General features: G+C 67.9%; 55 protein-coding genes and 3 tRNA genes (1 of these 58 only partly in view). 22 read left to right on the plus strand and 36 right to left on the minus strand.

Features of this window, described 5'->3' with window-relative positions; translation table 11 throughout:
• The 6 genes from OQ968_RS19805 to OQ968_RS19830 form a co-directional block, all read right to left on the minus strand.
• Window positions 1-451: PE family protein (locus tag OQ968_RS19805; RefSeq protein WP_324680978.1), on the minus strand; the 451-nt coding region annotated here is incomplete at its 3' end.
• A 182-nt stretch (window positions 452-633) separates the two neighbouring features.
• On the minus strand, window positions 634-1,824 hold the full coding sequence (gene tuf / locus OQ968_RS19810; RefSeq protein WP_324680979.1) for an elongation factor Tu: 1,191 nt from the start codon (window positions 1,822-1,824) through the stop codon (window positions 634-636).
• A gap of 96 nt (window positions 1,825-1,920) precedes the next feature.
• Window positions 1,921-4,026: an elongation factor G gene (gene fusA / locus OQ968_RS19815; RefSeq protein ID WP_324680980.1), complete on the minus strand. Its 2,106-nt coding sequence runs from the start codon at window positions 4,024-4,026 to the stop codon at window positions 1,921-1,923.
• Between the two features lie 81 nt (window positions 4,027-4,107).
• On the minus strand, window positions 4,108-4,578 hold the full coding sequence (gene rpsG, locus OQ968_RS19820; RefSeq protein WP_076061467.1) for a 30S ribosomal protein S7: 471 nt from the start codon (window positions 4,576-4,578) through the stop codon (window positions 4,108-4,110).
• Entirely contained in the window at window positions 4,578-4,952 is a 375-nt protein-coding gene (gene rpsL, locus OQ968_RS19825; RefSeq protein ID WP_003879423.1) for a 30S ribosomal protein S12, read from the minus strand. Before rpsL ends, rpsG begins: the two co-directional genes overlap by 1 nt.
• A gap of 257 nt (window positions 4,953-5,209) precedes the next feature.
• Window positions 5,210-5,857 (minus strand): TetR/AcrR family transcriptional regulator, encoded by a 648-nt coding sequence (locus tag OQ968_RS19830; RefSeq protein WP_324680981.1) that lies wholly within the window; start codon window positions 5,855-5,857, stop codon window positions 5,210-5,212.
• 152 nt (window positions 5,858-6,009) lie between these two features.
• Between OQ968_RS19830 and OQ968_RS19835 the strand changes: the two genes are divergently transcribed.
• Together OQ968_RS19835 and OQ968_RS19840 are read left to right on the plus strand one after the other, a co-directional pair.
• Entirely contained in the window at window positions 6,010-6,387 is a 378-nt protein-coding gene (locus OQ968_RS19835; protein ID WP_324680982.1) for a DUF3060 domain-containing protein, read from the plus strand.
• 24 nt (window positions 6,388-6,411) lie between these two features.
• Window positions 6,412-6,903: a DUF3060 domain-containing protein gene (locus tag OQ968_RS19840; RefSeq protein ID WP_324680983.1), complete on the plus strand. Its 492-nt coding sequence runs from the start codon at window positions 6,412-6,414 to the stop codon at window positions 6,901-6,903.
• On the opposite strand, the gene OQ968_RS19845 is transcribed toward OQ968_RS19840, so the two are convergent.
• From OQ968_RS19845 to OQ968_RS19870, 6 genes are read right to left on the minus strand one after another with little or no spacing between them, the layout of a single operon-like run.
• Window positions 6,900-7,667 (minus strand): crotonase/enoyl-CoA hydratase family protein, encoded by a 768-nt coding sequence (locus OQ968_RS19845; protein WP_324680984.1) that lies wholly within the window; start codon window positions 7,665-7,667, stop codon window positions 6,900-6,902. The two genes, OQ968_RS19840 and OQ968_RS19845, sit on opposite strands and share 4 nt — an antisense overlap.
• Window positions 7,664-8,386, minus strand: a complete 723-nt coding sequence (locus tag OQ968_RS19850; protein ID WP_324680985.1) for a PaaX family transcriptional regulator C-terminal domain-containing protein — start codon at window positions 8,384-8,386, stop codon at window positions 7,664-7,666. The genes OQ968_RS19845 and OQ968_RS19850 overlap by 4 nt, the downstream gene beginning before the upstream one ends.
• Before the next feature lie 16 nt (window positions 8,387-8,402).
• On the minus strand, window positions 8,403-9,341 hold the full coding sequence (locus tag OQ968_RS19855) for a crotonase/enoyl-CoA hydratase family protein (protein ID WP_324680986.1): 939 nt from the start codon (window positions 9,339-9,341) through the stop codon (window positions 8,403-8,405).
• Between the two features lie 8 nt (window positions 9,342-9,349).
• A complete protein-coding gene (locus OQ968_RS19860) occupies window positions 9,350-10,978 on the minus strand; it encodes an acyl-CoA dehydrogenase family protein (RefSeq protein WP_324680987.1) in 1,629 nt (542 codons plus the stop codon).
• A gap of 49 nt (window positions 10,979-11,027) precedes the next feature.
• Window positions 11,028-11,858, minus strand: coding sequence for an alpha/beta hydrolase family esterase (locus OQ968_RS19865; RefSeq protein WP_324680988.1), 831 nt, complete (start codon window positions 11,856-11,858; stop codon window positions 11,028-11,030).
• 14 nt (window positions 11,859-11,872) lie between these two features.
• Window positions 11,873-12,628 (minus strand): deoxyribonuclease IV, encoded by a 756-nt coding sequence (locus tag OQ968_RS19870; RefSeq protein WP_324680989.1) that lies wholly within the window; start codon window positions 12,626-12,628, stop codon window positions 11,873-11,875.
• Between OQ968_RS19870 and OQ968_RS19875 the strand changes: the two genes are divergently transcribed.
• The 3 genes from OQ968_RS19875 to OQ968_RS19885 are packed head-to-tail and all read left to right on the plus strand — an operon-like array spanning window position 12,621 to window position 14,129.
• Window positions 12,621-12,752: a hypothetical protein gene (locus tag OQ968_RS19875; protein WP_324680990.1), complete on the plus strand. Its 132-nt coding sequence runs from the start codon at window positions 12,621-12,623 to the stop codon at window positions 12,750-12,752. The genes OQ968_RS19870 and OQ968_RS19875 overlap by 8 nt on opposite strands.
• 10 nt (window positions 12,753-12,762) lie before the next feature.
• On the plus strand, window positions 12,763-13,059 hold the full coding sequence (locus OQ968_RS19880) for a hypothetical protein (protein WP_324680991.1): 297 nt from the start codon (window positions 12,763-12,765) through the stop codon (window positions 13,057-13,059).
• A 2-nt stretch (window positions 13,060-13,061) separates the two neighbouring features.
• Window positions 13,062-14,129: a hypothetical protein gene (locus tag OQ968_RS19885; RefSeq protein WP_324680992.1), complete on the plus strand. Its 1,068-nt coding sequence runs from the start codon at window positions 13,062-13,064 to the stop codon at window positions 14,127-14,129.
• 533 nt (window positions 14,130-14,662) lie between these two features.
• Here the strand turns inward: OQ968_RS19885 and OQ968_RS19890 are convergent.
• The 4 genes from OQ968_RS19890 to OQ968_RS19905 form a co-directional block, all read right to left on the minus strand.
• Window positions 14,663-18,613: a DNA-directed RNA polymerase subunit beta' gene (locus OQ968_RS19890; RefSeq protein ID WP_324680993.1), complete on the minus strand. Its 3,951-nt coding sequence runs from the start codon at window positions 18,611-18,613 to the stop codon at window positions 14,663-14,665.
• A 35-nt stretch (window positions 18,614-18,648) separates the two neighbouring features.
• Complete coding sequence (locus OQ968_RS19895; protein WP_324680994.1) at window positions 18,649-22,146, minus strand: DNA-directed RNA polymerase subunit beta; 3,498 nt, start codon at window positions 22,144-22,146, stop codon at window positions 18,649-18,651.
• A gap of 454 nt (window positions 22,147-22,600) precedes the next feature.
• Entirely contained in the window at window positions 22,601-23,611 is a 1,011-nt protein-coding gene (locus OQ968_RS19900; RefSeq protein ID WP_324680995.1) for an ABC transporter ATP-binding protein, read from the minus strand.
• Window positions 23,612-23,782: 171 nt separating this feature from the next.
• On the minus strand, window positions 23,783-25,285 hold the full coding sequence (locus OQ968_RS19905) for a carotenoid oxygenase family protein (protein WP_324680996.1): 1,503 nt from the start codon (window positions 25,283-25,285) through the stop codon (window positions 23,783-23,785).
• Window positions 25,286-25,347: 62 nt separating this feature from the next.
• Between OQ968_RS19905 and OQ968_RS19910 the strand changes: the two genes are divergently transcribed.
• Entirely contained in the window at window positions 25,348-26,037 is a 690-nt protein-coding gene (locus OQ968_RS19910; RefSeq protein WP_324680997.1) for a TetR/AcrR family transcriptional regulator, read from the plus strand.
• 51 nt (window positions 26,038-26,088) lie between these two features.
• Here OQ968_RS19910 and rplL read toward each other — a convergent pair whose 3' ends face one another.
• The 3 genes from rplL to OQ968_RS19925 all read right to left on the minus strand — a co-directional run bounded on the left by rplL (window position 26,089) and on the right by OQ968_RS19925 (window position 27,860).
• On the minus strand, window positions 26,089-26,484 hold the full coding sequence (gene rplL, locus OQ968_RS19915; protein WP_067324242.1) for a 50S ribosomal protein L7/L12: 396 nt from the start codon (window positions 26,482-26,484) through the stop codon (window positions 26,089-26,091).
• Window positions 26,485-26,514: 30 nt separating this feature from the next.
• Complete coding sequence (rplJ, locus tag OQ968_RS19920) at window positions 26,515-27,174, minus strand: 50S ribosomal protein L10 (RefSeq protein ID WP_324680998.1); 660 nt, start codon at window positions 27,172-27,174, stop codon at window positions 26,515-26,517.
• Window positions 27,175-27,419: 245 nt separating this feature from the next.
• The gene (locus OQ968_RS19925) at window positions 27,420-27,860 is read right to left on the minus strand and encodes a DUF1772 domain-containing protein (protein ID WP_324680999.1); all 441 of its coding nucleotides are present in this window, start codon (window positions 27,858-27,860) and stop codon (window positions 27,420-27,422) included.
• An 81-nt stretch (window positions 27,861-27,941) separates the two neighbouring features.
• Between OQ968_RS19925 and OQ968_RS19930 the strand changes: the two genes are divergently transcribed.
• On the plus strand, window positions 27,942-28,295 hold the full coding sequence (locus tag OQ968_RS19930; RefSeq protein ID WP_324681000.1) for a helix-turn-helix domain-containing protein: 354 nt from the start codon (window positions 27,942-27,944) through the stop codon (window positions 28,293-28,295).
• On the opposite strand, the gene OQ968_RS19935 is transcribed toward OQ968_RS19930, so the two are convergent.
• The 3 genes from OQ968_RS19935 to OQ968_RS19945 are packed head-to-tail and all read right to left on the minus strand — an operon-like array spanning window position 28,276 to window position 34,000.
• On the minus strand, window positions 28,276-29,202 hold the full coding sequence (locus OQ968_RS19935) for an ROK family protein (protein WP_324681001.1): 927 nt from the start codon (window positions 29,200-29,202) through the stop codon (window positions 28,276-28,278). The two genes, OQ968_RS19930 and OQ968_RS19935, sit on opposite strands and share 20 nt — an antisense overlap.
• Window positions 29,202-29,819 carry a DUF7158 domain-containing protein gene (locus tag OQ968_RS19940; RefSeq protein ID WP_324681002.1) on the minus strand — a complete coding sequence of 206 codons (618 nt, stop codon included), beginning with the start codon at window positions 29,817-29,819 and terminating at the stop codon, window positions 29,202-29,204. Before OQ968_RS19940 ends, OQ968_RS19935 begins: the two co-directional genes overlap by 1 nt.
• A complete protein-coding gene (locus tag OQ968_RS19945) occupies window positions 29,816-34,000 on the minus strand; it encodes an NEW3 domain-containing protein (protein ID WP_324681003.1) in 4,185 nt (1,394 codons plus the stop codon). Before OQ968_RS19945 ends, OQ968_RS19940 begins: the two co-directional genes overlap by 4 nt.
• Window positions 34,001-34,036: 36 nt before the next feature.
• On the opposite strand from OQ968_RS19945, the gene OQ968_RS19950 reads away from it, so the two are divergent.
• The 10 genes from OQ968_RS19950 to OQ968_RS19995 all read left to right on the plus strand — a co-directional run bounded on the left by OQ968_RS19950 (window position 34,037) and on the right by OQ968_RS19995 (window position 44,403).
• Window positions 34,037-34,630 (plus strand): DinB family protein, encoded by a 594-nt coding sequence (locus OQ968_RS19950; protein ID WP_324681004.1) that lies wholly within the window; start codon window positions 34,037-34,039, stop codon window positions 34,628-34,630.
• Window positions 34,615-35,553 (plus strand): alpha/beta fold hydrolase, encoded by a 939-nt coding sequence (locus OQ968_RS19955; protein ID WP_324681005.1) that lies wholly within the window; start codon window positions 34,615-34,617, stop codon window positions 35,551-35,553. The genes OQ968_RS19950 and OQ968_RS19955 overlap by 16 nt, the downstream gene beginning before the upstream one ends.
• A gap of 106 nt (window positions 35,554-35,659) precedes the next feature.
• A complete protein-coding gene (locus OQ968_RS19960) occupies window positions 35,660-37,006 on the plus strand; it encodes an AarF/ABC1/UbiB kinase family protein (protein ID WP_324681006.1) in 1,347 nt (448 codons plus the stop codon).
• On the plus strand, window positions 37,006-37,923 hold the full coding sequence (locus OQ968_RS19965) for an alpha/beta hydrolase (RefSeq protein WP_324681007.1): 918 nt from the start codon (window positions 37,006-37,008) through the stop codon (window positions 37,921-37,923). The genes OQ968_RS19960 and OQ968_RS19965 overlap by 1 nt, the downstream gene beginning before the upstream one ends.
• A gap of 91 nt (window positions 37,924-38,014) precedes the next feature.
• Window positions 38,015-38,875 (plus strand): cyclopropane mycolic acid synthase family methyltransferase, encoded by an 861-nt coding sequence (locus tag OQ968_RS19970; protein WP_324681008.1) that lies wholly within the window; start codon window positions 38,015-38,017, stop codon window positions 38,873-38,875.
• Between the two features lie 13 nt (window positions 38,876-38,888).
• Window positions 38,889-39,752: a cyclopropane mycolic acid synthase family methyltransferase gene (locus tag OQ968_RS19975; protein WP_324681009.1), complete on the plus strand. Its 864-nt coding sequence runs from the start codon at window positions 38,889-38,891 to the stop codon at window positions 39,750-39,752.
• Between the two features lie 166 nt (window positions 39,753-39,918).
• Entirely contained in the window at window positions 39,919-41,394 is a 1,476-nt protein-coding gene (locus tag OQ968_RS19980; protein ID WP_324681010.1) for an NAD(P)/FAD-dependent oxidoreductase, read from the plus strand.
• 100 nt (window positions 41,395-41,494) lie between these two features.
• Window positions 41,495-42,391: a hydroxymycolate synthase MmaA4 gene (mmaA4, locus tag OQ968_RS19985; RefSeq protein ID WP_324681011.1), complete on the plus strand. Its 897-nt coding sequence runs from the start codon at window positions 41,495-41,497 to the stop codon at window positions 42,389-42,391.
• A 92-nt stretch (window positions 42,392-42,483) separates the two neighbouring features.
• Window positions 42,484-43,182 carry a YciI family protein gene (locus tag OQ968_RS19990; RefSeq protein ID WP_324681012.1) on the plus strand — a complete coding sequence of 233 codons (699 nt, stop codon included), beginning with the start codon at window positions 42,484-42,486 and terminating at the stop codon, window positions 43,180-43,182.
• Window positions 43,183-43,185: 3 nt separating this feature from the next.
• Window positions 43,186-44,403, plus strand: coding sequence for an RNA polymerase sigma factor (locus tag OQ968_RS19995; protein WP_324681013.1), 1,218 nt, complete (start codon window positions 43,186-43,188; stop codon window positions 44,401-44,403).
• 78 nt (window positions 44,404-44,481) lie between these two features.
• Here OQ968_RS19995 and rplA read toward each other — a convergent pair whose 3' ends face one another.
• The 12 genes from rplA to OQ968_RS20055 all read right to left on the minus strand — a co-directional run bounded on the left by rplA (window position 44,482) and on the right by OQ968_RS20055 (window position 49,507).
• A complete protein-coding gene (gene rplA / locus OQ968_RS20000) occupies window positions 44,482-45,189 on the minus strand; it encodes a 50S ribosomal protein L1 (RefSeq protein ID WP_324681014.1) in 708 nt (235 codons plus the stop codon).
• A 73-nt stretch (window positions 45,190-45,262) separates the two neighbouring features.
• Entirely contained in the window at window positions 45,263-45,691 is a 429-nt protein-coding gene (gene rplK, locus OQ968_RS20005) for a 50S ribosomal protein L11 (protein ID WP_324681015.1), read from the minus strand.
• Between the two features lie 40 nt (window positions 45,692-45,731).
• Complete coding sequence (gene nusG / locus OQ968_RS20010) at window positions 45,732-46,508, minus strand: transcription termination/antitermination protein NusG (protein ID WP_324681016.1); 777 nt, start codon at window positions 46,506-46,508, stop codon at window positions 45,732-45,734.
• A gap of 26 nt (window positions 46,509-46,534) precedes the next feature.
• A complete protein-coding gene (secE, locus tag OQ968_RS20015) occupies window positions 46,535-47,014 on the minus strand; it encodes a preprotein translocase subunit SecE (RefSeq protein WP_324681017.1) in 480 nt (159 codons plus the stop codon).
• A 111-nt stretch (window positions 47,015-47,125) separates the two neighbouring features.
• A tRNA-Trp gene (locus tag OQ968_RS20020) sits at window positions 47,126-47,198 on the minus strand.
• A gap of 157 nt (window positions 47,199-47,355) precedes the next feature.
• Window positions 47,356-47,856 carry a (3R)-hydroxyacyl-ACP dehydratase subunit HadC gene (gene hadC, locus OQ968_RS20025; protein ID WP_324681018.1) on the minus strand — a complete coding sequence of 167 codons (501 nt, stop codon included), beginning with the start codon at window positions 47,854-47,856 and terminating at the stop codon, window positions 47,356-47,358.
• 4 nt (window positions 47,857-47,860) lie between these two features.
• Window positions 47,861-48,289, minus strand: coding sequence for a (3R)-hydroxyacyl-ACP dehydratase subunit HadB (hadB, locus tag OQ968_RS20030; protein ID WP_324681019.1), 429 nt, complete (start codon window positions 48,287-48,289; stop codon window positions 47,861-47,863).
• Complete coding sequence (hadA, locus tag OQ968_RS20035; RefSeq protein WP_420715966.1) at window positions 48,276-48,728, minus strand: (3R)-hydroxyacyl-ACP dehydratase subunit HadA; 453 nt, start codon at window positions 48,726-48,728, stop codon at window positions 48,276-48,278. The genes hadB and hadA overlap by 14 nt, the downstream gene beginning before the upstream one ends.
• A 38-nt stretch (window positions 48,729-48,766) precedes the next feature.
• Window positions 48,767-48,934, minus strand: coding sequence for a 50S ribosomal protein L33 (gene rpmG / locus OQ968_RS20040; protein ID WP_007167776.1), 168 nt, complete (start codon window positions 48,932-48,934; stop codon window positions 48,767-48,769).
• Between the two features lie 56 nt (window positions 48,935-48,990).
• Window positions 48,991-49,064: transfer RNA gene (locus OQ968_RS20045), tRNA-Met, on the minus strand.
• Between the two features lie 50 nt (window positions 49,065-49,114).
• A tRNA-Thr gene (locus OQ968_RS20050) sits at window positions 49,115-49,187 on the minus strand.
• Between the two features lie 107 nt (window positions 49,188-49,294).
• Window positions 49,295-49,507, minus strand: a complete 213-nt coding sequence (locus OQ968_RS20055) for a type II toxin-antitoxin system VapB family antitoxin (RefSeq protein ID WP_324681021.1) — start codon at window positions 49,505-49,507, stop codon at window positions 49,295-49,297.
• Between the two features lie 124 nt (window positions 49,508-49,631).
• Here OQ968_RS20055 and OQ968_RS20060 point away from each other — a divergent pair, with 124 nt between their 5' ends.
• The 5 genes from OQ968_RS20060 (at window position 49,632) to OQ968_RS20080 (ending at window position 55,128) form a co-directional block, all read left to right on the plus strand.
• Window positions 49,632-50,354 carry an MBL fold metallo-hydrolase gene (locus OQ968_RS20060; protein WP_324681022.1) on the plus strand — a complete coding sequence of 241 codons (723 nt, stop codon included), beginning with the start codon at window positions 49,632-49,634 and terminating at the stop codon, window positions 50,352-50,354.
• A gap of 177 nt (window positions 50,355-50,531) precedes the next feature.
• The gene (locus OQ968_RS20065) at window positions 50,532-51,365 is read left to right on the plus strand and encodes a hypothetical protein (RefSeq protein ID WP_324681138.1); all 834 of its coding nucleotides are present in this window, start codon (window positions 50,532-50,534) and stop codon (window positions 51,363-51,365) included.
• A 74-nt stretch (window positions 51,366-51,439) separates the two neighbouring features.
• On the plus strand, window positions 51,440-52,135 hold the full coding sequence (locus tag OQ968_RS20070; RefSeq protein ID WP_324681023.1) for a crotonase/enoyl-CoA hydratase family protein: 696 nt from the start codon (window positions 51,440-51,442) through the stop codon (window positions 52,133-52,135).
• Window positions 52,136-52,195: 60 nt separating this feature from the next.
• Window positions 52,196-54,652: a nitrate reductase gene (locus OQ968_RS20075; protein ID WP_324681024.1), complete on the plus strand. Its 2,457-nt coding sequence runs from the start codon at window positions 52,196-52,198 to the stop codon at window positions 54,650-54,652.
• Window positions 54,649-55,128 carry a hypothetical protein gene (locus OQ968_RS20080; RefSeq protein WP_324681025.1) on the plus strand — a complete coding sequence of 160 codons (480 nt, stop codon included), beginning with the start codon at window positions 54,649-54,651 and terminating at the stop codon, window positions 55,126-55,128. The genes OQ968_RS20075 and OQ968_RS20080 overlap by 4 nt, the downstream gene beginning before the upstream one ends.
• 135 nt (window positions 55,129-55,263) lie before the next feature.
• On the opposite strand, the gene OQ968_RS20085 is transcribed toward OQ968_RS20080, so the two are convergent.
• Together OQ968_RS20085 and cynS are read right to left on the minus strand one after the other, a co-directional pair.
• Window positions 55,264-56,277, minus strand: a complete 1,014-nt coding sequence (locus OQ968_RS20085; RefSeq protein WP_324681026.1) for a patatin-like phospholipase family protein — start codon at window positions 56,275-56,277, stop codon at window positions 55,264-55,266.
• Window positions 56,278-56,385 carry the 3' portion of a cyanase gene (gene cynS, locus OQ968_RS20090; RefSeq protein ID WP_324681027.1) on the minus strand. It continues 360 nt past the right edge of the window, so 108 of the gene's 468 nt are visible here — the last part of the coding sequence; its start codon lies beyond the right edge, outside the window; its stop codon occupies window positions 56,278-56,280. It lies immediately after the preceding gene.

The raw sequence follows: 56,385 nt of genomic DNA on the forward strand, positions 1-56,385 counted from the left end.
CGCCCGGGCTGCCGGCGCTGGTTCCGGCGGCCAGCGGCGCGGCCGGCGCCACGGTCGCCGACCCGCCCGTCAGGCCGGCCGTCGCCGCCGCCGGCACCGCGGCCGCCATCGAACCCGCCGGGGCCGCCGACCCCACCGCGCCTTGGCTGACGGCCTGCAGGGGCGCGGTGTTCACGGCCTCGGTCGCGGCGTACTCGGCCGCACCGCCGTTCATGAGCTGCACAAACTGCTGATGAAACAGCGCCGCCTGCGCGCTGAGCTGCTGATACATCTGGGAGTGCGTGCCGAACAAGGCCGCGATGCCCAGCGAGACCTCGTCGGCGCCCGGGGGCAGCACGCTCGACGTCGGGCCCAGCGCGGCCGAGTTTGCTGAGCTGATCGAGGAGCCGATGCCGGCCAGGTCAGATGCCGCGGCCGCCACGTAGGCGGGCGTCGCGTTCACGTACGACATCTGCACCCTCCGACCAGGCCATGGCGGTCAAATGATCGCCCGGCCGCCAATCGCAGACTGGACAATCCAAATCGTAGGACTTGACCGGGCTTTTTGCGACTTTTTCGCAAGCTTCGTTCCGCGCCGGGACGCGCAAAGCCCGGACCGCCGACAAACGACAACCCGGGCTTTGCGGAACCGGACTACTTGATGATCTTGGTGACCCGGCCGGCGCCGACGGTGCGGCCACCCTCGCGGATCGCGAATCGCAGGCCCTCGTCCATGGCGACGGGCTGGATCAGCTTCACCGAGATGTTGGTGTTGTCGCCGGGCATCACCATCTCCGTGCCCTCCGGCAGCGTCACCACACCGGTCACGTCGGTGGTGCGGAAGTAGAACTGCGGACGGTAGTTGTTGAAGAACGGCGTGTGCCGGCCACCCTCGTCCTTGGACAGGATGTAGACCTGGCCCTCGAACTCGGTGTGCGGCGTGGTGGTGCCGGGCTTCGTCACGACCTGGCCGCGCTCGACGTCCTCGCGCTTGACACCGCGCAGCAGCAGCCCGACATTGTCGCCGGCCTGGCCCTGGTCGAGCAGCTTGCGGAACATCTCAACGCCGGTGACGGTCGTCTTGGTGGTTGACGGCCGGATGCCGACGATCTCGACCTCCTCGTTCACGTTGATGACGCCGCGCTCCACCCGACCGGTGACCACGGTGCCGCGGCCGGTGATGGTGAAGACGTCCTCGACGGGCATCAGGAACGGCTTGTCGGTCTCGCGGACGGGGTCCGGGATCGACTCGTCGACCGCGGCCATCAGCTCCTCGACCGAGGCGACCCACTTCTCGTCGCCCTCGAGCGCCTTCAGCGCCGAGACCCGGATCACCGGGGCCTCCTCGTCGAACTCCTGGGCGGCCAGCAGCTCGCGAACCTCCATCTCGACGAGCTCGAGCAGCTCCTCGTCGTCGACGGCGTCCGCCTTGTTCAGGGCCACCAGGATGTAGGGCACCCCGACCTGGCGGGCCAGCAGCACGTGCTCACGCGTCTGCGGCATGGGGCCGTCGGTCGCGGCCACCACCAGGATCGCGCCGTCCATCTGGGCCGCTCCGGTGATCATGTTCTTGATGTAGTCGGCGTGCCCGGGGGCGTCGACGTGGGCGTAGTGCCGCTTGTCGGTCTGGTACTCGACGTGCGCGATGTTGATCGTGATGCCGCGCTGACGCTCCTCGGGAGCGTTGTCGATCTGATCGAACGCCTTCGACTCGTTCAGGTCCGGAAACTTGTCATGCAGGACCTTGGTGATAGCCGCGGTCAGTGTGGTCTTGCCGTGGTCAACGTGACCGATGGTCCCGATGTTGACGTGGGGCTTGGTCCGCTGGAACTTCGCCTTCGCCACTTTTGTGTCCTCCGACTTGTTTGGTGCTTGTTAAGCAGTGTTGATGTTTTCCAGTTATGCCGCGGTGACCGCGTCAGCTTACTCGTAACGTTCCGACTACTCGCCCGTCGCCTTCGCAATGATCTCCTTCGACACCTGCGCCGGAACCTCGGCGTAGCTGTCGAACACCATGGAGTAGTTCGCCCGGCCTTGAGTCTTGGACCTCAGGTCGCCGACGTAGCCGAACATCTCGGACAGCGGCACGTGCGCCCGAACGACGCGCGCACCGGCCCGCTCCTCCATGGCCTGGATCTGGCCACGGCGGGAGTTCAAATCGCCGATCACGTCACCCATGTAGTCCTCGGGTGTGGTCACTTCGACCGCCATGATCGGCTCGAGGATCACCGGCTGCGCTTGCGCCGCAGCCTTTTTCAGCACCTGGGAACCCGCGATCTTGAACGCCATCTCCGAGGAGTCGACCTCGTGGTAGGCGCCGTCGAGCAGGGTGACCTTCAGGTTCACCAGCGGGTAACCGGCCAGCACGCCGTACTGCATGGCGTCCTGCGCGCCGGCATCGACCGACGGGATGTACTCCCGCGGGATGCGGCCACCGGTGACCTTGTTCTCGAACTCGTAGGTCGCACCGTCCTCGCCGGTGAACGGCTCGAGGTTGATGATGACCTTCGCGAACTGGCCCGAGCCACCCGTCTGCTTCTTGTGGGTGTACTCGACGTTCTGCACGACCCGCTTGATGGTCTCCTTGTAGGCCACCTGGGGCTTGCCCACGTTGGCCTCGACCTTGAACTCGCGGCGCATGCGGTCCACCAGGATGTCCAGGTGCAGCTCGCCCATGCCGCCGATCACGGTCTGGCCGGTCTCGGAATCCAGATGCACCTTGAAGGTCGGGTCCTCCTCGGCGAGCTTCTGGATCGACAGGGAAAGCTTCTCCTGGTCGCTCTTGGTCTTGGGCTCGATGGCGACCTCGATGACCGGGGCGGGGAAGGTCATCGACTCCAGCACGACCTGGTGGCTCGGGTCGCTCAGGGTGTCACCGGTGGTGGTGTCCTTGAGCCCGATCACCGCGTAGATGTGGCCCGCTGAGGCGCGCTCGACGGGGTTCTCCTTGTTGGAGTGCATCTGGAACAGCTTGCCCAGCCGCTCCTTCTTGCCCTTGGTGGCGTTGATGACCTGGCTGCCCGACTCGACGGTGCCCGAGTACACCCGGATGTAGGTCAACTTGCCGAAGAACGGGTGCGTCGCAATCTTGAACGCCAACGCCGCGAAGGGCTCGTCGGTGGACGCGTGGCGCACGACCTCCTCGTCCTCCTTGCCCGGCGGGTGCCCGACGGCCGGCGGCACGTCCAGCGGCGAGGGCAGGTAGTCGACGACGGCGTCGAGCATGGGCTGCACGCCCTTGTTCTTGAACGCGCTGCCGCACAGCACCGGGTAGATCTCCGAGGCGATGGTCAGCTTGCGAATCGCCGCCTTGATCTCGTCGACGGTGATCTCCTCGCCGCCGACGTACTTCTCCAGCAGGTCCTCGTCGGTCTCGGCGACGACCTCGAGCAGCTTGGTCCGGTACTCCTCGGCCTTTTCCGCCAGCTCGGCCGGGATCTCGACGGTGTCGTAGGTCTCGCCGAGCTTCGTCTCACCGCGCCACACCTTGGCATTCATCTCGACCAGGTCGACGACGCCCTCGAACTCGCTCTCCGAGCCGATGGGCAGCTGGATCGGCACCGCGTTGGCGCCGAGCCGCTCCTCCATCGTGCGCACCGAGAAGTAGAAGTCCGCGCCGATCTTGTCCATCTTGTTGACGAAGCAGATGCGGGGGACGTCGTACTTGTCGGCCTGCCGCCAGACCTGCTCGGACTGCGGTTCGACACCCTCCTTGCCGTCGAACACGGCGACGGCGCCGTCGAGCACGCGCAGGTTGCGCTCCACCTCGACGGTGAAGTCGACGTGTCCCGGGGTGTCGATGATGTTGAGCTGGTTGTCTTTCCAGAACGTCGTCGTGGCCGCGGAGGTGATGGTGATCCCGCGTTCCTGCTCCTGCTCCATCCAGTCCATGGTGGCGGCGCCGTCATGGACCTCACCGATCTTGTAGTTGATGCCGGTGTAGTACAGGATCCGCTCGGTGGTCGTCGTTTTGCCGGCATCGATGTGCGCCATGATGCCGAAGTTGCGGACCTTGCTCAGGTCGGTCAGCACGTCCTTCTGTGCCACAGAAGTCTTCCCACTCTTTCTACGTTGCTCAGTTACTTCGCTGTCGGTTTTGCGCCCGGCCGGCCACTCTGCCGGCGGCTATCACCAGCGATAGTGCGCGAAGGCGCGGTTTGCCTCGGCCATCTTGTGGGTGTCCTCACGCCGCTTGACGGAGGCCCCGAGGCCGTTGCTGGCATCCAGGATCTCGTTTGCCAGCCGCTCGATCATGGTCTTCTCCCGGCGTTGCCGCGAGAAGCTGACGAGCCAGCGCAGTGCCAGCGTGGTCGACCGGTCCGGCCGCACCTCGACGGGCACCTGGTAGGTCGCACCACCGACGCGGCGGCTGCGCACCTCCAGGGCCGGCTTGACGTTGTCCAGGGCCCGCTTGAGGGTGATGACGGGATCGGTGCCGGTCTTGTCGCGGGCATGCTCGAGCGCCCCATAAACAATGCGCTCGGCCAGCGATTTCTTCCCCTTCAGCAAAACCTTGTTCACCAGCTGGGTGACCAGCTGCGACCCATAAACGGGGTCGTTGACCAGCGGACGCTTGGGCGCGGGCCCCTTGCGCGGCATCAGCTCTTCTCCTTCTTGGCGCCGTAACGGCTGCGGGCCTGCTTGCGGTTCTTGACGCCCTGAGTGTCGAGCGAACCGCGGATGATCTTGTACCGCACGCCGGGCAGGTCCTTGACTCGGCCGCCGCGCACCAGCACCATCGAATGCTCCTGCAGGTTGTGGCCCTCGCCGGGGATGTAGGCGGTGACCTCGACCTGGCTCGTCAGCTTCACGCGCGCGACCTTGCGAAGCGCCGAGTTCGGCTTCTTCGGGGTGGTGGTGTACACGCGGGTACATACGCCACGGCGCTGCGGGCTGCCCTTCAGGGCCGCGGTCTTGACCTTGCCGATCTTGTCCCGACGACCCTTGCGGACCAGCTGCTGAATGGTTGGCATCTACCGGCTTTCTGTGTTCGGCGTCTCGCTAACGGTGTTCAAGTCTTTGTACTGCGGTTTTGCCCCGCCTTGGAGTAGTCTCCGTACCCCGCGGCCGGGTGTGTCGCACGCGCTCAGCGTCGGATTCATCCGTTGCTTCGTGGACATGCGAATTCGCCCGGCATCCACTTCCTTACGTCAGGCGCCGTAAGCCGCCAGGCACGAGCAACCACAATACCCGCCGCTGGTCTGGCAGGTCAAAGCGGCCCTAGGCCCACCTAGGCCGGGTTCGCGCTGTTGTGCGCGGTCCGCCGTTCCAGGCCCGCCGCGAGCCGCAGCACCATGTCGGAGAACAGCGCATCCGTGTCGATGTCGTCCATCACGCCGGTCATCTCCAGCAGCACGAAGCCGTGCAGCGCGGACCAGAACTCGAGCGCCGCGTAGAACGCCTCGTCACCGTCCAGGCCGTAGGAGGACAGCACCGCGATGACGGGCGCGGCCGCGTTGCGGGTGGCGGCGGTGTACTCGGGGTCGTCGCCGCCCAGCGGCATCCGGGTGAACGCCGAGTAGCGCCCCGGGTGGTGGTGGGCGTAGCTGCGGTAGGCACCGGCCATGACCAGCACCGCGTCGTCGCGAGCCCGGCCCTCGCCGACCCGGTTCAGCATCGTGATGATGTCGTCGATGACCCGGATGCGCACCGCCCGCCGCAGGTCCTCCAGGCTGTCCACGTGGTTGTACAGCGACGGCCCCTTGGTCCCCAGCTGCGTGGCCAGCGCGTTGATGGTCAGCGAGTCCCAGCCCTCCCGGTCCAGGAAGGTCAGCGCGCCGTCGACGATGCCCTCCCGGCTCAGCTTGGCCGGGCGCGCCGCCGACCGCCCGGCGCGTTGTCGCGCGCCGGCTGACGGCGGTTCGGGCTGAGCTGTCATGACTAATGACTCTAGTTGACGTCGGCGGGAAAAAGCTCCGACGGATCCGGGGTGGCGCCCCGTCGATGGGGGAGAAAAAAGTCTGCCATCGCGCAGGCAAATACACGTACGCTCAGTCCAGGAGATACCCGCCGAAGCGAAGGGGGCCCGCAGTGAAATGGACAACCATCGCGGGATCGCTTGCAACCTGTGTCATCGCGACGAGCGCAGCACTCGCCGGCCCGCAGCCCGCGGCGCAGGCCAAGAACGGCGACACCCACGTCATCGGGCAGGGGCTCGAGCAGACGCTGGATTGCAACGACGCCACCCTGATCGTCAACGGCACGAGTAACACCGTCAACGCGTTGGGCAACTGTTGGGCCGTGACGGTGATGGGCTCGGGCAACACCGTCATCGCCGACTCGGTGACCCACGACATCACCGTCTACGGCTATAACCAGACCGTGTTCTATCACAACGGCGCGCCGATCCTCTGGGACCGCGGCCGCGAACTGGGCATGACGAACCGGCTTCAGCAAGTGCCCGCCTGAGACACCAAGGGGGATCGACGAACAATGCGCGCAGCCCACATCACTGGTCACCCACGCGGACGCGTGGCCTACGCCGCGGCGCCGGCGCTCGCGGCGCTGGTGCTGGCCGCGTGCAGTTCGACCGCCAACCCGCCCGGCGGCGCTCCGACGACCTCCACGACGGCGACCACGACGGCGAGCAGCGGAACCGCCGCGCCGACGACGGGCACGAGCGGCGAAAGCACCACCGCATCGGTGGAGATCGGCAACACGCTGAACTACGGATCGATGGGGACCACGGCCAGCCTCGACTGCGCCACCGGCAAGTCGCTCAACGTCGCCGGTTCGAACAACACGCTGACGGTCACCGGCACCTGCGAGAAGGTGACCATCGGCGGCGCCAACAACAAGATCACGATCGACAAGATCAACACCAAACTCACGGTGCTGGGGATGGACAACACCATCACCTACAAGGACGGTGACCCGAAGGTCGACAACATCGGGTCGACCAACACCATCAACAAGGGCGGCTAACCGGCCGGCGCGCCGTGGCGGCCGGCGCCGCCGGCGAATCGGCCCGCCCCCTCCAGCGCCTCCCCGGCGACCCGGGAGATGCTGGCGAACTCCAGGTCGAGCGCCGCGGATTCCGGCAGTCCCCACTGGTGCAGGGCCGACAGCCGGTCCGAGCGCAGGCACTGCTGGGGCAGGGCGGCCAACTCGGCCGCCAACTCCTCGGCCGCCTGCCGGGATTTGCCTTTGGGCACAACGCGATTGGCCAACCCGATGGCGAGCGCCTCGTCGGCTTTGACACCGCGGCCGGTGAGGATCATGTCCATCGCCCGGCTGTGGCCGATCAGCCGCGGCAGCCGCACGGTGCCGCCGTCGATCAGCGGCACGCCCCAGCGGCGACAAAACACGCCGAACACGGCATCTTCCTCGGCCACCCGCAGGTCACACCACAGCGCCAGCTCCAGACCCCCGGCGACGGCGTAACCACTGACCGCGGCGATCACCGGCTTGGACAGCACCATGCGCGACGGGCCCATCGGTCCGGGACCGGTCCGGTGCACGACGTTGGCCTCCGGCGTGCCGAACGCCTTCAAATCTGCTCCCGCGCAAAAGGTTCCGCCGTCGCCCCACAGCACGGCCACCGACGCCGAGTCGTCGCGTTCGAATTGCTCGAACGCCGCGTACAGGGCCGTGGCCGTCGGACCGTTGACGGCGTTGCGCGCCGCCGGCCGGTCGAGGATCACCGTCGTCACCGGGCCCTTGCGCTCCACGCGCACCGGATCACTCATGTCGCCTCCAGGAGTTGGGTTGGTTCGCGCCGGTTGAGAAGCTCGGCGGCGAAGTCGTGGTACGCCGCGCGCAGCCGGTCGCCCGGCCACTCGGTCGGTAACAGCTCGTCGGGCAGCACCGGGTCGGTGAGCAGGTGCCGGACCGTCGCCGCGGCCACCATGAAGCGGCCGGGAATGTCGCGCGCCGCGGCCATCTCTGCGAGCAACCTGTGGCCCTGTTGCGCCCAGCCGGGCAGGTCCCACAGCCGGCCGGCCAGCTCGGCGGGGGCATCGTCGCGTGCCGTCAGGATTCGCACCCGGCCTTCGAGCTCGCGATCCAGATCCAGCTCCAGGTTGTCCGGCCGCATCCAAACACCTTCGCGCAGTTCGCCGAAGCGCTTGTTGTGCAGGGTGGTTCGCAGCGCCGCCCGGGTACGCGCGTCGTTGCCCACGCTGGTGACGATGAGCACGACCCAGTCGCCGTGCCAGGGGCGGACGCGTGGGTCGATGGCATCGTCCTGCCGGCGCTGCCGGGCCAGCAGGCGATCCGACAGCCGGTAGCCGTCGGCGGAGCGGATCAGGTCGCCGGCGCCGACCATGCGGGTCAGCGCGACCCGCAGCGTGGTCTCCTTGATGCCGAAATCGTTTGTCAGCCTGATCAGGTCGCTGGCGGTGGCCCATGCCGGGTGGGCACCGAGCAGCACGCTGAGCACCACCGACCGCGCCGTCATGTTGGGCATGGTTATCTACGCCTGCCTAGACCTGGGATGCCTGCCGGCCGTAGTCGCCGAAGGGCTCGTCGCGATGCCGCACCGCATCCCGGAAGCCGTGTTCGACCGCGTCGGCGACGAAGGCGTGCCCCTCGGGCGTGTGCCGGGCGATCCCGTCGAACACCGTGCTGACCATCCTGCTGGTGGCCACGCCCTGTTGCAGCAGGACGGAATTCAGCGCCAGCTTGACCATGATCAGCTGGTTGACCGGCACCGCCGCGATCCGCTCCACCAGCCGCTCGGTGCGCTCGTCGAGGTGCTCGGGGGCCGGGGCCTCGACCGCCAGGCCCCATTCGGCGGCCTGCGCGCCGGTGATGCAATCCCCGGTCAGCAGAAGGCGTTTGGCGCGCTGGTCACCGAGCCGGTGCGCCCACAGCCCCGCCGCCGGCACACCCCAGACGCGGGTGGGCGGGTAACCGATCTTGGCGTCGGCCGCGGCGATCACCTGGTCGGCGTGCAGCGCGATGTCGGTGCCGCCGGCCACGCAGTAGCCGTGGATCTTGACCACCGTCGGCTTGTCCGCGTGCATCAGGCTGGAGAACCCGCGCACGAAGCGGCTCATCATCTGGTAGTCGATCATGGGGTCCCACGGCTGATTCGGCAGGTGGTTGACCGCCTGGGTCTTGCCGTCGAGCACCGTGCCCTTGTATGCGCCCGTTCCGCCGGCCGAGCCGGTCTGGTCTGCGTAGGCGGACAGGTCGAAGCCCGCGCAGAAGCCCTCGCCGCGACCCGACACCAGGATGACGTGCACACCGGGGTCCAGGTCGGCCCGCTCCACCAGCGCCGAGAGCTCCAGCGGGGTGTCGGCGACGATCGCGTTGCCCTTCTCCGGCCGGTTGAAGGTGATGCGTGCAACCCGGTCGGTGACCTCATAGGTCATCGTTTTCAACTTGTCGAAGTCGACCGGCCTGATGGCGTGAGTCATGTTGTGGCTCAGCCCTTGACGAGGGCTCGCTCGAGGATGGGCGCGAGATCCAGGCCCGTCGGCATGGTGCCGTACGCGCCGCCCCACTGGCCGCCTAGCCGGGTGGCCAGGAAGGCCTCGGCGACGGCGGGGTGGCCGTGGCGCACCAGCAGCGCCCCCTGCAGCGCCAACGCGATGTCCTCGGCAACCTTGCGGGCCCGGTACTGGATGGTGTCCAGTTCGGTCAGGTCTTGCCGCAGCGGCTCGACATGAGCGGCCAGGCGCGGATCCTGACCGGTGCTCTCGTCCAGTTCGGCGAACAGCACCTCGACACATTCGGGCCGAGTTGCCATGGCGCGCAACGTGTCCAGCGCGCTGACATTGCCCGAGCCCTCCCAGATGCCCATCAGCGGTGCCTCGCGGAACAGGCGCGGCATGCCCGAGTCCTCGACGTAGCCGTTGCCCCCCAGGCATTCCAGCGCCTCGGCGGCGTGGCCGGTGGCGCGCTTGCACACCCAGTACTTGCTGGCCGCCAATCCGATGCGGCGCAGCAACGCCTCCCTGTCGTCTCCGCGCAACGCCTTGTCGGTGGCGCCGGCCATCCGCATCGCGACGATGGTGGCGGCCTCGGCCTCCACCGCCAGGTCGGCCAGCACGTTGCGCATCAGCGGCTGGTCGATCAGGTAGGCGCCGAACGCCTTTCGGTGCTGGGCGTGGTGGATGGCGCGGGTCAGGCCGGTGCGCATGCTGCTGGCGCTGCCCAGGGTGCAGTCCAGCCTGGTGAGGTTGACCATCTCGATGATGGTCGGCACGCCGCGGCCCTCCTCGCCCACCAGCCACGCGACGGCGCCGTCGTATTCGACCTCGCTTGACGCGTTGGCATGGTTGCCGAGCTTGTCCTTGAGGCGCTGCAACAACATTCGGTTGCGGCTGCCGTCGGGCAGGATCCGCGGCAGCATGAAGCAGGACAGGCCGCCCGGGGCCTGCGCGAGCACCAGGAAGATGTCGCACATCGGCGCCGAGGTGAACCATTTGTGACCGGTCAGGCTGTAGCTGCCGTCGCCGTTCGGGACCGCCTCGGTGGTGCCGGCGCGGACGTCGGATCCGCCCTGCTTCTCGGTCATCGACATGCCGGCGGTGATGCCGCGCTTGGTGGTGGCCAACTTGAGTTCGGGGTCGTATTCGCGATTGGTCAGCAGGGGTTCGTAAACCGCCGCCAGTTCGGGGTTGTAGCGCAGCGCCGGCACAACGGCGTAGGTCATCGAGACCGGGCAGGTGTGGCCGGGCTCGACGTTCCAGACCGACATCTTGGCGGCCCGCACCACGTGCGCGCCCGGGCGCTCGTCGGCCCACGGTGCGCCGTGCAGGCCGTGGGCGATCGCGGTGCGCATCAGCTCGTGGTACGCCGGGTCGTACTCGATCTCGTCGACGCGGTGGCCGTACTTGTCGTGGGTGTGCAGGATGGGCCGGTTGCGGTCGGCGAGCTCACCCCAGCGCTGGGCTTCGCGACCACCGGCGATCGCGCCCACCTCGTTCACCTCTTCCAGGCCCCATTGCCCGCCCTCGCGGATCAGGGCCTCGACGAGCACAGCGGACGTCGCGGGGTTGTAGTTGTCCAGCGGAGGAACCTGGTTGGTGACGACATGCGTATCTGGCATGCCCCCCATGTTACATTTTTTCAACAACCGCACAAGAGCTGTAACACGGCTAGCGGGGATGCGTGGCGAAGAACTCCCACAGCCGCCGGGTGGCGAAGGCGGGCCAGTCGTGACCCCCGCCGTCGACGGTGATCAGCACGACGCTGCGGCCCTCGGGGCATTCGGCCGTCGACGTGGTGACCGGGCCGTCGGTGCTGACGGCCGCGGCGCCGCACCGATCGACGTTGCGCCAGAACGCATTTGTCTCTCGTACCGGTGGGCCGTTGATGACGCTGAAGCCCGGCCCACCGTTATAGGGGACGAGATCGTCGGCGGTGCCGTGGATGTGCATGACCGACTCCGGGTGCGGGGAACCGCACGCGTTCAGCTGGGTGCCGGCAACCGGCCCGATCGCCGCGAAAATGTCGGTGCTGCACGCCAGGGTGTAGGACATGATGCCGCCGTTGCTCATGCCGGTGGCATAGATCTTGGCGGGGTCGATGCCGACGTTCTTGGTGATGTCGGCGACGGCCGCGCCGACGAAGCCGACGTCGTCGACGCCTTCGCGTCCGGAACGGCCGCAGCAGGTCTCCCCGTCAACGTTCCAGCTTCGGTCGAGGCCGTCCGGGTAGGCGACGGCGAACTTGGCCGAGTCGGCGACTTCGTCCCAGCCGAAGGCTCTTTCGGCTTGCTTCGCGCTCCCCGATACGCCGTGCATCACGACCACCAGGGGGGCCGAGGCGGGCAGCGCGGCGGGCAGGTACAGCCGATAGCCGCGCTCGTGTACGCCGACTCGGATGTGGTGGGCGCTGGCGCCCTTGACGAAGCCCGACGGCAGCGGCGGCGCGCAACCCGCGATCACCACCAGCAGGCCGAGCAGCATGACTACCCGACGAATCACGGCCCGAGTGAGCCTCAGCCGCTGGTCTTTTCGCGCAAGAACGCGATGTCGTCCTTGCGGCCCTCGTCGGCGGTTTCGCAGATCACCGGCGCGTCGGCGGCCTGGACCGCCGCGACGAGCAGCTCGGTGTCGATCTTGCCGCTGCCCAGGTTGGCGTGCCGGTCGGCGCCCGAGCCCGCCGCGTCGCGCGAATCGTTGCAGTGCACCAGGTCGATGCGACCCGTCAAGGCCCTTATCCGGTCGACCGCGTCGATCAGCTCCTCCCCCGCGGCCCAGGCATGGCAGGTGTCCAGGCAGAAGCCAATTCCCTTGTCCCCGATGTGATCCCAGAGCCTGCCGATCGTGTCGAAGTGGCGGGCCATCGCGTGGTCGCCGCCGGCGGTGTTCTCCAGGTACACCTGCACGTCTGTTTCGAGGTAGTCCAGCGCTTTGACCCAGCGCTCGAAGCCGGCCTCCATGTCGTTGTCGTCGGCGTGGCCGCCGTGCACGATCACCGCCGTCGCGTTGATCGCGGCGGCGGCGTCGCAGGTGTCCTGCAGGATCTTGCGCGACGGGATGCGGATCCGGTTGTTGGCCGATGCCACGTTGATGAGATACGGCGCGTGCACGTACAGCGGGATGGTCGACGCCTTCAGCGTCTCGGCGTCCTCACGCGGCTTCGGCTTCTTCCAGCTCTGCGGGTTGCCGAGGAAGAACTGCACCGCCTCTGCGCCGTCCGCCTCGGCGGCGGCGAGGGGATCGTCGTTGCGGACGTGTGAACCGATGAGCACGCGGCCCAGTCTAGTGACGGGTGGCGACGACGTGGCGCCCTCGCCCGCACCAATGGGCGGTGGCTGCCGCGAGGTGCTGATGTGGCTGATGTGGCTGACTTTCGCGGCCGGCAAGTCCGACTAAGCTTCCGCCTATGCAGGAACTGCGCGTCGATACCGCTGGCCTGCCAGCGATGGCCGGCCGATGGGCCGCCTCGGCCGAAGAACTAGACCAAGCGGCGGCTCCGGCGGGGTTGGGCTTGTCGTGCCAGGCCAGCGCGGCTGCCGTGAACGTGGCCCATGCCGACGTCACTGCGTTCACAGCGGCACTGGCGGCACGGGTAGGTACCCACTCACCCCACGTCGGTGAGGCCAACGCCGGCTACCTCGCCAATGAAGCCCAGTCGGCCGACGAGATGGAGGCTGTGGCCCCTCCGGTGACTGGCGTGTAGCGATGTCCGCGGTTGCAGGCATTCCGGGCCTCTCGCAGCTGTTGGCTTGGCCCACCGACCATTTGACCGAGGCGGCCGACCACTGGGAGACCGTCGGCGCGCGAAGCTACGGGGTGGCCAACCAAGTCTGGCGGGACGCGTTGTCGATCGACTGGCAGGGCGACGCCGCGGACTCGCTGCGCACCGCGACCCATGCCGACATGGTGACAACAAGCGCGGCAGCCGACCAGCTGCATGCGGCGGCCAAGGTTGCCCGCAGCGGGGCTTCAGACCTGACTGCGGCTCGATCCCGGGTGCAATACGCAGTCGCGGATGCCCGCACGGCGGGGTTCAACGTAAGTGAAGACCTGTCCGTCACCGATCGCTCCGGCGGCGGGCCGGCCGTCCAGCGGGCCGCCCGACAGGCTCAGGCGCAAACCTTGGCCGGCGACATTCGACAACGTGCCGCGCAACTGGTGGGTCTCGATCAACAAGTCGCCGGCAAAATCACCGCGGCAGTCGCCGGAATCCGCGAAACCTTTCCGCAGAGCCCCGGCCTCGCCGGGCCGCGGAAACCACAGATCCAAGCCGTCGACAACCACTGGAAACAGGACCCAGCACCAAAACCGGCGCCCTACCCCGTCAATGACGTGATCGCCGAGGCCACGGACCTAGACAGCAACCATGTCATCCTGCGGCGCGGTTACTACGACCAGAAAACCCAGCAAGGGTTCGGGTGGGACAAGGCGTACTGGAGGCATCATGTGGTCAACCCCAATGTGTTCAAAGATCTGATCTCCCACAGTCGGCCGATAAGTAATAAGGACGGAACTCTCGTATATGAGGTCCCGATCAACCGTGTGCACTGCACGAGTGGACCGTTGGGATTTCCCGACTGCGAGGACACTGGCGAGAGCGTGACGATGAGGATCGTCGCGAATATCAACGAGGGTCGCGCCGGCATCCCCGACGGGGGACAGAAAGGAGTCATCTCGATGTATCCCCTTGCGGGCGGTAGTGGAGTGGTGGAAGTGGAACCGGGCTGGACATTGTGCCCGCCCTGGGTGAATAAAAATGTGCCCATCAACTGAAGTTCCTGACGCCCAGCGTGAATTCGCGGCAGATGCGTTGCGAAACCTGTTGCGCCACATCGAGGCTGAGAACCACAGAGGACGTGGGCCTTTTCTGGTCTCCCACGCCTGGACCGAGGGACCGATGATGTACCTGGTGTACACGGCGCCGCCTTCGGACAGAACCTGGGGGCTCGCCCGCGACACCAGGCACTCGATCATCGACCCCGGCCCCTGGCCGGACTTGGACGAGGCGGTGCTTTACTACTACCTCATCGATTTCGAAGAGAACCAACCGTCCTCATCATTTCGTCGGCCAAACGAGCGGGACACAATTTGGTGGTTCGGCTTTCCGCGTGAAGGTCTCCCCGAGCGCCCATCAGACATCCCCGAGAAGTATCGGTGCACGCCACCACCGGGAACGTCATCGGTGAAGCACGACCAGGACCAGGATCGGCCTGTTGTCAACGAGCCTCGGCGATACGGAAACCCGTTGTGATGGCATCAGCCCAGGAAAAAGCCCCCGCACGGAGCGGGGGCTTTTTCCTGAGTGACTACCGGTAGTCGCTGTAGCCGTAGTCGTCCAGCGGAACCGCGGCGCCGGTGGCCTGGCCGAAGTCCGGGCTGTAGTACTGATCCTCGTAGGACGGGATCGTGTACGCGGCGGCGCGGGCCTCCTCGGTCGGCTGCACCTGGATGTTGCGGTACCGGTTGATACCGGTACCGGCCGGGATCAGCTTCCCGATGATCACGTTCTCCTTCAGGCCGTTGAGCTTGTCGCTGCGGCAGTTGATCGCCGCATCGGTCAGCACTCGCGTGGTCTCCTGGAACGACGCCGCGGAGAGCCACGAGTCGGTGGCCAGCGACGCCTTCGTGATACCCATCAGCACCGGACGGCCGGCGGCGGGCTCGCCGCCCTCGGCCACCACCCGGCGGTTCTCCGCCTCGAACTCCGCACGGTCGATCAGCGAGCCGGGCAGGAACTCCGTCGAGCCCGAGTCGATGATGGTGACGCGGCGCAGCATCTGGCGGACGATCACCTCGATGTGCTTGTCGTGGATCGACACACCCTGGGCGCGGTAGACCTCCTGGACCTCGCGGACCAGGTGGATCTGCACCTCGCGGGGGCCCTGCACGCGCAGCACCTCGTGCGGGTCGGCCGAGCCCTCCATCAGCTGCTGGCCCACCTCGACGTGGTCGCCGTCGGAAAGCACTCCCTCGGAACCGTCGTCATGCTTGAACACGCGCAGCCGCTGCCGCTTGGACAGCTTGTCGTAGACGACTTCCTCGCCGCCGTCGTCGGGGACGATGGTGATCTTGTAGAAGCGCTCACCCTCCTCGAGACGGACCCGGCCGGTGACGTCCGCGATCGGCGCCTTGCCGCGCGGCACGCGGGCCTCGAACAGCTCCTGCACGCGCGGCAGACCGCCGGTGATGTCCTCACCGACACCACCCTGGTGGAAGGTGCGCATGGTCAGCTGCGTGCCGGGCTCGCCGATGGACTGGGCGGCGACGATGCCGACGGCCTCGCCGATGTCGACCAGCTTGCCGGTGGCCATGGACCGCCCGTAGCAGGTCGCGCAGACGCCGGTGCCGGTGGTGCACGTCAGCACCGAGCGCACCTTGACCTGCGTGATGCCCGCCGCCAGCAGGGCGTCGATCTCCGGGTCGCCCAGGTCCTCGCCGCGCGCGACGACGACGTTGCCCTTCTCGTCGACCGCGTCGGTGCCCAGAGTCCGTGCGTACGCCGAGGTTTCGATGTACGGGTCACGGATCAGCATGCCGTCGGGCTGGCGCTCGGCCAGCTCGACGACGATGCCGCGCTCGGTCTGGCAATCGTGCTCGCGGACGATGACGTCCTGGCTCACGTCCACCAGGCGACGGGTCAGGTACCCGGAGTCGGCGGTGCGCAATGCGGTGTCCGCCAAGCCCTTTCGAGCGCCGTGGGTGTTGATGAAGTACTCCAGCACCGTCAGGCCCTCACGGAACGACGACTTGACCGGACGCGGGATGAACTCACCCTTCGGGTTGGTCACCAGCCCCTTCATGCCGGCCAGCGTCCGGGTCTGGGTGAAGTTACCCGTGGCACCCGAATCGACGATGGTGATGATCGGGTTGTCGGCGGGGTAATGCTCCCGCAGCGCCTGGCCGACCTCGTCGGTGGCTTCCTTCCAGATCTCCACCAGCGCCTCGTTGCGCTCGTCGTGGTTCAAAGCGCCACGCTGGAACTGCTTTTCGACCTTGTCGGCCCGCTCCTCGTACTGGTCGAGGATCTCCTTCTTGCGCGGCGGCACCAGCACGTCGGCCATCGAGACCGTGACACCACTGCGGGTCGCCCAGTAGAAACCGGCGTCCTTGAGCTTGTCTACGGTCTGCGCGACCACGATCATCGGGTAGCGCTCGGCCAGGTCGTTGATGATGGCGGCCTGCACCTTCTTGTGCATCTGCTTGTTCACGAACGCATACCCCAGCGGCAGCAGCTCGTTGAACATCACCCGGCCCAGCGTGGTCTCGGCCATCCAGGCATCGCCCGGCTGCCAGCCGTTGGCGCCGAACAGCTCGGCCTCGAGTTCGACCGGCGGGCGCAGCTGGGTCAGCCGGACCTTGATCTTGGCCCGCACCGAGAGCACCCCCCGGTCGGCCGCCATGATCGCCTCGGCCGGTGAGGAGTACACGCCGATCTCCGGCTTGTCCTTTGCAGCCGGCTGGTATTCGCCGGTGTCGCCCTCGACCTCGGTGGTCAGGTAGTACAGCCCGGTCACCATGTCCAGTCGCGGCATGGCCAGCGGGCGGCCCGACGCGGGCGACAGGATGTTGTTGCTCGACAGCATCAGGATGCGGGCCTCGGCCTGCGCCTCGGCGCTCAGCGGCAGGTGCACGGCCATCTGATCGCCGTCGAAGTCGGCGTTGAACGCCTCACACACCAACGGGTGCAGCTGAATGGCCTTGCCCTCCACCAGCATTGGCTCGAACGCCTGGATGCCCAGCCGGTGCAGGGTGGGGGCGCGGTTCAGCAGCACCGGGTGCTCGGCGATGACCTCTTCGAGGACGTCCCACACCTGGGGACGCTGCCGCTCCACCATCCGCTTGGCGCTCTTGATGTTCTGCGCGTGGTTGAGGTCGACCAGACGCTTCATCACGAACGGCTTGAACAGCTCCAGCGCCATCAGCTTGGGCAGACCGCACTGGTGCAGCTTGAGCTGCGGGCCGACCACGATGACCGAACGGCCGGAGTAGTCGACGCGCTTACCGAGCAGGTTCTGGCGGAACCGGCCCTGCTTGCCCTTGAGCAGATCGCTCAAAGACTTCAGCGGACGGTTACCCGGCCCGGTGACCGGGCGGCCGCGGCGGCCGTTGTCGAACAGCGCGTCCACGGACTCCTGCAGCATCCGCTTCTCGTTGTTGACGATGATCTCGGGGGCACCGAGGTCGATCAGCCTCTTGAGCCGGTTGTTGCGGTTGATCACGCGGCGGTACAGGTCGTTGAGGTCGGACGTGGCGAACCGGCCACCGTCGAGCTGCACCATCGGGCGCAGCTCCGGCGGGATCACCGGGACGGCGTCGAGCACCATGCCCATCGGCGAGTTGCCCGACTGCTGGAACGCGGCCACCACCTTCAAACGCTTCAAGGCGCGAAGCTTCTTCTGCCCCTTGCCGTTTCGGATGACGTCGCGCAGGGAGTCGGCCTCGGCGTCGATGTCGAAGTTCTCGATCAGCTTCTGGATCGACTCCGCGCCCATGGCGCCGGTGAAGTACTCGCCGTAGCGGTCGACGAGCTCGCGGTAGAGGTTCTCGTCGACGATCAGCTGCTTGGGGGCCAGCTTGGTGAAGGTGTTCCAGATGTCCTCCAGCCGGTCCAGCTCGCGCTGGGCCCGGTCGCGGATCTGGCGCATCTCCCGCTCGCCGCCGTCGCGGACCTTGCGCCGCGCGTCGGCCTTGGCGCCCTCGGCCTCCAGCTCGGCCAGGTCGGCCTCCAGCTTCTGCGCGCGGGCCTCGAGCTCGGCGTCGCGCTGGTCCTCAACGCCCTTGCGCTCCACCACCATTTCGGCCTCGAGGGTGGACAGCTCGTTGTGCCGCATCTCCTCGTCGACCGACGTGATCACGTAGGCGGCGAAGTAGATGATCTTCTCGAGGTCCTTCGGCGCCAGGTCCAGCAGGTACCCCAGGCGCGACGGCACGCCCTTGAAGTACCAGATGTGCGTGACCGGCGCGGCCAACTCGATGTGGCCCATCCGCTCGCGGCGCACCTTGGCGCGGGTCACCTCGACGCCGCAGCGCTCACAGATGATGCCCTTGAAGCGCACCCGCTTGTACTTGCCGCAGTAGCACTCCCAGTCGCGAGTCGGTCCGAAGATCTTCTCGCAGAACAGGCCGTCCTTCTCCGGCTTCAGCGTGCGGTAGTTGATCGTCTCCGGCTTCTTGACCTCGCCGTAAGACCATTGCCTGATGTCCTCCGCGGTGGCCAGACCGATACGGAGTTCATCGAAGAAGTTGACGTCGAGCACGTAACTCCCTTTCCCCTTGCGGGTTTAGTAACTGATTAAGCCAGGTCCTCAACAGAGGCGGATTCGTTGCGGGACAGGTTGATTCCGAGATTCGCCGCGGCCCGCTCGAGGTCCTCGTCCTCACCTTCGCGCAGCTCGATCGCCGCGCCGTCGGACGACAGCACCTCGACGTTGAGGCAAAGCGACTGCAGCTCCTTGAGCAGCACCTTGAACGACTCGGGAATACCCGGCTCCGGGATGTTCTCGCCCTTGACGATCGCCTCGTAGACCTTGACCCGGCCAACGGTGTCGTCGGACTTGATCGTCAGCAGCTCCTGCAGCGTGTACGCGGCACCGTAGGCCTGCATGGCCCAGCACTCCATCTCACCGAAGCGCTGGCCACCGAACTGTGCCTTACCACCGAGCGGCTGCTGGGTGATCATCGAGTACGGGCCGGTGGAACGGGCGTGGATCTTGTCGTCCACCAGGTGGTGCAGCTTCATGATGTACATGTAGCCAACCGTCACCGGGTACGGGAACGGCTCACCGCTGCGGCCGTCGAACAGCACCGCTTTGCCGTCGGCATCCACCAACACGTCGTTGTCCCGGTTGGGCAGCGTGGCCGACAACAGCCCCTGCAGCTCGGCCTCCTGGGCGCCGTCGAACACCGGCGTCGACACAATGGCGTTCGGCTCGGCCTCCAGCAGCTCCTTGGGCAGCCGGGACGCCCAGTCGGGATGCCCGTCGACCTTCCACCCGCTGTGCGCGCACCAGCCGAGATGCGTCTCCAGGATCTGGCCGATGTTCATCCGTCGCGGCACACCGTGGGTGTTCAGGATGATGTCCACCGGCGTGCCGTCCGGCAGGAACGGCATGTCCTCCTGCGCCAGGATCTTGCCGATCACGCCCTTGTTGCCGTGCCGGCCGGCGAGCTTGTCGCCGTCGGAGATCTTGCGCTTCTGGGCGACGTAGACGCGGACCAGCTCGTTGACGCCGGCCGGCAGCTCGTCGTCGTCCTCGCGGGAGAACACCCGGATGCCGATCACCTTGCCGGACTCGCCGTGCGGCACCTTCAGCGAGGTGTCGCGAACCTCGCGGGCCTTCTCGCCGAAGATCGCGCGCAGCAGCCGCTCCTCCGGCGTCAGCTCGGTCTCCCCCTTCGGGGTGACCTTGCCGACCAGGATGTCGCCGTCGCGGACCTCGGCGCCGATGCGCACGATGCCGCGCTCGTCGAGGTCGGCCAGCACCTCGTCGGAGACGTTCGGGATGTCCCGGGTGATCTCCTCGGCGCCCAGCTTGGTGTCACGGGCGTCGATCTCGTGCTCCTCGATGTGGATCGAGGTGAGGATGTCCTCCTCGACGAGGCGGTTGGACAGGATGATCGCGTCCTCGTAGTTGTGGCCCTCCCACGGCATGATCGCCACCAGCAGGTTCTTGCCCAGCGCCATCTCACCCTGGTCGGTGCACGGGCCGTCGGCGATCACCTGGCCGGCCTCGACGCGGTCGCCCGCGTCCACGATCGGCGACTGGTTGGCGCAGGTGCCGTGGTTGGAACGGGCGAACTTGCGCATCCGGTAGGTGTGCCGGCTGCCGTCGTCGGCCATCACGGTGATGTAGTCGGCGCTGACTTCCTCGATGACGCCGGACTTCTCGGCGACGACGACGTCGCCGGCGTCGATCGCGGCGCGCAGCTCCATGCCGGTGCCCACCAGCGGCCGTTCGCTGCGCACCAGCGGAACCGCCTGGCGCTGCATGTTGGCGCCCATCAGGGCCCGGTTGGCGTCGTCGTGCTCGAGGAACGGGATCATGGCCGTGGCCACCGAGACCATCTGGCGCGGCGAGACGTCCATGTAGTCCACCTCGGACGAGGACACGTACTCCACCTCGCCCGCCTTGCGGCGGACCAGCACGCGCGCCTCGGTGAACCTGCCGTCGTCGTCGATCGGCGAGTTGGCCTGCGCCACCACGTGGCGGTCCTCCTCGTCGGCGGTCAGGTACTCGATCTCGTCGGTGACCACACCGTCGATCACCTTGCGGTACGGCGTCTCGATGAAGCCGAACGGATTGACCCGCGCGTACACCGACAGCGACCCAATCAGACCGATGTTCGGACCCTCCGGGGTCTCGATCGGGCACATCCGGCCGTAGTGCGACGGGTGCACGTCGCGGACCTCCAGCCCGGCGCGCTCGCGCGACAGACCGCCCGGCCCCAACGCCGACAGCCGGCGCTTGTGGGTCAGACCCGACAGCGGGTTGTTCTGGTCCATGAACTGCGACAGCTGGCTGGTGCCGAAGAACTCCTTGATCGCGGCGACGACGGGCCGGATGTTGATCAAGGTCTGCGGCGTGATCGCCTCGACGTCCTGAGTGGTCATCCGCTCCCGGACGACGCGCTCCATGCGCGACATACCGACCCGGATCTGGTTCTGGATCAGCTCGCCGACGGTGCGCAGCCGGCGGTTGCCGAAGTGGTCGATGTCGTCGGTTTCCACCGGAACCTCGACGCCGCCGGGAACGGTCATCGCGGACTGCCCCTCGTGCAGGCGCACCAGGTACTCGATGGTGGCGACGACGTCTTCCTCGGTCAGCGTCGAGCTCGTGATCGGCTCACCGGCGTGCAGCCCGAGCTTCTTGTTGACCTTGTAACGGCCCACCCGGGCCAGGTCGTAGCGCTTCTCCTTGAAGAACAGGTTCTCCAGCAGCGTCTGCGCGGACTCCTTGGTCGGCGGCTCGCCCGGACGCAGCTTGCGGTAGATGTCCAGCAGCGCCTCGTCGGTGCCGGCGGTGTTGTCCTTCTCCAGCGTCGACATCATGATCTCGGAGAAGCCGAACCGCTCGGTGATCTGCTCGTTGGTCCAGCCCAGCGCCTTGAGCAGCACGGTGACCGGCTGACGGCGCTTGCGGTCGATGCGCACGCCGACGGTGTCGCGCTTGTCGACGTCGAACTCCAGCCAGGCGCCGCGACTGGGGATCACCTTGACGCTGTGCAGCGTCTTCTCGGTGGACTTGTCGATGGTCTCGTCGAAGTACACACCCGGCGAGCGCACCAGCTGGCTGACCACCACGCGCTCGGTGCCGTTGATGATGAACGTGCCCTTCTCGGTCATCATCGGGAAGTCGCCCATGAACACCGTCTGGCTCTTGATCTCACCGGTGTTGTTGTTGATGAACTCGGCCGTGACGAACAGCGGGGCCGCGTACGTCATGTCCTTGTCTTTGCACTCGTCGACGGGGGCTTTGACCTCGTCGAACCGGGGGTCGGAGAACGACAGCGACATCGAGCCGGAGAAATCCTCGATCGGCGACAGCTCGTAGAGCACCTCTTCGAGGCCGCCGACCGGCTTCACGTCTCCGCGCGCGGATGCGGCCTCACGCCAGCGCGGCGAACCGATCAACCACTCGAACGAGTCGGTCTGCACGTCGAGAAGCCCCGGAACCTCGAGCGGCTCGCGGAGCTTGGCGAAGGAAATTCGGTTGGGTGCTCCGGGGACGGAGCTGTTGGCGGAGCTTTGTGGGCGAGAAGAGTCCGTCTTGCTTCGGCGGGAATCTGCCAAGATGCATCCTTCCAGCACCTCGTGCGACTCACGAGAACCGGGGCCACCGGGCCTGTTCGCCGCGAATTGTGTCGGTTAGGCCGGCGAACGATCTGCCCTGATCTCACGCGCAACTGAATAGCTGGGCCGCAGAGGGGGCTCAGGCTAAGACCACGGTGTCAAGTGGCGGGTGAGGTGGGCAGGAAGTAGCCAGCGCAACGTCCAACGATAGCGCAGGCGCGCGCATACATCAACTACCCACCCAGGGAACATCGGCGCTGGCTGGCATCTTGCGTTCCCGTGGGCACATGCTGCCCAACAGACTGGCCCGTTTGAGCCCCGTCGTCAAGAGCAAAGGCGGCAAGTTGCGTGAAGTTAACGGGAAAAATTTCGGGTCCGGGTCCCTCGAGCGCACGCGGAGACGCGGCCCTCCAACCATGCCGGTCGGAGGGGCTCCGTATGTGGTGGTCGCCGGCTAGTCGCCGAACTCGTGCGCCCGGTACTTGTGGGTGCCCTCGAGATCGTCGAGGATCGCCGCCTGGGCGTTCTTGGGCAGCGTGTGCAGGATCTCGCGCACCCGGGCCTGGCGCCGGGCGACCGCCTTGCGCTCCGGCATGCCCGGGGTCGCGGTGATCTGCGGGGGCACGCCCTCGATCTCCTCGACGCCGCCGCCGTGGTGACCCGCGTCGACCATGGCCTGCTCCTCGGCCATGGTGGCCTCGTCCTTTTCCTCCGACATGCCGATCGGCCCGATGCGCCGGCCGTTGAGGAACTGGCGCACCACCGGCTCGTCGCTGGTCAGCAGCACCTCGCGGGGCCCGAACATCACCAGGTGCTTGCGGAACAGCATGCCCATGTTGTCCGGCACGGTGCGGGCGATGTTGATGTTGTGCGTGACGATCAGGATGGTGGCGTCGATCTGGGCGTTGATGTCCAGGATCAGCTGGCTCAGGTAGGCGGTGCGGACCGGGTCCAGACCCGAGTCGGGTTCGTCGCACAGGATGATCTGCGGGTCGAGGACCAACGACCGGGCCAGGCCGGCGCGCTTGCGCATACCGCCGGAGATCTCGCCGGGGAACTTTTTCTCGTCGCCGCCGAGGCCGACCATCTCCAGCTTCTCCATGACGATGTCACGGATCTCGCTTTCCTTCTTCTTGGTGTGCTCGCGCAGCGGGAACGCCGTGTTGTCGTAAAGGTTCATCGACCCGAACAGCGCGCCGTCCTGGAACATAACGCCGAACAACGTGCGGATCTCGTACAGCTCCTTGGCCGAGCATTCGATGATGTCGGTGCCGTCGATCATGATCGAGCCGCGCTCCGGGCGCAGCAGACCGATGAGGGACTTCAGGAACACCGATTTGCCGGTACCCGACGGTCCCAGCAGGACGCTGACCTCCCCGGCGGGGATTTCCAACGTCACGTCTTCCCAGATCCTCGAGGATCCGAACGACTTCGTGAGGCCGTTCACCTCGATAGCGACGCCCATGGGGAATCCTTCCGTCGACGCTGTGCCCGCCACCAGCCCGTTCTTGTGGCTTGAGTCACTGTAGCGCACCGCCGAGGCGCCGCATCAGGGGTTGCACGGCACCTGCGCAAAAAATTACCCATCTCGAGACGCCGCGCTGCCGCGCTGGTCAACACGTGTCTAAGGTCGCGGCTAGCCGGCCGGCGCCCAGTTGCCGTGGAAGCCCATCGGCACCCGCTGCGGCAGGTGCACGGTCGCCACCGACTCGAGGGTCTGGGCATCCAGCAGGATCAGCTGGCCTTCGTCGCGGCCGCGGTGATGGCCGTATCCCATCAGGATGCCGTCGTCTTCGGCTTGGCCCTCGGGGTTGGGCACGAAAGACATCTCACCGATCAAAAGGGCCGGGTCGAGCGCGGCCACCGTGGCCGATCCCGTCGCGTAGTCGTGCTTGTAGAGCGGCGTCTCGAGCTGTGCCCCGCCCGAGGCGAAGAACCCACCTTCGATGCCGACGGCGTAGCCGAACCGGTGCCGCCCGCCCAGCAGGGTCTCGTTGATCCGGGGGAACTCCTGCGAACGGTCGTCACGGCATTCGGTGCCGACCGCGCCGGTCGTCAGGTTGATGGTCCAGCGGTCCAGTGTGGGCTGGCTGTCGCCGGGGCCGCGCCGGTCGCGGTCGAACATCCGCGAGTAGCGCACCACGTCGAGCACCAAAACCTCGGCCCCGTCCCGCATCTCGGAGTAGGCGTTGAGCGGGTGGTAGACGTAGCAGGGTTCGATGTCGAACCAGCGCACGTCCTTGTTGCCGCCCTCGCGGGGCATGACGCCGATGCGGGCAGGGTAGTGCGGGTCCCAGGCGTACGGCAGGACGTCGGAATGCTTCGGGTTGCGGTTCATCATCACCGCGATCGGGCTGGGCACCCGGACGCGTCCGATCAGCGACTGCAGCACCAGCCGGGCCGGCAGCGACAGCCAGCGCGGCATCGACGCGGGCAGCACCTGCACCGGGTCGAACGTCACCGGCAGGTCGTAAATCACCACATACTTGTCGGTCAGCGAGAAGTCGTGCATCATCGGCGACCCCGACACCTCGATGTCGACCGTCCGGCGAGCACGGCCCGCGGTGTCGATCACCGAGTACTGCACCGTTCGCCCGCGGGCGAACGAGTAGGACACCGCGTGCAGCTCGCCGCTGCGCGGATCGCGGTGCGGATGGGCGGTGTAGCCACCGGGCAGGGTGCCGTCGAAGTCGCACGTCCCGACGGTGTCGAGCTCGTCGGTCAGCTCGTAGTTGGCCACCCCGCCCTCGACGAGGGCCAGGGTCTTTCCGGCGTGGCAAAGCACGTTGGTGTTGGCGCCCAGCGACTGCATGCCCGCCCGCGGGTCGAGCCGGCGTGGCGCCGGCTCGCCGAGAGCGGCGCACACCGACGCGCTGCGCACCCAGCGGTTGCGGTACCAGCACGCCTTCCCGTCGCGCAGCGCCACCCCGTGCACCATGCCGTCGCCGGTGAACCAGTGGTAGGCGGCCGGGTCGACCTCCTGGGCCGGGTTCGGCCCGTTGCGCAGATAGCGCCCGTCCAGGTGCTCGGGGACGTGCCCGGTGACCTCGAGGTCGGTCGCGGTCACCTCGGCGGCTACGGGCGCCAGGAAGCCCTCGAGATACGGATTCGCGGTTGTGGCGATTTGCGTAGACGTCACTGCTAAGCTCCTATAACATTGATATTTCAGTGTTATGAGAACCGTACGCGCCCGATGAGAAGATGGCAAGGATGACTTCGGATACCGAGACCAGCGTTCGCGGCGTCCGCGACGAGATGCTGCACGCCGCGGTGAACCTGCTCGACGAGCATGGGCCCGACGCGCTGCAGACCCGCAAGGTGGCCGGCGCCGCGGGGACCTCGACGATGGCCGTCTACACGCATTTCGGTGGGATGCGAGGGCTGATCGCCGCGGTCGCCGAGGAGAGCCTGCGGCAGTTCGACGCCGCGTTGTCGGTGCCGCAGACGGCCGACCCGGTGGCCGACCTGGCGGCCGTCGGACTGGCCTACCGGCGCTACGCGATCGAGCGCCCGCACATGTATCGGCTGATGTTCGGCAGCACCAGCGCCCACGGCATCAACGCTCCGGCCGGCAACATCCTGAAGCTGACCGTTGCCGAGATCGAGCAGGACATCCCCAGCTTCGCGCACGTGGTGCGGGCGGTGCGCCGGTCGATGCTGGCCGGCCGGATCGACGCCGGCGACGACGAGACGGTGGTAGCAATCGCGGCCCAGTTCTGGGCGCTGATGCACGGCTTCGTGTTGCTCGAACTGGCCGGCTTCTACGGCGACGAGGGCGCGGCGGTCGGGCCGGTGCTCGGCTCGATGTTCACGAATCTGTTTGTCGCCCTGGGAGATTCGCCCGAGCGGATACGGCAGTCGTTCCGCGCGGCGTTCGGTGAGCAGACGTAAAAGCCCCCGAACACTCGGTGTGTCGGGGGCTTTTACGTCTGCTCGGCAGAACTACTTGACGGTGACGGTGGCGCCGGCGGCCTCGAGCTTGGTCTTGGCCTCGTCGGCGGCCTCCTTGGCGACCTTCTCCAGCAGCGGCTTGGGCGCGCCGTCGACGAGATCCTTGGCCTCCTTGAGGCCCAGGCCGGAGACGATCTCGCGGACAACCTTGATGACGCCGATCTTCTTGTCGCCGGCGGCCTCGAGGATGACGTCGAACTCGGACTGCTCCTCGGCGGCCTCGGCCGGTGCGCCACCGGCGGCGGGACCGCCGGCCGCGGCGACCGCGACCGGGGCGGCCGCGGTGACCTCGAAGGTCTCCTCGAACTTCTTGACGAAGTCGGAGAGCTCCAGCAGGGTCATCTCCTTGAACGCGTCGAGCAGGTCGTCGGTGGACATCTTTGCCATGGTGTGGGTCCTTCCTGGTTTGGGTTTGGGTTACTCGGCCTCGGTGGCTGTCTCGGTGGGTGTTTCGGCCGCGGGCTCGGGTGTTTCGGCAGCGGGTTCGGTGGGTGTTTCGGCGACGGGCTCGGCGGCCGGTTCGGGCGTTTCGGCGGCCGGTTCGGCGGCAGCGGCGCCGGGTTCGGCGGCCTTCTTCTCCTGCAGCGCGGCCGCAAGCCGGGCCACCTGCGAAGCCGGGGCGCTGAACAGGCCTGCCGCCTTGGCCAGGTTGCCCTTCATCGCGCCGGCCAGCTTGGCCAGCAGCACCTCGCGGGATTCCAGGTCGGCGATGCGCTCGACCTCGGCGACCGTCAACGGGTGGCCGTCCATGTAGCCGCCCTTGATGACCAGCGCCTTGTTGTCCTTGGCGAAGGTCTTGATGGCCTTGGCGGCGTCGACCGCCTCACCGGTGACGAACGCGATGGCCGTCGGGCCGACGAACAGTTCGTCGAGGCCCTCGATCCCGGCTTGCGCGGCGGCGCGCTTGATCAGCGTGTTCTTGGCCACCGCGTAGGTGGCCGACCCCGCCAGCGACCGCCGCAGCTCGGCCAGGTTGGCCACCGTCAAACCGCGGTATTCGGTGATCAGGGTGGCCGTCGAGCCGGTGAATTGCTCGGCGATGTCTGCAACGGCGGTGGCCTTGTCCGCCTTCGCCATGCATGCCTCCTCGGTTGGACGTCTGTTGTCTGCGATCACCCAGGAACGACGAACGCCCCGGCGCAGGAAGCGGCCGGGGCGTGAAACACGCCGGCGCGCGCCGGCGCTGATGCCTCGTCCTCCTGCGTGGGCCGCCGGGACATGCCCGGACCTTCAACCGATTGCTCGGTGACCGACGGTCTTCGGTGGATCGGCAACCACCATAGCCTGACCACCGGCGATCAGCCAAAACGACGCAAACGGCTTCAGGTGACGCCGACGGCCAGCACCGCGAAGAGCACCACCAGCAACCCCACCCGCACCCGGTGCAAGCGGTCCCACCGGGCGGCGAGCTCCCGCGAGACCTCACCGGTGGCGGGCCACTTCGCGATGCGGTTGTTGATCGGCACCAGCATGGTGACCGTCAGCAGCACCACGGCGGCCAGCAGGCCCCCTGCGATGCCACACAGCCAGGTGCGGTAGCCGCCGCCCGCGCGGACGGCGACCACCGCGATGAGCAGCAGCGAGGCGGAATACCAGAACGGCATCACCGCGCCCAGGACCCGGGCCGCCCCGGCGCGGACCGCGCGGAAGGCATCGTCGGGCAGCCGGTCGAACAGCGGGTTGAAGAAGACCGCGACCGCCAGCTCCACGCCCACCATCGGCCCGGCGATCACAACGGCGACTGCATCGGTGATGTCGTTCATGACAATGACCCTGGCTGTTATGCTGACAAATAGCAAGGTACTGACAAATTAGTCAGCAAGTCTGCGGGCCCGGGAGCTGCGATGGCAGTGTCGAAAAAAGAAATCAGTGACTGCCCGATCGATGCCGCGCTGTCGGTGATCGATGGCCGCTGGAAGGGCACCATCCTCTGGCGGCTGTGCGACGGGCCGATGCGGACCGCGCAGCTGAGGCGCAGCATCCCCGGCATCACCGAACGCATGCTCATCCGGCATCTGCACGAACTGGTCGACGACGGGATCATCGAGCGCCACGACGCCCGCACGGTGCCGCCGTGTGTGCACTACTCGATTTCCGAATACGGGATGACGCTGGCCCCGGTCCTGGCCGGGTTGTGCGAGTGGGGACGAAAGCACATGCAGCGCAACGGGATTGGGGTCACGCCGGGGGCAGGCTGAGTCCGGCGAGCCGGGCCGCACCGACCAGGCCGGCCTCGCCGCCGAGCTCGGCCGGCACCACCCGCAGGCCCGCGAGGAAGTCCAGCCCGGCGTAGTCGGCCAGCGCGGCGCGCAGCGGGTCGAAAAGCAGGGGACCGGATTTCGCCACGCCTCCCCCGATGACGACGAGGTCGAGGTCGCAGACCGCGCCCACGGAGGCGATCATCGCCGCGAGCGCGTTGGCCGCGCGGTGAAACGCCCGCAGCGCCAATGCATCCCCGCGCGCCGCCGCGGCCGCCAGCTGCGTGGCGCCGGCGTCGGGCGGCGCCGACCAGCCGTTGGCTCGGGCCCAGCGCACGAGCGACGGGCCGGCCGCGACGGTCTCGACGCAGCCGCGCCCGCCACACGAGCACGGCAGGCCATCGCGTTCGACCACGACGTGACCGACGTGACCGGCGTTGCCGGTGCGCCCGGTGTAGGGGGCGCCGTCGAGCACCAATCCGCCGCCCACGCCGGTGGACACCACCATGCCCAGCAGGAAGCGGGCGTCCCGCCCGGCGCCGCGCCAGTGCTCGCCCAGGGCCATGCACACGCCGTCGCCGCCGAGCCGCACGGGCACGCCGGGCACCGCCGCGGCGACGCGGTCGCGCAGCGGGAAGTCGCGCCAGGACCCGATGTTGATCGGGCTGACGCAGCCGGTGCGCAGGTCGATGGGGCCGGCCGAGGCGATCCCCACCGCGGCGACCGGACCCGGGGCGGCGCCCACGGCGTCGGCGATCGACGCGGCGACGGCGGCCCAGACGTCCTCGGCGGAAGCCCGCGGCGGGGTGGGCCGGGTGGTGGTGTGCACCAGCGCGCCGCCGGGGTCGGCCAGGGCGGCGGCGATCTTGGTGCCGCCGATGTCCAGGCAGAGCGTGAGCGCGGCCATCAGTGCCGGTGGGTGTTGTCGGGCTGGTGGGGATCGCCGGGATGCTCGTAGCCGGGAGCCAGCCGGACCAGCTCCGCGGTGCGCGCATCCAGCCACACGCGGAAGGCGCGCCGGCGCGCGGCGCCCCGCAGGTGCTCGGCGATCGCGGTGCGCACCTCGGTCAGCGGCGGCGCGACCGGCGACGGGGCGCGCCAGCCGTCACGGCCCGGGCGCGGTGCGGCGAACCGCAGCGGGTTGCGGGCGTGGTAGTCGGCCACGTCTTCGTCGGTGACCCGGACCGTCGCGGTGACGTCGGCGAACAGCGCCCGCGCGCCCGGATCGGCCAGCACGGCCGCGGCCACGCTGCCGATCTCCAGCCGGGTGGTGACGTCGGGCAGCAGCTCGGCCTCGGTCGGGGCGTCCCGCGCGTTCAGCCCCCGCGCGGCCACCTCGACGGCGACCACGCGTTCGGTCACGATCAGCTGGGTGAGCCAGCGTCGCAGCTGCCGCCCCTCGCTGGTGCCGCCGGTCGGCAGCGCCGCCGCGCGCGCACCGCTGCGCAGCCGCGCCTCCCGGGCGTCGACCTCGTCGACGCCGACCGGGGTGCCGGCGACGGTCGCGACCATTTGGGCGCTCATGTCACGGTCACCTTCACCGCCGGTGAGTAGACCAGCCGGCCGGCGCAGCCGACCCGGACCAGTGCCCACCACTGGCCGGGCTCCAGCCACGCGGGCGGGGTGACGGCGAAGCCGAGCTCGGCCGTGCCGAGCGCGGGCAGCACCGCGCCCAGCGCCGGCGGGCCGATCCACTCCCAGGTGCCCCACGGGCTGATCAGGTGCGCCTCCAGCGCCAGGTCGGCGCGGGCGCGGGTGCCGACCGTGACGACCAGCCGGGCCGTCTCGCCGGCGCGCAGCGCGACGTCGGCGGGCCCGTCGACCAGGTAGAGCAGGTCGCCGAGGTCGGCCCCGTCCCCAGCGACGGCCACCACGCCCACGTCCTCGACCACCTGGCGCCACGCGGTCGGCAGCGAATCCCCGGCGAGGCGCAGCTGGGCCCGGATCGGGTAGAGCCCGGGTTCCGCGCCCGCGGGAATCGCCACCTCGGCGTCGATCTCGTGATACTCGCCTGGGCAGAGAGCGAACGGCTGCTCGGCGGGCGTTGCCGACCAGCCTTGCGGGCACACCACTTTCACCGCGCCCCGCAGCGCGGCATCGCTGCAGTCGCTGGACGCGGTGAGCCGGAACACGGCCCTGCCGCCCGGCCGCGCGGTGACCAGGCGCGGGTGCAGGTGCGCGACCGCCGGCAACCCGCCGAGCGGCGCGGGCCCGCGATTGTGCAGCCAATAGCGCGCGTAAAGCGGCTGGGCGGCCTCGGCGTGCGGGGCCAGCGGGCCGGCCCGGCCGCCGGAAATCACCCGCGGCATGTCGAGCCGCGCCAGCACGGTGGCGACCTGGTAGCCGCGCAGCTCGATCGATCGTTTTCGTCGCCGCCCCCGCGGGGTTTCCAGCAGGTCGGCAGGCTCGAGCGCGCCTACGTCGCCCAGCGCCGAGCCGATGCCGACGCGGGCGGTCCCCCCGCCGGTTTCGACCAGCCGCAGGGCCACCGCGCCGGGGTCGACCGGCGCGGCGCTGCCGGCGGTCAGCGGGTTGCCGGCCGCCTTGAGCGCACCCAGGTGCACCGAGCCGGCGGGGTCGAGGTGCAGCAGCGACCCGGCCGGGGCCAGCCCGCCCCGCCGCCGGCCCGGAACGACGGCGAGCAGCGGGTGGGAGAACTGCGCGCTGCGGGCCGCGATCCCGGCGCGCCGCCAGTCGCCGTCGCCGCAGACCAGCGCGTAGTCGAAGGTGTGGGTCCAGTGCTGCAGCTGGAAGTTCGAGCCGTCGGGCGCGGTGCGGCGGGGCTCGTCGATCCAGACGCCGGACGGCCAGCCGGTGCACGAGCGCATCAGCGCGGTGTGCAGCGTGCCTTCGGTGTCGACGGCGAAGCTCGGCACGCCGCGGTTGAGCACCGCGACGGTGCGGGGCTCGAAGGGCTCCATCGCCGCCGGGGCGCGCTGGTTCACGACGATCTCGGCGTCCCCGAGATCGCTTGCCACCGAGGCGATCTCGTCGCACAGGCTGTCGTCGTCGGAGCCCGCGATCACCAGCACCGGCAGCGCCCGCACCCCGCGCAGGTCCGCGCCGGGCACCCAGGCCGCGGCCAACGGCGTCGCGGCGGGCACCCAGACCCGCGCCCGGCCCGTCGCGGCCAGCTGCCGTTCCAGTTCGGCGGTGTAGTCGGGGTCCGCCTCGGCCAGCACGGCCTTGGTGAACGCGTTGCGGTCGGGCCCGCCCAGCGCGAGCCGCGCGTCGGGCAGGTTGGAGTCGACGTCGAGGTGGCCGTAGCGCGCCTGGTCGGCGCCGCTGCAGGTGGCCGTGACGCCGGCGCGGACCAGCGCGACCATCAGCTCGCGGGCCAGCGGTCCGGACGTCGTTTCGCCCGGCGAGACCACCTCGGCCACCGACACCGCGCGCACGGCGGAATCCGAGACCCGGACCCGGGCCGCCGACGAAAGCCCGAACCAGCCGTAGGCCGGGTTGTCCAGCGTCCACAGGTGCCGCGCGGTGTCCACCGATTGCGACCCGTCGTGCAGCAGCGCGAAACCCCGCCCGATGACGGCGTCGCCCACCTCGCTGACCGGCATGGCGCCCGGCACCGGACACGGCCAGCGCAGCCGCACCAACCGGTCCGCCCCGGTGAACTCGTCGATGGTGGTGCGGCAGTCCACCCGCGCCACGCCGCGCCACAGGGTGATGGTCTGGGTGTAGCGCAGCAGGGTGCCGACGCCGCCGCGCACCACGAGTCGCTGCCCCAGCGGGCCGCGGTAGGCCTGCACCCGGGCGGGCGCCTCCGACGAGCACACCACCGGCCCCTTGGGCAGCAGGTGCCACGGGCCCTCGCCCTGCGTGGGGTGCGCCGGGTATTCCTCGTAGACGGCGAGCTCGTTGCCGACCCGGGCGGTCGCGATCAGCTGACGGCCGTCCCGAATCAGGGAGGACACCGCCCCGCCGCGGGCCGGGTCGACCGTCAGCCGGTAGTGCTCGTTGGCGATTTCCAACCCCGGCGCCGGTTCCCAGCCCGCCGCTTCGCCCGCCGGGACCAGCCGGTAGGCCCGCCACCCCAGCGAGGGCACGTCGCCGGCCAGCCAGGTGACCGACCGGCCGTCGTGCTCGACATGTGCGGGCAGTTCGGCGCCGTCGGAATCCAGCACGCGCACCCCCGCGCCGATCGGCGGGTCGAGCCGGGCGGTGACGATGTCGGTGCGCCGCTGCGTCAGCGGATTCCACACCACGACCGAATGCCCTTGGGCGCCTGGAAGATTCACGGCACCGGACAGCAACGCCAGCGCGTTGTCGCGGCCGGCGCGGCCCAGCTCCCACGCGTCACGCCAGCCGGTCAGCAGGTCGAGGTACACCTGGTCGGATTCCGAGCCGGTGATGGCGTCGTGGTGCGCGCCGTAGGCCAGCTGCACCCACGCCTTGGCCAGGGCGGCCTGCGGGTACTCGGCGCCGGTCGTCAGCGCGGCGAACACCGCGAAGCGCTCGGCGCCCAGGACGGCGTTTTCGGCGGCCCGGTTGGCCTGCTTGGTGTCGATGTAGGAGACGTCCTTGCCGGTGTAGATCGGGTTCATGTCGCGGGTCTGCGGCGACGCGGCGTGGCCGCGCGCGGCGAGTTCGGCCCGCACCGCGGCGAAGAACTCCCGCGGCAGCGCGCACACGAACCGCGGCCAGGTGTAGCGCCGGGCCCAGTCGCGATGGATCGCGGTGACCCACTTGTTCGGCGGGGTGTAGTCGGTGCCGACCGGCAGCAGCACGTTGCGCGTCAGCGCGACCTTCTTCAGCTGGGCGAACAGCGCGTAGGTGGCGTCCTCGGCCTCGGCGAGCGAGGCCGACGAATCCATCCCCCAGCCGGCCCCGTAGTGGGCCGGCATGTAGTGGGTCAGCAGGCCGCGGCCCGACGGCGCGATCCACTCGAACTCGCTGCAGAACTGCATCGCCTCGACGTTGCCGCCCGGGCCCCACTGGTGGTGTGGCCCCCGGGCCCACGAGCTCGACGTCAGCCCGGCGTCGGCGGCCATCCCGGGGAATTGCGGGTCGTGGCCGAACACGTCGAGCTGCCAGGCCGTGGCCGGGTCGGCGCCGACCACGTCGCGCTGAAAACCGATGCCGTGCACCAGGTTTCGGATGGTGGTTTCCGGGCCGGTGAGGTTGGTGTTGGGTTCGTTGTACGTGCCACCCATGACCTCGACGCGGCCCTCGGCCAGGAACCGGCGGAGGTCGGCGCGGTCCTCGGGGTGGGTGTCCCAGTACGGCTTGAGGTAGTCGACCTCGGCCAGCACGAACTTGTATTCGGGCTCGCGGCGGGCCATCTCCAGGTGCGCGTGGACCAGCTCGAAGCCGTTGGTCTGCCGTCCGGGCGGGTCCGCGACCCACTCGCTGGTGTAGGCGCCCTGGGTGTTCCACCACACCGGGTCGTAGTGGAAATGGCTGACCATGTACATCGTCCAGCCGGGCTCGGCCACGACGAACTCGAACGGCGTGCCCGCCCGCCCGGCGCGCACCCGCGCGGCGCGGCGCTGGCCGACGACCGGACGGTCAACCGTGACGGGGACCTCGACGATCTCGTCGCCGGGCCGGGCGACCGCCTCCCCCGCCAGGCCGTCGCCGTCGATGCGGATCGGCGTCGCCCCGGCCACGCGGACCAGGGCGACACGGGCCAGCTGCGACGGGGAGTCCGGCGGCCCGACGAAAAGCTCCGTCGACTCCGCCGAAACCACCTGCATTGCCCGCACTTTACGGCGCGAATTTAGGATCTGGCCATGCCCGCCCTCGCCCCGCCCGTCGCCGACGAACGCAGCGCCCTGCGCGAGTTCATGGCGTTCCACCAAAGCGCTTATTTCGCCGTCTCTTACGGCCTCACCGACGAACAGGCGCGGTCGGCGCCGTCGGTCAGCGCCCTTTCGATCGGCGGGCTGATCAAGCACGTCACCGCGATGCAACGCACCTGGATGGCCCGCGTCGCCGCCGCGCCGGGTGCGCCGCCGAAAGACCCGCGCCCGTTCGACGCGATCGCCAAGGAGTTCGGCGACCAGCATGTGATGCGCCCCGACGAAACCCTGGCCGGGCTGCTGAAGGCCTTCGAGGCACAGAACGCGACCGCGCTGCGGCTGGTGGAGACCGCGGACCTCGACGCCGCGGTGCCCGTTCCGCGGGACATCCCGTGGTTCCCTAAAAATCAGCCCGCGTGGTCGGTGCGCTGGGTGATCCTGCACGTGATCAACGAGCTGGCCCGGCACGCCGGGCACGCCGACATCGTCCGGGAATCCATCGACGGCGCCACGATGTACGAGTTGATCGCCGGGCTGGAGAACTGGGAGATCGAAGGCTGGGTGACGCCTTGGGGCAAGTCCTGACCCGCATCGGCCGCGCCAGCCGCCAGACCCCGCACGGCGCCGTCGACCTCTACTACGAGGACCTCGGCGACCCGGCCGCCCCGCCCGTGCTGCTGATCATGGGCCTGGGCGCCCAGCTGCCCATGTGGCCCGACGGGTTCTGCGCGCAACTCGTCGAATCCGGTTACCGCGTCATCCGATTCGACCACCGCGACATCGGGCTCTCGGCCAAGATGCACGGGCTGCGGGCCCCGGGCTCCGTGTACCGGCGGGTGGTCCGCTACGTGTTGGGCCGGCCGAGTCGCGTGCCGTACACCCTGATCGACATGACCGGCGACGTGGCGGCGCTGCTCGATCATCTGGGCATCGCCCGCGCCCACGTGGTGGGCGCCTCCATGGGCGGCATGATCGCGCAGATCCTGGCCGCCACCGAGCCGCACCGGGTGGCGTCGTTGGGCATCATCATGTCGTCGACCGGCAAGCCGCTGTCCGCGCTGCCGGCCTGGCGCGTCATCCGGCTGAGGTTCGACGCGCCCGCCAAGGACGCGCCGGGCGAGGAGAAGCTGGCCTACGAGGCGCGCAACATCGCCGTGTTCAACGGCCCCAACTTCCTGCCGCCCGAGGCCGAGCTTCGCGAGCGGGTCCGGCGGCTCGCGGAGCGCTGCAGCTACGAACCGGGCAGGCTGCGCCAGGTCGACGCCATGCTGGGCACCGGCAGCCTGCTCGGTTACAGCAAGGCGGTCAAAGCGCCGACGGTGGTGCTGCACGGTTCGGCCGACCCGATGGTCCGGCCGCGCAACGGGCGGGCGGTCGCCGCGGCCATCCCGGGCGCGCGTTTCGTCGTGGTCGACGGGATGGGACACGACCTTCCGGCGCCGGTCTGGCGGCCGATCGTCGAGGCGCTCACCGAGAACTTCGCGCTCGGACAGAGTCGCCGAAAGTGAAACTGTTGCGAATTTCCGGCCGAATTTTCGCAATAGCTGCACGCTCGGCGGACGGTCATAACCTGCGCGATTCGGTACGACCTGGCGGATTTGAGACACTGCTGGAATGAGTTCCACCAAACACCGCGACGTGGCCAGGCTCGACCGGGTGCCCTTGCCGGTCGAAGCGGCCCGGGTAGCAGCCACCGGTTGGCAGGTCACCCGCACCGCCGCTCGTGTCGTCACCAAGCTGCCGGGCAGGGGCCCGTGGCAGCAGAAGGTGATCAAACAGCTCCCGCAGACCTTCGCCGACCTGGGGCCGACCTACGTGAAGTTCGGGCAGATCATCGCGTCCAGCCCGGGGGCTTTCGGCGAGTCGCTGTCCCGCGAATTCCGCGGCCTGCTCGACCGGGTGCCGCCCGCCGACACCGACGAGGTGCACAGCCTGCTCGCCGAGGAGCTCGGCGGCCAGCCGTCGGAGCTGTTCGCCAGCTTCGAGGAGGAGCCGTTCGCGTCGGCGTCCATCGCCCAGGTGCACTACGCGACGCTGCACAGCGGCGAGGACGTCGTCGTCAAGATCCAGCGGCCCGGCATCCGCCGGCGGGTGGCCGCGGACCTGCAGATCCTGAAGCGCTTCGCGCAGGCCGTGGAGCTGGCCAAGCTGGGCCGCCGGCTGTCCGCCCAGGACGTCGTCGCCGACTTCTCCGACAACCTGGCCGAGGAGCTGGACTTCCGCCTCGAGGCGCAGTCGATGGAGGCCTGGGTGTCGCACCTGCACGCCTCACCGCTGGGCCGCAACATCCGGGTGCCGCAGGTGCACTGGAACTTCACCACCGACCGGGTGCTGACGATGGAGCGGGTGCACGGCATCCGCATCGACGACGCCGCGGCCATCCGCAAGGCCGGGTTCGACGGCACCGAGCTGGTCAAGGCGCTGCTGTTCAGCCTGTTCGAGGGCGGCCTGCGGCACGGGCTGTTCCACGGCGACCTGCACGCGGGCAACCTGTACGTCGACGACGAGGGCCGCATCGTGTTCTTCGACTTCGGGATCATGGGCCGCATCGATCCGCGCACCCGCTGGCTGCTGCGGGAATTGGTGTACGCCCTGCTGGTGAAGAAGGACCACGCCGCGGCCGGCAAGATCGTCGTGCTGATGGGCGCCGTGGGCACCATAAAGCCGGAGGCCCAGGCCGCCAAGGATCTGGAAAAGTTCGCCACCCCGCTGACCATGCAGACGCTGGGCGACATGTCCTACGCCGACATCGGCCGGCAGCTCTCGACCCTGGCCGACGCCTACGACGTCAAGCTGCCCCGCGAGCTGGTGCTGATCGGCAAGCAGTTCCTCTACGTCGAGCGGTACATGAAGCTGCTCGCCCCCCGGTGGCAGATGATGTCGGACCCGCAACTGACGGGGTACTTCGCGAACTTCATGGTCGAGGTCAGCCGCGAGCACCAGACCGACGTCGAAGTGTGATGGAGATCCGCGCCGGCGCCGCGACGGTCGTGGGTCCCGAGGGCGACCTGAAGCTGTACTACGAGGACATGGGCGACATCGCCGACCCGCCCGTGCTGCTGATCATGGGCCTGGGCGCTCAGCTGCTGCTGTGGCGAACCGCCTTCTGCGAGAAGCTCGTTGGTCAGGGCCTGCGGGTGATCCGTTACGACAACCGGGATGTCGGCCTGTCCAGCAAGACCGAGCACCGCAGCTCGGGGCAGCCGCTGATGACACGGATGGTCCGGTCCTGGCTCGGGCTGCGCAGCCGGGCGGCATACACGCTGGAGGACATGGCCGACGACGCCGCGGCCCTGCTGGACCACCTGGGCATCGAGCACGCCCACATCGTGGGGGCGTCGATGGGCGGCATGATCGCCCAGGTTTTCGCGGCGCGTTTCCCGGCGCGGACGAAAACGCTGGGAATCCTGTTCTCCAGCAACAACTCAGCGTTCCTGCCGCCGCCGGCTCCGCGCGCGTTGCTGGCGCTGCTCAAGGGCCCGGGGCCCGATGCGCCGCGCGAGGCGATCATCGACAACGCGGTGCGGGTCAGCAATGTCATCGGCAGCCCTCGCTACCGGGCGCCCGAGGAGCAGCTTCGCGCCGACGCCGCCGAGGGATATGACCGCAACTACTATCCGCAGGGCATCGCCCGTCATTTCGCCGCGGTCCTGGGCAGCGGCAGCCTGGCGCGCTACGACCGCCGCATCGTCGCCCCGACCGTGGTGATCCACGGCCGGTCCGACAAGCTGATGCGGCCCTTCGGTGGCCGGGCCGTTGCGCGAGCCATCGACGGCGCTCGGCTAGTCTTGTTCGAAGGCATGGGGCATGACCTGCCTCAGCAACTCTGGGATCGGCTGATCAGCGTGCTGACAAGCAACTTCGCCGAAGCCCGCTGAAGCCGGGGTCGGCCGCCATTAGGCTTTCGGTCTGAATTTCACACAAGTCTCACAGGCTTGTACGGTTGGCGCTGGGAGGTTTTTCTAGACGATGGCGAAGCTGAAGCCGTATTACGAAGAGTCGCAGGCAACCTACGACATTTCAGACGACTTCTTCGCGCTGTTCCTCGACCTCAACATGGTGTACACCTGCGCCTACTTCAAGAACGACGCCATGACGCTGGAAGAGGCGCAGCTCGCCAAGCTGGATCTGGGGCTGGACAAACTGAACCTCGAGCCGGGAATGACGCTGCTCGACGTCGGGTGCGGCTGGGGCGCCGCCGTCGTGCGCGCGCTGGAGAAATACGACGTGAACGTCATCGGCATCACGCTCAGCCGCAACCACTACGCGCGCACCAAGGCGAGGCTGGCCGCGATCCCGACGACGCGCCGGGCCGAGGCCCGGCTGCAGGGCTGGGAAGAGTTCGACGAGCACGTCGATCGGATCATCAGTTTCGAGGCCTTCGATGCGTTCAAAAAGGAGCGCTGGCCCGCGTTCTGGGATTGGGCGTACAAGGCCCTCCCCAATGACAGCCGGATGCTGATGCACAGCATATTCACGTATCCGCAGTCGCAATGGAAAGAGCGCGGCATCCCGATCACGATGTCGGATCTGCGTTTCTTCCACTTTCTCGGCACGGAGATCTTCCCCGGCGGGGGGATGTGCGGCGAACGCGACATCGTCGACTATTCACAGGCCAGCGGTTTCTCGATCGAGCAGATCCAATATCTGCAGCCGCACTACGCGCGGACCCTGGACACGTGGGCGGCCAACCTCGAGGCCAATCGCGAACGCGCCATCGCCATCCAGTCCGAAGAGGTCTACAACCGCTTCATGCGCTACCTGACCGGCTGCGCGGACCTTTTCCGCAAGGGCATCTCCAACGTGGCGCAGTACACGCTCACCAAGTAGCGGGCGAGGCAACATGGCCGGCAAGCTGACGCCGCACTTCGCCAACGTGCAGGCGCACTACGACCTGTCCGACGAGTTCTTCCGCCTCTTCCTGGACCCCACCCAGACCTACAGCTGTGCGTACTTCGAGCGCGACGACATGACGGTGGAAGAGGCCCAGCTCGCCAAGATCGACCTGGCGCTGGGCAAGCTGGGCCTGCAGCCGGGCATGACGCTGCTCGACGTCGGCTGCGGCTGGGGGGCCGCCATGCGTCGGGCCATCGAGAAGTACGACGTGAACGTCGTCGGCCTGACGTTGTCGAAGAACCAGGCCGCCCATGTGCAGAAGTCCTTCGACGAGATGGACAGCCCACGCAGCAAGCGGGTGTTGCTGAACGGCTGGGAACAGTTCGACGAGCCCGTCGACCGGATCGTGTCGATCGGCGCGTTCGAGCACTTCGGCCACGACCGCTACGACGACTTCTTCACCATGGCCCACACCGTCCTGCCCGCCGACGGCGTGATGCTGCTCCACACGATCACCGGGCTGACGGGACCACAGTGCATCGAACGCGGCATACCCCTGACGTTCGAGATGGCCCGCTTCATCAAGTTCATCGTGACCGAGATCTTCCCCGGCGGCCGGCTGCCGTCGATCGAGAAGGTCGGGGAGCACTCGTCGAAGGCGGGCTTCGAGTTGACCCGCCGTCAGTCGCTGCAGCCGCATTACGCGAGGACGCTCGACCTGTGGGCCGAGGCCCTCGAGGCGCACCGGGACGAGGCCGTCGCGATCCAGTCCGAAGAGGTCTACCAGCGGTACATGAAGTACCTGACCGGCTGCGCCCAGGCCTTCCGGATCGGCTATATCGACGTCAACCAGTTCACCCTGGAGAAGTAGCGCTCTTTTACAGAGTTGTGACAGGGCTCAAATCAACCCGTGTCTAAGGCGTGTGGGCGAGAAGTCTGGCAATCCACTAAGATTTCACGTGATCAAGTACGCCGTGGGGGCATCTGCCGACGTGCCAGTTGCCCAGGTTCCACGAAAGGAACGGTCTTCGTTGGACATGGACAATCTCGACGTCGTCGTGGTAGGCGCGGGTTTCGGCGGCATCGGCGCAGCCATCCAGCTCAAGCGGCTCGGATACGACAAGATCGCGATTCTCGATCGCGACGCCGACCTGGGCGGGACCTGGCACGTCAACACCTACCCGGGCCTGGCCGTCGACATCCCGGCCACCACCTATTCGTACTGGTTTGAGCCCAATCCGTACTGGTCCCGGTTGTTCCCGCCGGGCGCCGAGCTGCAGCAGTACGCCGAGAAGGTCGCCGACAAGTACGACGTGCGCCGCCACATGCGATTCAACACGACGGTCGAGTGTGCACGCTGGGACGAGGACGAGCGTGTGTGGCAGGTGACGCTGGCGGACGGCGGAAGCCTGACCACACGCTTCCTGATCTCCGCGACCGGGTTCCTGTCGCAGCCCAACACGCCGCAAATCCCCGGTATCGAGAGCTTCGCGGGCAAGATCATCCACACCACGGCCTGGGACCACGGCTACGACCTCGGCGGGCGGCGCGTCGGAATCATCGGAACCGGGGCGACCGCCGTGCAGTTGATTCCCAAGCTGGCCGCCAAAGCGGGCGAGCTGACCGTGTACCAGCGCACGCCAACCCATGTGGTGCCCAAGCTCGACTTCAAGATCCCGGTCTGGCTGCAACGGGTGTTCGCCCGGGTGCCGCTGGCACAACGAGCCTTACGCCTGGTGACCGACTTGTTTTTCGAAGTGGTTCTGGCCACCGCCCTGCACCACAAGGGACTTCGGCGGCTGGACATCGGGGCGTCGGATGTCGCCAAGATCAACCGGTTCATCTGGATCCGCGACAAGGAGTTGCGGCGCAAGCTCACTCCCGACTACGACTTCGGCTGCAAGCGGCCCACCTACTCCAACAGCTACTACCGCACCCTGACCAAGCCGCACGTGCATCTGGAGACCAACAGCATCGAGCGGATGGAGCCCGACGGCATCGTCACCGCCGACGGACACAAGACGGTTATCGACACGCTGGTGCTGGCCACCGGTTTCGACCTGTGGGAGGCCAACTTCCCCGCCTTCGAGGTGATCGGGCGCAGGGGCCGCAACCTGGGAAAGTGGTGGCGCGAGAACAGGTTTCAGGCGTACCAGGGCGTGTCCGTCCCCTACTTTCCCAACTACCTGGGCCTGGGCAGTCCGTACGCGTTTTCCGGCCTGTCGTTCTTCAACACCATCGAATACCAGATGCGACACATGGACCGGCTGTTCGGAGAGCTGCAGCGCAGGGGCGCGACCGAATTCGAGGTCACCGAGGAAGCAACTGCGGCCTTCAAGGATCGGATGACCAAGCTGGTCGGGAAGTCCCTGTTCGCCCTCGGCAATTGCGCCACATCGCGTTCTTACTACTTCAACCCCGATGGCGAGGCGGCACTGCTGCGGCCCACGTCGACCCGCAACGCGGTACGTGAGGGATCACGATTCCCGTTGACCGATTACCGCTTCCGCTGACGCGCGGGGCCGCGGGGTATCGTTGCACTTCGCACCAACCGACGATGCGTGCCTTTCGACAGGCCAGGCACTGAACATCATCCAGGAGAACAAGAAGAAAATGGCTGATCAACCGACTAGCCCGACGAAGACGCGGACGCGCTTCGAAGACATTCAGGCGCACTACGACGTCTCCGACGACTTCTTCGCCCTGTTCCAGGACCCCACCCGCACCTACAGCTGCGCCTACTTCGAGCCGCCGGACCTCACCCTCGAAGAGGCTCAGTACGCCAAGATCGACCTCAACCTGGACAAGCTCGACCTGAAGCCGGGCATGACCCTGCTCGACATCGGCTGCGGCTGGGGCACCACCATGAAGCGCGCCGTCGAGCGGTTCGACGTCAACGTCATCGGCCTGACGCTGTCCAAGAATCAGCACGCCCGCTGCGAGCAGGTGCTGGGGGCGCTGGACACGACCCGTTCCCGCCAGGTGCGGCTGCACGGCTGGGAGGATTTCAACGAGCCCGTCGACCGGATCGTGTCCATCGAGGCCTTCGAGCACTTCGGGCACGAGAACTACGACGACTTCTTCAAGCGGTGCTTCGACATCATGCCCGAGGACGGCAGGATGACCGTGCAGAGCAGCGTCAGCTACCACCCGTTCGAGATGGCGGCCCGCGGCAAGAAGCTGACTTTCGAGACGGCACGGTTCATCAAGTTCATCATCACCGAGATCTTCCCGGGGGGCCGGCTGCCGTCCACCGCCATGATGGTCGAGCACGGCGAGAAGGCGGGATTTATTGTCCCCGAACCACTTTCGCTGCGGCCGCACTACATCAAGACGCTGCACATCTGGGGCGACACGCTGGAGTCCAACAGAGAGAAGGCCATCGAGGTCACCTCCGAAGAGGTCTACAACCGCTACATGAAGTACCTGCGCGGCTGCGAGCACTACTTCACCGACGAGATGCTCGACGTCAGCCTGGTGACCTACCTCAAGCCGGGAGCCGCCGCCTGATTTCTGGGCGGGTGTCGGATCGGGGCTGCGCCGTTCGTCGAGTAGGTAGAGAGTGGAGCACAGGGCTTCGCTCGCGACCGGAGGTGACGAACATGCAGTATTTCGCGCTGTTGATCAGCAAGGAGCAGGACCGCACGCCCGACGATGCGTCAGCCGCGATGGCGGCATTCGAGCGCTTCCACGCCAAGGCCGGTTCGGCGATCAAGGGCGGTGACGCGCTGCGTCCCGCCGCGGCCGCGGCGGTCATCACGGGAGGCCCGGATGCGCCGACCGTCACCGACGGTCCCTTCGCCGAGTCGGCCGAGGTGGCGTGCGGCTACTACGTCTTCGAAGCGGAAAACCTCGACGAGGCGCTGGCGCTGGCGCGCGACGTGCCGGTCGCCGCATTCGGGGCGGTGGAACTGTGGCCGCTGGTCCATTCGATCGAGCCCTCCCGCAAGCCGACCGGGAACGACTGGCTGGCGCTCCTGCAGGAGCCGCCCGAATCCGCGCACACACCGGGCACCCCGGAGTGGGACGCGGTGGCGGCAAAGCACGCGGATCTGCACGCTGCCGCGGGCGATCACGTGATCGGCGGCGCCGCCCTGCACGACCGGTCCACCGCGACGACCGTGCGGGTGCGCGACGGCGAGGTCCTCATCACCGACGGGCCGTACGTGGAAGGCGCCGAGATCGCCACCGGCATCTACCTGTTGAGCGCCGCAGATCGCGACGAGGCCGTCAAGGTCGCATCGATGATCCCGGCTTCGACCGTGCAGCTGCGCCAGCTGGCGGGGGTCTCCGGCCTGTAGCGCATGGCCGACCTGGACGGCGTCTTTCGTCGGGAATGGGGCCCGGCCGTGGCCGCGCTGGCCCGGTGGTCGGGTGACCTCACCGTCGCCGAGGACGCCGTCCAGGAGGCCTGCGCCGAGGCGCTGCGCAGCTGGCCCCGCGACGGCGCGCCCGCCAACCCGAGCGGGTGGCTGCTCACCGTCGCCCGCAACCGCGCCCGGGATCGGTTGCGCCGCGAATCCGTGCGCCCCGGAAAGGAATTGGCGGCCGTGCTGGACGACATTCGGGCGCGCACCGATCGCACCGATCCGCACCCGGTCCGCGACGACGAGTTGCGGATGATGTTCACCTGTGCGCACCCGGCGCTGGACCGGCAGTCACAACTGGCGCTGACGCTGCGGCTGGTGTCGGGGCTGACCGTCGGCGAGATCGCCCGCGCGCTGTTGCAGACCGAAGCGGCCGTCGGCCAGCGAATCACGCGTGCCAAGAACAAGATTCGGCACGCCAACATCCCGCTGCGGGTGCCGCCGGCCGAGCTGCTTGCCGAGCGCACCCCGCACGTGCTCGGCTGCATCTACTCGGTGTTCACCGAGGGCTATTGGTCGACGGCGGGGCCCTCGGCGATTCGCGACGAGCTGTGCGACGAGGGGATCCGGCTGGCCGGGGAGCTGTGCGCGCTGATGCCCGACGAGCTGGAGGCGCACGCGTTGGCCGCCCTGATGCTGCTGCATGATTCGCGACGGGCGACCCGGGTGGACGACGCCGGCATGCTGGTGCCGCTGGAAGAGCAGGACCGTCGCCGGTGGGACCGGGGCCGGATCTCCCGCGGGCTGGCGCGTTTGCGAGCCGCGCATGGATCGACGGGCGCCTACCTGCCGCAGGCCGTGATCGCGGCGCTGCACGCGACGGCTCCGTCCTGGGAACAGACCGACTGGGTTGCGATCTGCGCCGCCTACGACCGGCTGTGGCGGATGACCGATTCCCCGGTGGTGGGCGCCAACCGCGCGCTGGCGATCGGCCTGCGCGACGGGCCCGCCGCCGGCCTGGCCGCGCTGGACAAGGTGGCGCACGATCCCCGGCTGGCCCGCTCCAATCTCGTCGCGACCGTGCGCGCCGATCTGCTGCGGCGCGCGGGACGGCCCGCCGAGGCCCTCACCTGGTACCGAACGGCGTTGGAGTCCAACGGTTCTGAGCCGGGCCGCGAATTCCTGCGGCGGCGCATCGCCGAGTGCGGCGGGTAACCTCTCCACGCCGAGCAGACGCGAAAGCACCTCATTTCGGCACGAAACGGGTGCTTTTGCGTCTGCTCGCGAGAGGACTCAGGCGTCGGCAAAGTTACGGGTGATCGACGGGTCGACCGGAATGCCCGGGCCCGTCGTCGTCGACACGGTGATCTTCTTCAGGTAGCGGCCCTTCGACGAGGACGGCTTGAGCCGCAGCACCTCGTCGATCGCGGCGCCGTAGTTCTCGGCGAGGTTCTTCTCGTCGAACGAGGCCTTGCCGATGACGAAGTGCAGGTTGGCCTGCTTGTCGATGCGGAAATTGATCTTGCCGCCCTTGATGTCGGCCACGGCCTTGGCGACGTCGGGGGTGACGGTGCCGGTCTTGGGGTTGGGCATCAGGCCGCGCGGACCGAGGATCCGGGCGATGCGCCCGACCTTGGCCATCTGGTCCGGGGTGGCGATCGCGGCGTCGAAGTCCAGAAAACCGCCCTGGATCTTCTCGATCAGGTCGTCGCTGCCGACGATGTCGGCGCCGGCGGCCTCGGCTTCGGCGGCCTTCTCGCCCACCGCGAACACCGCGACGCGGGCGGTCTTACCGGTGCCGTGCGGCAGGTTGACCGTGCCGCGGACCATCTGGTCCGCCTTGCGCGGGTCGACGCCGAGCCGGATCGCCACCTCGACCGTCGCGTCCTGCTTGGCCGACGACGTTTCCTTGGCGAGCTTGGCCGCCTGCAGCGGGGTGTAGAGGTTGTTGCGGTCCACCTTCCCGGCGGCGGCGCGGTATGCCTTGCTGTTCTTGCTCATTGAGATATCCAATCTGGTGTTGGGTCGTGGTCATCAAGCGGGCCGAAGCTGGCCCTCCCACGAATGCGGGACCCTACTCGACGGTGATCCCCATCGACCGGGCGGTGCCGGCGATGATCTTGGCGGCGGCGTCGATGTCGTTCGCGTTGAGGTCGGCCTTCTTGGTCTCGGCGATGTCGCGCACCTGATCCCAGCTGACCTTGGCGACCTTGTCCTTGTGCGGCTCCGCCGAGCCCTTGGCCACGCCGGCCGCCTTGAGCAGCAGCTTGGCGGCGGGCGGCGTCTTGAGCGTGAAGGTGAAGCTGCGGTCCTCGTAGACCGTGATCTCCACCGGGATGACGTTGCCGCGCTGGTTTTCCGTCGCGGCGTTGTACGCCTTGCAGAACTCCATGATGTTGACGCCGTGCTGGCCGAGCGCGGGCCCCACCGGCGGGGCCGGGTTGGCCTGTCCGGCCTGGATCTGCAGCTTGATCAGCCCGATGACTTTCTTCTTCGGGGCCATGAGACGTTGGTGTTCCTTTCTGGGGCTCTGGGGCCTGGGGTTAGATCTTGGAGACTTGGCCGAAGGTCAGTTCCACCGGCGTTTCGCGGCCGAAGATCGACACCAGCACCTTGAGCTTCTGCTGCTCGGCGTTGACCTCGCTGATGGTGGCCGGCAGCGTGGCAAACGGCCCGTCCATGACCGTCACCGACTCGCCCACCTCGTAGTCGACCTCGACGACCGGGCGCTCCAGGCCGCCCGCCTCGGCGGCGGCGGCGGTGGTGGCCGTGCCCTTGACGGCCTTCTTCGACGACCCCGGCGGCAGCAGGAACTTCACCACGTCGTCGAGCGACAGGGCCGACGGGCGCGACGTCGCCCCGACGAACCCGGTGACGCCGGGCGTGTTGCGCACCGCGGCCCAGGAATCGTCGGTCAGATCCATGCGCACCAGGATGTAGCCGGGCAGCACCTTGCGGTTGACCTGCTTGCGCTGGCCGTTCTTGATCTCGGTGACCTCCTCGGTGGGCACTTCCACCTGGAAGATGTAATCGCCGACGTCCAGGTTCTGCACCCGGGTTTCTAGGTTGGCCTTGACCTTGTTCTCGTACCCCGCGTAGGAGTGCACGACGTACCAGTCGCCGGGTTTGCTGCGCAGTTCCGCCTTGAGCGCTTCGGCCGGGTCGACCTCCTCGGGAGCCTCGGGAGCCTCGGCCTCGCGGGCCTCGGCTTCCGGAGCCTCAGCCTCTGGGGCCTCGGCCTCGGGGGTCTCGGTGACCTCGGTGCGCTCTTCCACGTCGACCGCTTCACCCGCGGACGCGTCACCGTCGAAGGCAGTCACGGTTCTCAGTCCTTCCTGTCACTCACTCAGCCGAACACCAACAGGACCAGCTTGGTCAGGCCGAAGTCGGCGAGACCTACCAGCGCCACCATGAAGGCCAGAAACGCCAGCACCACCGAGGTGTAGGTGAGCATCTGCTTGCGGTTGGGCCAGATCACCTTCCGCATCTCGGCAACCACCTGCTTGAGGTAGTTGTAGACGAACACGAACGGGTTGGCCGAACGGTCGGCGGGTTTCTTCGGTTTTCTGGCCTGCTTGCCGGCCTTCTTGGATGTCCGGGCCTTCTTGGTCTTCTCCTCCGCGGCGACCTCGGCCTCGTCCGGCGACTCGATGTCGACGTCTTCGTCGGCGTCGGCCACCCGCTGCCGGGACCGCTTGCCGGTAGGACGCTGCGGCCGCGCAGGCTTGGTCACCACGGCCGTCCGACCACCGCTGGCGCGGGCGTCGTCGGTTTCGCCGCCGTCGCTTGCGGCGTCGTTGGCGGCCTCGATGCCCTCGTCGCTCACCGCATGCTCCTTCGCTCGTCGGCCTTCAGTGTCCAGCATGGCACGATTCCCATGGTCCGACTCCTCCTCAGGCCGTTCCGGCCTGCATCGTCGTCGGACGCCGGCCGTCAGCAGGGGCGACAGGACTTGAACCTGCAACCTGCGGTTTTGGAGACCGCTGCTCTGCCATTTGAGCTACGCCCCTTCGCGGTTGGCAGGCCAACCTGCGCTTACCTACCCGGGCCCACATGACACGCGCGCTCTCCGTTCGGTGATCGCCGAACCGACGGACAGCGCGCTGTAATGGGAAAACCCCGACGCCCGAGTGTACTAGATTCCCCATAAGCGCAGGAAATCCGGAATTACGCCGTCCGCACGACCTGCCCGGACTCGGCGTCCCATCGCAGGTTCGCCGACCCGTCGCTGTACTGGCTCATCAGGGTGGTGTAGGCCTCCAGAACCACCTCGCCGTCGTCGGTGGTGCAGACGTTCTTGGTGACGACGATGTCGGCGCCGAACCGCTCGTCCACCGACTGGATGTCCATCCGGGCCCACAGCTTGTCGCCGGCCTTGATCGGTCGGCGGAAGACGAAGCGCTGGTCGACCTGGACGATCACCATCGTCTCCATGCCGATGTCGACGTGCCGGAAGAAATCGAGCTGGACCAGCTTGGCGAAGATGGTCGCGAAGGTCGGCGGTGCCAGGATCGCGTCGTAGCCGAGTTCGGCCGCCGCCTCCTCGTCGAAGTGAGCCGGGTCGCGGTTCTTGATGGACTGCGCAAACTGGCGAACCTGCTCGCGGCCCACGACGAAATAGTCGGGGTACCGCCAGATCATTCCGCGGATATCGGTCTTGAGCGCCATGGGCCTACGCGAGTGTCGCGGACGCGATGGCCCTGCCGAAGATCTTCTTGCCGCCGGTGGTGGCCGTGAGCGCGATGGTCACGGACTTGGTTTCCGGGTCGATGGACTTCACCCGGCCGTTGAAGACCAGCTCGGCGCCCTTGCCGTCGTTGGGCACCGGCACCGGCGCGGTGAACCGCACGTTGTACTCGGTGACCGCGCCCGGGTCACCGATCCACGAGGTGACGTAGCCGCCGCCGATACCCATGGTGAGCATGCCGTGCGCGATCGCGGTGTCCAGGCCGACGACCTTGGCGATCTCGTCGTCCCAGTGGATCGGATTCAAGTCGCCCGAGACGCCCGCGTAGTTCACCAGGTCCTGGCGCGTCAGCGGGTAGGTCCTTTCGGGGAGCCGGTCACCCAGCTTCACCGAGCTGAACTCACGCAGTGGCATCAGAAAATCCCTCTTCTCCATCCTCGTTGGCACGGCCCGCAAGGGTCGTGTAGGTCTCCTGCACGACGTCACCGGCGTCGTCGGTGACGATGTTCTTGGTCACGATGATCTGGGTGCCATGCGACTGGCGGACCGAGTCGACATACACGTCGCAGTACAGCTTGTCGCCGTCGACGATCGGTTTCCGGTATTTCAGCACCTGGTCGACCTGGACGATCTGCGCGTCCTCGACCGCGATGTTCGCATAGTCGAAAAACGCCGTCTGCGCCTTGTAGCCGAACACGCAGATGAACGTCAGCGGGGCCAGCAAACCCTTATAGCCCAGCTCGGCGGCCGCGTCCTCGTCGAAGAACGCCGTGTTGTCGTTCTGCACGGCCACGGCGTATTCGCGGATCTTCTCCCGCTCCACCTCGTAATGGTCGGGATAGCGAAAGTGCATCCCGACGATGTTTCCGCGCAACCCCACTGGTCTCGAACCTAGCGGGTCTCGCGGTGCGCCTGATGCTTGCCGCAGTTCGGGCAGAACTTCTTCAGCTCCATCCGGTCGGGATCGTTGCGGCGGTTCTTCTTGGTGATGTAGTTCCGGTGCTTGCACACCTCGCATGCCAAGGTGATCTTCGGCCGCACGTCGGTACTGGAAGCCATGACGGTTCTCTCTCGGTTCCTTCTCGCGGTTCTCGCCGCGCTGCGTTGTTGTGTTGTAGCGATGGCCGGACTCGAACCGGCGACCTAACGATTATGAGTCGTTCGCTCTAACCGACTGAGCTACATCGCCTCTGTCCACCCCTTTGGGGTCGGGGCCGCCAGCCTGCTCGGCGTCCGCCGAGCCCCCTAACGGAATCGAACCGTTGACCTTTTCCTTACCATGGAAACGCTCTACCGACTGAGCTAAGGGGGCCTTTAGCCCGAAGCGACCAGTCGTCCCGCGGGCCTAAAAGAGGGTACAGCCTGGGGCGCAACGGCACCAAACCACAGCAGCGGCCCGAGGTTGCGGGTGAAAGGCGTCTACCGGGCGTCGCTGCGGCGGGGTTCCCACGCGCTGAGGTCGCTGAACTCGTCGTAGTCGCCGTCGTGCTGGTCACCGGACGCGTCACCGGCCTCTCCGAGCAGGGTCCGCAGCGCAAGGTGGACGGCCTCGCGCGCGTCGGCGAGGTGGTACCGACGGATGGCCTCTTGGACCAGGTCGTCGTCGATCTCGATCTCGACCTTCTTCCGCATGCGCTAACGATACCCAGCGCAGACGGGTTGAACCCCGGTTGCCGTCGCTTGCCCGCCGAAGTGTGTCGCGCGGCCCGGCGGCGCCCACATGCAGCGTCGTCGCCGCGGGTCATAGTCTGGTGGCGTGTCAGATTCGTCCGAGGACCGGCTGTACTTCCGCCAACTGCTTTCCGGTCGCGATTTCGCCGCCGGGGACATGTTTGCGACACAAATGCGCAATTTCGCCTACCTGATCGGTGACCGTCAGACCGGGGACTGCGTGGTGGTCGACCCGGCATATGCCGCGGGTGATCTGCTCGACGCGCTCGAGGCCGACGGCATGCACCTGTCGGGGGTGCTGGTGACCCACCACCACCCCGATCACGTGGGCGGGAACATGATGGGCTTCGAGCTCAAGGGGCTGGCGGAGCTGCTGGAGCGGGTCAGCGTGCCGGTGCACGTGAATACCCATGAGGCGCTTTGGGTTTCGCGGGTAACCGGGATCGGGCTGGGCGACCTCACCACCCATGGACACCGCGACAAGATCAACATCGGCGACATCGAGATCGAGCTGCTGCACACACCGGGTCACACACCCGGCAGCCAGTGTTTCCTGCTCGACGGCCGGCTAGTCGCGGGTGACACGCTGTTCCTGGACGGCTGCGGGCGCACCGACTTTCCGGGAGGCGACTCCGACGAGATGTATCGCAGTCTGCAGCAGCTCGCCGCGCTGCCCGGTGATCCGATAGTGTTTCCCGGGCACTGGTATTCGGTCGACTCCAGCGCGTCGCTGTCGGAAGTCAAGCGCTCCAACTATGTGTATCGGGCCGCCAACCTCGATCAGTGGCGAATGTTGATGGGCGGCTGAGTGACTCGGCCACCGTTTCATTGTGATTCGGAGTGGCGATTCGGAGTGGCGATTCGGAGTGGCGATTCGGAGTGCGGCGTGATTTTGAGTTCTGCGGTATTCGCCCGGCGCCTCTACTATCGGTTCAGCGAAATTTCGTGCGAAAGATCGCTGTGATATAAGCGGAGGGTGGATTCAATGGGGTGGATCCAGGACAGCTGGCACGGGGTCACCAACGTTGGGTCCAGCACCTGGTTGGCGTGGGCGGCGTGGGCGGCGATCGCGCTCGGCGTCGTCGCGCTGGTGTTCACGAATCGCCAGCTCAGCCGCAATCGCCGGTTGGCGGCGGAGCAGACGCGTCCCCACCTCGCCATGCTCATGGAACCGCACGCCGCGGACTGGCACGTGATCGAGCTCGTGGTCCGCAATTTCGGCCGGACGGCGGCTTATGACATCACGTTTTCGTTTGCGAATCCCCCGACGGTGGCCGAATACGAAAATGCGGCCGACGGCTACGCCGATGTCGTCGAACTGCAGCTACCCCGCGAGTTGCCGGTGCTCGCGCCCGGCCAGGAATGGCGGATGGTGTGGGATTCGGCGCTCGACCGCGGCGAAATCGGCAGCGGGATCGAGTCGCGTTTCACCGGGAAGGTGATCTACTACGACCGCCCCGACAGGCCGCGGGGGTGGCGGTTCTGGCAGCGCGCACGGCGGCCGCTGGAGACCAACGTGGTGCTGGATTGGGACGCCCTGCCACCGGTTCAGCGCATCGAGCTGATGACGACGCACGACCTGGCGAAGCGGGAAAAGCAGAAGCTGGAACTGCTGCGCGGGCTGCTCACCTACTTTCACTACGCCAGCAAGGAAACGCGCCCCGACGTGTTCCGCAGCGAGATCGAGCGGATCAACGCGGCCGTCCAGGAGACCCAGGACAGGTGGCGCACCCGGCAGCTCGACGAACCCACCGACGTCAGCCTGCGCTGGGGCAATGCGGAAAACGATCTCGGCAAACATCACAGCCAGCACGTGTGACGGCGGGCCGTCTCCGGTCGAGCGGGCGTCGATCTGATTCAATCGACGGGCTGCCCGTATCGAAGGAGTGAGCCATGAGCGGCCCGGTCACCTACAGCCACCACGATTCCATCGCGGTCATCCGGATGGACGACGGCAAAGTCAACGCGCTGGGCCCGAGCATGCAGCAGGCCCTCAACGAGGCCATCGACCAGGCCGACAGCGACGACGTCGGGGCGTTGGTGATCGCCGGCAACGAGCGCGTGTTCAGCGGCGGCTTCGACCTGAAGATCTTGACCTCCGGCGAGGTGCAGCCCGCGGTCGACATGCTCAGGGGTGGCTTCGAGCTGGCGCATCGGCTGCTGTCCTACCCGAAGCCGGTGGTGATGGCCTGCACCGGCCACGCCATCGCGATGGGGGCGTTCCTGCTGTCGTCCGGCGACCACCGGGTGGCCGCCCACGCGTACAACATTCAGGCCAACGAGGTCGCGATCGGCATGATCATCCCCTACGCCGCCCTGGAGATCATGAAGCTGCGCCTGACGAGGTCGGCCTATCAGCAGGCCACCGGGCTGGCCAAGACGTTCTTCGGCGAAACCGCCCTCGCCGCGGGCTTTGTCGACGAGATCGTGCTGCCCGAGATGGTGCTCAGTCGCGCCGAGGAGGCCGCGCAGGAATTCGCCGGCCTGCACCAGCACGCCCACGCCGCAACCAAATTGCGCACCCGCGCCGACGCGCTGGCGGCCATCCGCGCCGGGATCGACGGCATAGAAGCCGAGTTCGGCCTGTAGCCCGGCGGCGCCGGTTCGCCACACCGGTTTTGGACGGCCGGCCCCGGGTACGCCTCAGGCGTGGTCACCGACCGAATCGCGCACCCGTGGGGCACGCGGACGCCGTACGAACCCGGCTGGCCCTGGCCGCGGCGCGTCGACGACTACCTGATCGGGGACGTCGACCCGGAGTCGGTGCAGTGGGTGCAGTCGGCGGCCGTGCTGCACTCCAACGGCGACGGGCTCGACATCGCCGTCAAGGACGGACGCATCGTGGGTGTCCGGGGGCGTGCCGTCGACCGGGTCAACCATGGACGCCTCGATCCCAAGGACCTGTTCGGCTGGCAGGCCAATGCATCCCCGGACCGCCTGACCAGCCCGTTGATTCGCACCGGCGGCGAGTTGCGGCCCTGCTCGTGGGACACCGCCATGGACCGCATCGTGGCCCGCAGCAGGCAGCTGCTCGACACCCAGGGCCCCGGGTCGATCGGCTTCTACACCTCCGGACAACTCTTCCTCGAGGAGTACTACACCCAGGGTGTGATCGCCCACGGCGCGATCGGCACCAACCACGTCGACGGCAATACGCGGCTGTGCACGGCGACGGCCGCCGAGGCCCTGAAGGAGTCGTTCGGCTGCGACGGCCAGCCCGGTTCCTACACCGATGTCGATCACGCCGACGTCATCGCATTGTTCGGGCACAACGTCGCTGAGACGCAGACGGTGCTGTGGGCACGCATGCTCGACCGGCTCGCCGGCGCCGCACCGCCGGCCATCGTGTGCGTGGACCCGAGGCGCACGCCGGTGGCCGAGCACGCGACCGTTCACCTGGCGCCGCTGCCCGGCACCAACGTGGCGCTGATGAACGGCCTGCTGCACGAGATCATCGCGCACGACTGGCTGGACCACGACTACATCGACACGCACACAGTGGGTTTCGACGAGTTGCGTCGGCGCGTCGAGGACTTCACCCCCGAGCGGGCCGCCGCGATCTGCGGCGTCGACGCCCGGGACATCCGGCGCGCGGCGCGGCTGCTGGGCACCGCCGAGCGGCTGTTGTCGACCGTGCTGCAGGGCTTTTACCAATCCCATCAGGCCACGGCGGCCGCCGTGCAGGTCAACAACGTTCACCTGGTGCGGGGCATGCTCGGCAAGCCGGGGTGCGGCGTGCTGCAGATGAACGGTCAGCCGACGGCGCAGAACACCCGCGAGTGCGGCGCCGACGGGGACCTGGCGGGTTTCCGCAACTGGGCCAACGACGACCACATCGCCGAGCTCGCCGAGCTGTGGAACCTTGAGCCGCAACAGATTCCGCACTACGGGCCGCCGACGCACGCGATGCAGATGTTTCGCTTCGCCGAGGAGGGCACGCTGCGCATGCTGTGGGTCACCGCGACCAACCCCGCGGTGTCGCTGCCCGAGCTGGCGCGCGTCCGGCGGATCCTGGCCCAGGAGCGGTTGTTCCTGGTGGTCCAGGACATATTCCTGACGGAGACGGCCGAGCTGGCCGATGTGGTGCTGCCCGCAGCCGCGTGGGGAGAAAAGACCGGAACGTTCACCAACGCCGACCGCACCGTGCACCTCTCCGAAAAGGCCGTCGAGCCACCGGGTTCGGCTCGCAGCGACCTCGACATCTTCCTCGACTACGCGCGGCGGATGGACTTCCGCGACAAGGACGGTCAGCCGCTGCCCGCATGGACGGACGCGGAGTCGGCCTTCGAGGCGTGGAAGAGGTGCAGCGCCGGCCGGCCCTGCGACTACACCGGACTGACCTACGAGAAGCTGCGCGGCGGCAGCGGAATCCAATGGCCCTGCAACGCCGAACATCCCGACGGCACCGAGCGGCTGTATGTCGACGGCAGGTTCTGGGCCGCACCGGACTACTGCGAGGCGTACGGCAAGGACCTGATCACCGGCGCCCCGCTGGAGCCCACCGAATACCGCGCGATGAACCCGCACGGCAAGGCGATCATCAAGGCCGCGCAATACATTCCGGCGCACGAGCGGCCGACGTCGAGCTACCCGTTCGCGTTGATCACCGGCCGCACCCTGTACCACTTCCACACCCGCACCAAGACCGCGCGGGCGCCGCAATTGCAGCGCGCCGCGCCCGAGGTGTGGGTGGAAGTCTCCGAGCCGGACGCGCGCCGCCTCGGGATCGCCGAGGGCGATCGCGTCGAGGTCGGCACGCCGCGCGGCACGATCACCTGCCCCGCCCGGATCAGCGGCATCCGCGAGGGGGTGCTGTTCGTGCCCTTCCACTACGGCTACTGGGACACCGGCGGCGATGGTCGTCAGCGGGGCCATCACCGGGCCGGCAACGAGCTCACCGTCACCGACTGGGATCCGGCGTCCAAGCAACCCATCTACAAGACCGCCGCCGCGCGGCTGGCGAAGAGCCGGTCACACGGTCTGCCGGTCGATGCGTATGCGCCGACGACCACGGCGTCCGCGCCGGTCAACGGCTCGGTGCCGGCCACCGAGGGCGGGATCGCGGCCCGGTCGGGCGAAGTGCGGGTCGACGAGGGCCGGCCATGAAGCTCAAGCTGGCGATCCGCGAGCTGCATCGCTCCGAACGCAAACTCACCCACCAGCTCAACGTGATGGCCGCCCGGCACCACAGCGACCAGGACGTCGCGCACCTGGCGGGCGATCTGGCCGGGTGGTCGCGCGATCATCTGGAGAGGCTGGCCCGGCACGGCCGGCATTACGGGCTGCGGCTCAACGCGCACCCGTGGACCAGTGCGGTCACCGGTTTCGTCCAGGCGCGGGCCAGCGACATGTTGCGCCACCGCCCCGAGCCGGCGCTGCTGCTGCTGGCCGACCTGCGCCGCATCCATCGGCTGGCGGCCGGGACGTCGCTTGATTGGGAGCTGCTGGGGCAAGCGGCGCAGGCCGCTCGCGACGCGGAGCTGTTGGGCCTGACCTCGCGCTGCCACCCGGAGACCTTGCGCCAGATGAGGTGGGCCAACGCCATGCTGAAGGAACTCTCGCCGCAGGCGTTGACGAGTTGAAAGCTGGTGTGCTACACCATGATTCGGTTGTCGCGGAGAAGGCGATGCGGTTGCCCGGGCAACCGCCTCCCCTCACGTCGCCTCCTCCATTCGGAAGTGTGACACGCCCGCGCCGGGCCGTCACTTCACCCTTCGTCAAACCGTCCAGCGGAAGCGCTTGAGATAGGCCGCCCAGTCCCACGTCGACAGGAACTCCTGCGCCGCCGCATACCCCCTGTCGTAGAGCTCTTCGAGGCGTCCCCGGGAGATATCGAAGTCGAGCACGCCCACATCCGTCGATTCGACCGGGATCGCGCGGGAAGACACCCACGGCTGGTTCAGGTGGGTCTGGTCATGCCCGGCGAGGATGGTGGTCAGCAGGCTTTCCAGCAGCGCCGTCTGCTCGAGAAGGCGCAGGGGTTTCAGCGCGGGCATCACCGTGCCGAGGCCCTCGGTGAGCCTCGGCAGAACGGTGACCCCAAACGTGGGCCAGTGCGGCGGCTTGCCGTCCGGCCGGTCGAAGGTGTCGATCGGAAAGTTCGACAGCACACCGCCGTCGACGAGGGTGGACGTCGCCCCGGTGACGCTCCTCAGCTTCACCGGGCGGTAAAAGAACGGGATCGCCATCGACGCGCGCACCGCCTGGGCGATCGGCTGCTCGTCGGGGTCCAGCCCGTAGAGCCGCCGGTAGTCCCAGGGCAGCCGCACCAGCTGCGCCGCGGTCAGGTCGGCGACGGTGACCACCAGCCGGTATTGCCACCCCTTGATCAGGTCTTCGTCGTCGAGGACGAGATCACCGAAGGAGCTGACGCCCAGGTTCTTCAGCTCACCGCGAATCCAGTCGTAGGCGACGTCACCGCGATACATGCTCGTTTCCCGCACCAGTCCCCACGCGGCACCGAGATAGGGGACGGGCCCCGCGTCGCGCCACTTGCTAAGCGGCACCGAGAAGGCGAGTTCCTTCATGTCCGCGGCGCTCAGCTGGTCGTCCTTGGTGCCGGCCGCCAAGATCGCCGCGACCACCGACCCGGCCGAAACGCCCGAGACCCTCTTGATCGAGTATCCGGCGTCCATCAGCGCGACGACCGCGCCCACCAGGCCGATGAACTTGACGCCGCCGCCCGAGAGCACCAGATCCACGGGTTTCGGCTGCGCCGCCCTGGCCGCCATCTACTTCTCCGCCGAAACCCAGTCGTAGGGAAGGAATTTGCCGTCGAACGTCACGACAACGCGGTCGCCCGACGGGTGCGTCTTCTTCTGCAGGTCCACGCTGAAGTT

This window comes from Mycobacterium sp. 663a-19 (assembly GCF_035616495.1).
Lineage (GTDB): Bacteria > Actinomycetota > Actinomycetes > Mycobacteriales > Mycobacteriaceae > Mycobacterium.

Bases quoted from the DNA above. Each gene is read 5' to 3' on its own strand.
- rpsG (WP_076061467.1), bottom strand. From the start codon at position 4,578: ATGCCGCGCAAGGGGCCCGCGCCCAAGCGTCCGCTGGTCAACGACCCC.
- rpsL (WP_003879423.1), bottom strand. From the start codon at position 4,952: ATGCCAACCATTCAGCAGCTGGTCCGCAAGGGTCGTCGGGACAAGATC.
- OQ968_RS19830 (WP_324680981.1), bottom strand. From the start codon at position 5,857: ATGACAGCTCAGCCCGAACCGCCGTCAGCCGGCGCGCGACAACGCGCC.
- OQ968_RS19840 (WP_324680983.1), top strand. From the start codon at position 6,412: ATGCGCGCAGCCCACATCACTGGTCACCCACGCGGACGCGTGGCCTAC.
- OQ968_RS19845 (WP_324680984.1), bottom strand. From the start codon at position 7,667: ATGAGTGATCCGGTGCGCGTGGAGCGCAAGGGCCCGGTGACGACGGTG.
- OQ968_RS19850 (WP_324680985.1), bottom strand. From the start codon at position 8,386: ATGCCCAACATGACGGCGCGGTCGGTGGTGCTCAGCGTGCTGCTCGGT.
- OQ968_RS19855 (WP_324680986.1), bottom strand. From the start codon at position 9,341: ATGACTCACGCCATCAGGCCGGTCGACTTCGACAAGTTGAAAACGATG.
- OQ968_RS19860 (WP_324680987.1), bottom strand. From the start codon at position 10,978: ATGCCAGATACGCATGTCGTCACCAACCAGGTTCCTCCGCTGGACAAC.
- OQ968_RS19875 (WP_324680990.1), top strand. From the start codon at position 12,621: ATGAGCACGCGGCCCAGTCTAGTGACGGGTGGCGACGACGTGGCGCCC.
- OQ968_RS19880 (WP_324680991.1), top strand. From the start codon at position 12,763: ATGCAGGAACTGCGCGTCGATACCGCTGGCCTGCCAGCGATGGCCGGC.
- OQ968_RS19885 (WP_324680992.1), top strand. From the start codon at position 13,062: ATGTCCGCGGTTGCAGGCATTCCGGGCCTCTCGCAGCTGTTGGCTTGG.
- OQ968_RS19900 (WP_324680995.1), bottom strand. From the start codon at position 23,611: ATGGGCGTCGCTATCGAGGTGAACGGCCTCACGAAGTCGTTCGGATCC.
- OQ968_RS19910 (WP_324680997.1), top strand. From the start codon at position 25,348: ATGGCAAGGATGACTTCGGATACCGAGACCAGCGTTCGCGGCGTCCGC.
- rplL (WP_067324242.1), bottom strand. From the start codon at position 26,484: ATGGCAAAGATGTCCACCGACGACCTGCTCGACGCGTTCAAGGAGATG.
- rplJ (WP_324680998.1), bottom strand. From the start codon at position 27,174: ATGGCGAAGGCGGACAAGGCCACCGCCGTTGCAGACATCGCCGAGCAA.
- OQ968_RS19925 (WP_324680999.1), bottom strand. From the start codon at position 27,860: ATGAACGACATCACCGATGCAGTCGCCGTTGTGATCGCCGGGCCGATG.
- OQ968_RS19930 (WP_324681000.1), top strand. From the start codon at position 27,942: ATGGCAGTGTCGAAAAAAGAAATCAGTGACTGCCCGATCGATGCCGCG.
- OQ968_RS19935 (WP_324681001.1), bottom strand. From the start codon at position 29,202: ATGGCCGCGCTCACGCTCTGCCTGGACATCGGCGGCACCAAGATCGCC.
- OQ968_RS19940 (WP_324681002.1), bottom strand. From the start codon at position 29,819: ATGAGCGCCCAAATGGTCGCGACCGTCGCCGGCACCCCGGTCGGCGTC.
- OQ968_RS19945 (WP_324681003.1), bottom strand. From the start codon at position 34,000: ATGCAGGTGGTTTCGGCGGAGTCGACGGAGCTTTTCGTCGGGCCGCCG.
- OQ968_RS19950 (WP_324681004.1), top strand. From the start codon at position 34,037: ATGCCCGCCCTCGCCCCGCCCGTCGCCGACGAACGCAGCGCCCTGCGC.
- OQ968_RS19960 (WP_324681006.1), top strand. From the start codon at position 35,660: ATGAGTTCCACCAAACACCGCGACGTGGCCAGGCTCGACCGGGTGCCC.
- OQ968_RS19965 (WP_324681007.1), top strand. From the start codon at position 37,006: ATGGAGATCCGCGCCGGCGCCGCGACGGTCGTGGGTCCCGAGGGCGAC.
- OQ968_RS19970 (WP_324681008.1), top strand. From the start codon at position 38,015: ATGGCGAAGCTGAAGCCGTATTACGAAGAGTCGCAGGCAACCTACGAC.
- OQ968_RS19975 (WP_324681009.1), top strand. From the start codon at position 38,889: ATGGCCGGCAAGCTGACGCCGCACTTCGCCAACGTGCAGGCGCACTAC.
- OQ968_RS19980 (WP_324681010.1), top strand. From the start codon at position 39,919: ATGGACAATCTCGACGTCGTCGTGGTAGGCGCGGGTTTCGGCGGCATC.
- mmaA4 (WP_324681011.1), top strand. From the start codon at position 41,495: ATGGCTGATCAACCGACTAGCCCGACGAAGACGCGGACGCGCTTCGAA.
- OQ968_RS19990 (WP_324681012.1), top strand. From the start codon at position 42,484: ATGCAGTATTTCGCGCTGTTGATCAGCAAGGAGCAGGACCGCACGCCC.
- OQ968_RS19995 (WP_324681013.1), top strand. From the start codon at position 43,186: ATGGCCGACCTGGACGGCGTCTTTCGTCGGGAATGGGGCCCGGCCGTG.
- rplA (WP_324681014.1), bottom strand. From the start codon at position 45,189: ATGAGCAAGAACAGCAAGGCATACCGCGCCGCCGCCGGGAAGGTGGAC.
- rplK (WP_324681015.1), bottom strand. From the start codon at position 45,691: ATGGCCCCGAAGAAGAAAGTCATCGGGCTGATCAAGCTGCAGATCCAG.
- hadC (WP_324681018.1), bottom strand. From the start codon at position 47,856: ATGGCGCTCAAGACCGATATCCGCGGAATGATCTGGCGGTACCCCGAC.
- hadB (WP_324681019.1), bottom strand. From the start codon at position 48,289: ATGCCACTGCGTGAGTTCAGCTCGGTGAAGCTGGGTGACCGGCTCCCC.
- hadA (WP_420715966.1), bottom strand. From the start codon at position 48,728: ATGCACTTTCGCTATCCCGACCATTACGAGGTGGAGCGGGAGAAGATC.
- rpmG (WP_007167776.1), bottom strand. From the start codon at position 48,934: ATGGCTTCCAGTACCGACGTGCGGCCGAAGATCACCTTGGCATGCGAG.
- OQ968_RS20055 (WP_324681021.1), bottom strand. From the start codon at position 49,507: ATGCGGAAGAAGGTCGAGATCGAGATCGACGACGACCTGGTCCAAGAG.
- OQ968_RS20065 (WP_324681138.1), top strand. From the start codon at position 50,532: ATGGGGTGGATCCAGGACAGCTGGCACGGGGTCACCAACGTTGGGTCC.
- OQ968_RS20070 (WP_324681023.1), top strand. From the start codon at position 51,440: ATGAGCGGCCCGGTCACCTACAGCCACCACGATTCCATCGCGGTCATC.
- OQ968_RS20080 (WP_324681025.1), top strand. From the start codon at position 54,649: ATGAAGCTCAAGCTGGCGATCCGCGAGCTGCATCGCTCCGAACGCAAA.
- OQ968_RS20085 (WP_324681026.1), bottom strand. From the start codon at position 56,277: ATGGCGGCCAGGGCGGCGCAGCCGAAACCCGTGGATCTGGTGCTCTCG.